Origin of the sequence: Stenotrophomonas maltophilia group sp. msm4 (assembly GCF_032025605.1) — a bacterium.
GTDB lineage: Bacteria > Pseudomonadota > Gammaproteobacteria > Xanthomonadales > Xanthomonadaceae > Stenotrophomonas > Stenotrophomonas sepilia.
In genome coordinates this window covers 1-54,515 of the sequence record NZ_JAVSKK010000006.1, presented here as the reverse complement: position 1 = coordinate 54,515, position 54,515 = coordinate 1, and the positions used below count along the sequence as shown (strand labels likewise).

54 protein-coding genes, 1 tRNA gene and 1 pseudogene are annotated in these 54,515 nt (G+C 64.2%); 34 read left to right on the top strand and 22 right to left on the bottom strand.

Annotated features, from left to right (window positions below; all coding sequences use genetic code 11):
• Window positions 1-118: 118 nt before the first annotated feature.
• The 3 genes from serC to aroA all read left to right on the top strand — a co-directional run bounded on the left by serC (window position 119) and on the right by aroA (window position 3,839).
• Window positions 119-1,204: a 3-phosphoserine/phosphohydroxythreonine transaminase gene (serC, locus tag ROV93_RS22035; RefSeq protein ID WP_072168116.1), complete on the top strand. Its 1,086-nt coding sequence runs from the start codon at window positions 119-121 to the stop codon at window positions 1,202-1,204.
• A gap of 51 nt (window positions 1,205-1,255) precedes the next feature.
• Complete coding sequence (pheA, locus tag ROV93_RS22030) at window positions 1,256-2,455, top strand: prephenate dehydratase (protein ID WP_005417297.1); 1,200 nt, start codon at window positions 1,256-1,258, stop codon at window positions 2,453-2,455.
• A 76-nt stretch (window positions 2,456-2,531) separates the two neighbouring features.
• Window positions 2,532-3,839, top strand: a complete 1,308-nt coding sequence (gene aroA, locus ROV93_RS22025) for a 3-phosphoshikimate 1-carboxyvinyltransferase (RefSeq protein ID WP_072168115.1) — start codon at window positions 2,532-2,534, stop codon at window positions 3,837-3,839.
• A 190-nt stretch (window positions 3,840-4,029) separates the two neighbouring features.
• Here the strand turns inward: aroA and ROV93_RS22020 are convergent, their stop codons facing one another.
• Window positions 4,030-4,602, bottom strand: a complete 573-nt coding sequence (locus tag ROV93_RS22020; RefSeq protein WP_072168114.1) for an energy transducer TonB — start codon at window positions 4,600-4,602, stop codon at window positions 4,030-4,032.
• Window positions 4,603-4,721: 119 nt separating this feature from the next.
• Complete coding sequence (locus ROV93_RS22015; protein WP_072168113.1) at window positions 4,722-5,360, bottom strand: energy transducer TonB; 639 nt, start codon at window positions 5,358-5,360, stop codon at window positions 4,722-4,724.
• 113 nt (window positions 5,361-5,473) lie between these two features.
• Here ROV93_RS22015 and serS point away from each other — a divergent pair, with 113 nt between their 5' ends.
• Window positions 5,474-6,754 (top strand): serine--tRNA ligase, encoded by a 1,281-nt coding sequence (gene serS / locus ROV93_RS22010; RefSeq protein WP_180890778.1) that lies wholly within the window; start codon window positions 5,474-5,476, stop codon window positions 6,752-6,754.
• A gap of 66 nt (window positions 6,755-6,820) precedes the next feature.
• On the opposite strand, the gene ROV93_RS22005 is transcribed toward serS, so the two are convergent.
• Together ROV93_RS22005 and ROV93_RS22000 are read right to left on the bottom strand one after the other, a co-directional pair.
• Window positions 6,821-7,183 carry a ligand-binding protein SH3 gene (locus tag ROV93_RS22005; protein ID WP_072168111.1) on the bottom strand — a complete coding sequence of 121 codons (363 nt, stop codon included), beginning with the start codon at window positions 7,181-7,183 and terminating at the stop codon, window positions 6,821-6,823.
• 137 nt (window positions 7,184-7,320) lie between these two features.
• Window positions 7,321-7,908, bottom strand: coding sequence for an NAD(P)H-dependent oxidoreductase (locus ROV93_RS22000; RefSeq protein ID WP_072168109.1), 588 nt, complete (start codon window positions 7,906-7,908; stop codon window positions 7,321-7,323).
• A gap of 127 nt (window positions 7,909-8,035) precedes the next feature.
• On the opposite strand from ROV93_RS22000, the gene ROV93_RS21995 reads away from it, so the two are divergent.
• Window positions 8,036-9,028 carry a LysR family transcriptional regulator gene (locus ROV93_RS21995; RefSeq protein ID WP_005410175.1) on the top strand — a complete coding sequence of 331 codons (993 nt, stop codon included), beginning with the start codon at window positions 8,036-8,038 and terminating at the stop codon, window positions 9,026-9,028.
• Between the two features lie 52 nt (window positions 9,029-9,080).
• On the opposite strand, the gene ROV93_RS21990 is transcribed toward ROV93_RS21995, so the two are convergent.
• Window positions 9,081-10,154: a DUF4241 domain-containing protein gene (locus tag ROV93_RS21990; protein WP_072168108.1), complete on the bottom strand. Its 1,074-nt coding sequence runs from the start codon at window positions 10,152-10,154 to the stop codon at window positions 9,081-9,083.
• 124 nt (window positions 10,155-10,278) lie between these two features.
• Here ROV93_RS21990 and ROV93_RS21985 point away from each other — a divergent pair.
• Window positions 10,279-10,368, top strand: a tRNA-Ser gene (locus tag ROV93_RS21985).
• Window positions 10,369-11,035: 667 nt separating this feature from the next.
• Here the strand turns inward: ROV93_RS21985 and ROV93_RS21980 are convergent.
• The 3 genes from ROV93_RS21980 to ROV93_RS21970 all read right to left on the bottom strand — a co-directional run bounded on the left by ROV93_RS21980 (window position 11,036) and on the right by ROV93_RS21970 (window position 15,818).
• Window positions 11,036-11,587 (bottom strand): hypothetical protein, encoded by a 552-nt coding sequence (locus tag ROV93_RS21980; protein ID WP_143592557.1) that lies wholly within the window; start codon window positions 11,585-11,587, stop codon window positions 11,036-11,038.
• A 335-nt stretch (window positions 11,588-11,922) separates the two neighbouring features.
• Window positions 11,923-14,676, bottom strand: a complete 2,754-nt coding sequence (locus ROV93_RS21975; protein WP_072168107.1) for a UvrD-helicase domain-containing protein — start codon at window positions 14,674-14,676, stop codon at window positions 11,923-11,925.
• Between the two features lie 152 nt (window positions 14,677-14,828).
• Window positions 14,829-15,818 carry an MDR family oxidoreductase gene (locus ROV93_RS21970; RefSeq protein WP_072168106.1) on the bottom strand — a complete coding sequence of 330 codons (990 nt, stop codon included), beginning with the start codon at window positions 15,816-15,818 and terminating at the stop codon, window positions 14,829-14,831.
• Window positions 15,819-15,919: 101 nt separating this feature from the next.
• Between ROV93_RS21970 and ROV93_RS21965 the strand changes: the two genes are divergently transcribed.
• From ROV93_RS21965 to ROV93_RS21950, 4 genes and pseudogenes are all read left to right on the top strand, one after another.
• Window positions 15,920-16,267, top strand: coding sequence for a helix-turn-helix domain-containing protein (locus tag ROV93_RS21965; RefSeq protein WP_072168105.1), 348 nt, complete (start codon window positions 15,920-15,922; stop codon window positions 16,265-16,267).
• A 487-nt stretch (window positions 16,268-16,754) separates the two neighbouring features.
• The gene (locus ROV93_RS21960; protein ID WP_072168104.1) at window positions 16,755-17,162 is read left to right on the top strand and encodes a hypothetical protein; all 408 of its coding nucleotides are present in this window, start codon (window positions 16,755-16,757) and stop codon (window positions 17,160-17,162) included.
• A gap of 76 nt (window positions 17,163-17,238) precedes the next feature.
• The gene (locus ROV93_RS21955; protein WP_072168103.1) at window positions 17,239-18,102 is read left to right on the top strand and encodes a hypothetical protein; all 864 of its coding nucleotides are present in this window, start codon (window positions 17,239-17,241) and stop codon (window positions 18,100-18,102) included.
• 31 nt (window positions 18,103-18,133) lie between these two features.
• Window positions 18,134-19,456, top strand: a pseudogene (locus ROV93_RS21950) (XVIPCD domain-containing protein).
• Window positions 19,457-19,506: 50 nt separating this feature from the next.
• Here the strand turns inward: ROV93_RS21950 and ROV93_RS21945 are convergent.
• Entirely contained in the window at window positions 19,507-21,648 is a 2,142-nt protein-coding gene (locus ROV93_RS21945; protein ID WP_072168102.1) for a TonB-dependent receptor, read from the bottom strand.
• A 72-nt stretch (window positions 21,649-21,720) separates the two neighbouring features.
• Window positions 21,721-22,365: a TetR/AcrR family transcriptional regulator gene (locus tag ROV93_RS21940; RefSeq protein ID WP_072168101.1), complete on the bottom strand. Its 645-nt coding sequence runs from the start codon at window positions 22,363-22,365 to the stop codon at window positions 21,721-21,723.
• A 79-nt stretch (window positions 22,366-22,444) separates the two neighbouring features.
• Between ROV93_RS21940 and ROV93_RS21935 the strand changes: the two genes are divergently transcribed.
• Window positions 22,445-23,980, top strand: coding sequence for an FAD-dependent monooxygenase (locus tag ROV93_RS21935; RefSeq protein ID WP_180890776.1), 1,536 nt, complete (start codon window positions 22,445-22,447; stop codon window positions 23,978-23,980).
• Here ROV93_RS21935 and ROV93_RS21930 read toward each other — a convergent pair.
• The 7 genes from ROV93_RS21930 to ROV93_RS21900 all read right to left on the bottom strand — a co-directional run bounded on the left by ROV93_RS21930 (window position 23,977) and on the right by ROV93_RS21900 (window position 28,961).
• Window positions 23,977-25,680 carry a PAS domain-containing sensor histidine kinase gene (locus tag ROV93_RS21930; RefSeq protein WP_072168178.1) on the bottom strand — a complete coding sequence of 568 codons (1,704 nt, stop codon included), beginning with the start codon at window positions 25,678-25,680 and terminating at the stop codon, window positions 23,977-23,979. The genes ROV93_RS21935 and ROV93_RS21930 overlap by 4 nt on opposite strands.
• Window positions 25,681-25,865: 185 nt before the next feature.
• Window positions 25,866-26,042, bottom strand: a complete 177-nt coding sequence (locus ROV93_RS21925; protein ID WP_005417260.1) for a hypothetical protein — start codon at window positions 26,040-26,042, stop codon at window positions 25,866-25,868.
• Between the two features lie 16 nt (window positions 26,043-26,058).
• Window positions 26,059-26,307, bottom strand: a complete 249-nt coding sequence (locus ROV93_RS21920; RefSeq protein WP_005417258.1) for a hypothetical protein — start codon at window positions 26,305-26,307, stop codon at window positions 26,059-26,061.
• 113 nt (window positions 26,308-26,420) lie between these two features.
• A complete protein-coding gene (locus ROV93_RS21915; RefSeq protein WP_072168099.1) occupies window positions 26,421-26,666 on the bottom strand; it encodes a hypothetical protein in 246 nt (81 codons plus the stop codon).
• Window positions 26,667-26,790: 124 nt separating this feature from the next.
• Entirely contained in the window at window positions 26,791-27,060 is a 270-nt protein-coding gene (locus tag ROV93_RS21910; protein ID WP_072168098.1) for a hypothetical protein, read from the bottom strand.
• 143 nt (window positions 27,061-27,203) lie between these two features.
• Window positions 27,204-28,415: an MFS transporter gene (locus tag ROV93_RS21905; protein ID WP_072168097.1), complete on the bottom strand. Its 1,212-nt coding sequence runs from the start codon at window positions 28,413-28,415 to the stop codon at window positions 27,204-27,206.
• Between the two features lie 126 nt (window positions 28,416-28,541).
• Window positions 28,542-28,961 (bottom strand): HD domain-containing protein, encoded by a 420-nt coding sequence (locus ROV93_RS21900; RefSeq protein ID WP_049415052.1) that lies wholly within the window; start codon window positions 28,959-28,961, stop codon window positions 28,542-28,544.
• 130 nt (window positions 28,962-29,091) lie between these two features.
• Between ROV93_RS21900 and ROV93_RS21895 the strand changes: the two genes are divergently transcribed.
• The 18 genes from ROV93_RS21895 (at window position 29,092) to ROV93_RS21810 (ending at window position 46,831) form a co-directional block, all read left to right on the top strand.
• The gene (locus ROV93_RS21895) at window positions 29,092-29,349 is read left to right on the top strand and encodes a hypothetical protein (RefSeq protein ID WP_005417248.1); all 258 of its coding nucleotides are present in this window, start codon (window positions 29,092-29,094) and stop codon (window positions 29,347-29,349) included.
• A gap of 35 nt (window positions 29,350-29,384) precedes the next feature.
• Window positions 29,385-31,064: a type IV secretory system conjugative DNA transfer family protein gene (locus tag ROV93_RS21890; protein WP_061480696.1), complete on the top strand. Its 1,680-nt coding sequence runs from the start codon at window positions 29,385-29,387 to the stop codon at window positions 31,062-31,064.
• Window positions 31,065-31,489: 425 nt separating this feature from the next.
• Complete coding sequence (locus ROV93_RS21885; protein ID WP_032954281.1) at window positions 31,490-31,936, top strand: hypothetical protein; 447 nt, start codon at window positions 31,490-31,492, stop codon at window positions 31,934-31,936.
• A gap of 89 nt (window positions 31,937-32,025) precedes the next feature.
• On the top strand, window positions 32,026-33,042 hold the full coding sequence (locus ROV93_RS21880; RefSeq protein ID WP_072168094.1) for a type IV secretion system protein: 1,017 nt from the start codon (window positions 32,026-32,028) through the stop codon (window positions 33,040-33,042).
• Window positions 33,039-33,818 (top strand): TrbG/VirB9 family P-type conjugative transfer protein, encoded by a 780-nt coding sequence (locus ROV93_RS21875; RefSeq protein ID WP_072168093.1) that lies wholly within the window; start codon window positions 33,039-33,041, stop codon window positions 33,816-33,818. Before ROV93_RS21880 ends, ROV93_RS21875 begins: the two co-directional genes overlap by 4 nt.
• A complete protein-coding gene (locus tag ROV93_RS21870; protein WP_072168092.1) occupies window positions 33,815-35,089 on the top strand; it encodes a TrbI/VirB10 family protein in 1,275 nt (424 codons plus the stop codon). Before ROV93_RS21875 ends, ROV93_RS21870 begins: the two co-directional genes overlap by 4 nt.
• A 14-nt stretch (window positions 35,090-35,103) precedes the next feature.
• On the top strand, window positions 35,104-36,147 hold the full coding sequence (gene virB11, locus ROV93_RS21865; protein WP_021202793.1) for a P-type DNA transfer ATPase VirB11: 1,044 nt from the start codon (window positions 35,104-35,106) through the stop codon (window positions 36,145-36,147).
• Window positions 36,148-36,150: 3 nt separating this feature from the next.
• On the top strand, window positions 36,151-37,110 hold the full coding sequence (locus ROV93_RS21860; RefSeq protein ID WP_072168091.1) for a lytic transglycosylase domain-containing protein: 960 nt from the start codon (window positions 36,151-36,153) through the stop codon (window positions 37,108-37,110).
• Window positions 37,111-37,183: 73 nt separating this feature from the next.
• Window positions 37,184-37,588: a TrbC/VirB2 family protein gene (locus ROV93_RS21855; RefSeq protein WP_072168090.1), complete on the top strand. Its 405-nt coding sequence runs from the start codon at window positions 37,184-37,186 to the stop codon at window positions 37,586-37,588.
• Window positions 37,581-37,889 carry a VirB3 family type IV secretion system protein gene (locus ROV93_RS21850; RefSeq protein WP_019660289.1) on the top strand — a complete coding sequence of 103 codons (309 nt, stop codon included), beginning with the start codon at window positions 37,581-37,583 and terminating at the stop codon, window positions 37,887-37,889. The genes ROV93_RS21855 and ROV93_RS21850 overlap by 8 nt, the downstream gene beginning before the upstream one ends.
• An 81-nt stretch (window positions 37,890-37,970) precedes the next feature.
• The gene (locus tag ROV93_RS21845; RefSeq protein ID WP_072168089.1) at window positions 37,971-40,418 is read left to right on the top strand and encodes a VirB4 family type IV secretion/conjugal transfer ATPase; all 2,448 of its coding nucleotides are present in this window, start codon (window positions 37,971-37,973) and stop codon (window positions 40,416-40,418) included.
• 25 nt (window positions 40,419-40,443) lie between these two features.
• The gene (locus tag ROV93_RS21840; RefSeq protein WP_080376941.1) at window positions 40,444-41,271 is read left to right on the top strand and encodes a hypothetical protein; all 828 of its coding nucleotides are present in this window, start codon (window positions 40,444-40,446) and stop codon (window positions 41,269-41,271) included.
• A gap of 79 nt (window positions 41,272-41,350) precedes the next feature.
• Entirely contained in the window at window positions 41,351-42,487 is a 1,137-nt protein-coding gene (locus ROV93_RS21835) for a type IV secretion system protein (RefSeq protein ID WP_072168088.1), read from the top strand.
• A gap of 25 nt (window positions 42,488-42,512) precedes the next feature.
• Window positions 42,513-43,061: a DUF4189 domain-containing protein gene (locus ROV93_RS21830; protein ID WP_306341172.1), complete on the top strand. Its 549-nt coding sequence runs from the start codon at window positions 42,513-42,515 to the stop codon at window positions 43,059-43,061.
• 85 nt (window positions 43,062-43,146) lie between these two features.
• A complete protein-coding gene (locus tag ROV93_RS21825) occupies window positions 43,147-43,335 on the top strand; it encodes a hypothetical protein (RefSeq protein WP_134970674.1) in 189 nt (62 codons plus the stop codon).
• Between the two features lie 528 nt (window positions 43,336-43,863).
• Entirely contained in the window at window positions 43,864-44,400 is a 537-nt protein-coding gene (locus ROV93_RS21820) for a hypothetical protein (protein WP_072168087.1), read from the top strand.
• A 57-nt stretch (window positions 44,401-44,457) separates the two neighbouring features.
• Window positions 44,458-45,465 (top strand): XVIPCD domain-containing protein, encoded by a 1,008-nt coding sequence (locus ROV93_RS21815; protein ID WP_072168086.1) that lies wholly within the window; start codon window positions 44,458-44,460, stop codon window positions 45,463-45,465.
• Between the two features lie 520 nt (window positions 45,466-45,985).
• Window positions 45,986-46,831: a hypothetical protein gene (locus ROV93_RS21810; protein WP_240458934.1), complete on the top strand. Its 846-nt coding sequence runs from the start codon at window positions 45,986-45,988 to the stop codon at window positions 46,829-46,831.
• Window positions 46,832-46,883: 52 nt separating this feature from the next.
• On the opposite strand, the gene ROV93_RS21805 is transcribed toward ROV93_RS21810, so the two are convergent.
• From ROV93_RS21805 to ROV93_RS21790, 4 genes are read right to left on the bottom strand one after another with little or no spacing between them, the layout of a single operon-like run.
• Window positions 46,884-48,209: an XVIPCD domain-containing protein gene (locus tag ROV93_RS21805; RefSeq protein ID WP_072168084.1), complete on the bottom strand. Its 1,326-nt coding sequence runs from the start codon at window positions 48,207-48,209 to the stop codon at window positions 46,884-46,886.
• A complete protein-coding gene (locus ROV93_RS21800; protein ID WP_072168083.1) occupies window positions 48,206-48,859 on the bottom strand; it encodes a hypothetical protein in 654 nt (217 codons plus the stop codon). The genes ROV93_RS21805 and ROV93_RS21800 overlap by 4 nt, the downstream gene beginning before the upstream one ends.
• A 43-nt stretch (window positions 48,860-48,902) precedes the next feature.
• Window positions 48,903-49,574: a hypothetical protein gene (locus ROV93_RS21795; protein WP_312541352.1), complete on the bottom strand. Its 672-nt coding sequence runs from the start codon at window positions 49,572-49,574 to the stop codon at window positions 48,903-48,905.
• 17 nt (window positions 49,575-49,591) lie between these two features.
• The gene (locus ROV93_RS21790; protein ID WP_134955477.1) at window positions 49,592-49,786 is read right to left on the bottom strand and encodes a hypothetical protein; all 195 of its coding nucleotides are present in this window, start codon (window positions 49,784-49,786) and stop codon (window positions 49,592-49,594) included.
• A 34-nt stretch (window positions 49,787-49,820) separates the two neighbouring features.
• On the opposite strand from ROV93_RS21790, the gene ROV93_RS21785 reads away from it, so the two are divergent.
• Entirely contained in the window at window positions 49,821-50,327 is a 507-nt protein-coding gene (locus tag ROV93_RS21785) for an N-acetyltransferase (protein ID WP_005417179.1), read from the top strand.
• 34 nt (window positions 50,328-50,361) lie between these two features.
• On the opposite strand, the gene ROV93_RS21780 is transcribed toward ROV93_RS21785, so the two are convergent.
• Window positions 50,362-50,799, bottom strand: coding sequence for an acetyltransferase (locus ROV93_RS21780; protein WP_312541347.1), 438 nt, complete (start codon window positions 50,797-50,799; stop codon window positions 50,362-50,364).
• 184 nt (window positions 50,800-50,983) lie between these two features.
• Between ROV93_RS21780 and tadA the strand changes: the two genes are divergently transcribed.
• From tadA to ROV93_RS21760, 4 genes are all read left to right on the top strand, one after another.
• Window positions 50,984-51,508 (top strand): tRNA adenosine(34) deaminase TadA, encoded by a 525-nt coding sequence (gene tadA / locus ROV93_RS21775; RefSeq protein ID WP_005417177.1) that lies wholly within the window; start codon window positions 50,984-50,986, stop codon window positions 51,506-51,508.
• 75 nt (window positions 51,509-51,583) lie between these two features.
• Window positions 51,584-52,156 (top strand): oligoribonuclease, encoded by a 573-nt coding sequence (orn, locus tag ROV93_RS21770; RefSeq protein ID WP_053499815.1) that lies wholly within the window; start codon window positions 51,584-51,586, stop codon window positions 52,154-52,156.
• Between the two features lie 143 nt (window positions 52,157-52,299).
• The gene (locus ROV93_RS21765; protein WP_072168082.1) at window positions 52,300-53,175 is read left to right on the top strand and encodes an EcsC family protein; all 876 of its coding nucleotides are present in this window, start codon (window positions 52,300-52,302) and stop codon (window positions 53,173-53,175) included.
• A gap of 139 nt (window positions 53,176-53,314) precedes the next feature.
• Window positions 53,315-54,430, top strand: a complete 1,116-nt coding sequence (locus ROV93_RS21760) for an alkene reductase (RefSeq protein WP_072168081.1) — start codon at window positions 53,315-53,317, stop codon at window positions 54,428-54,430.
• Window positions 54,431-54,515: the final 85 nt, after the last annotated feature.

Below are 54,515 nucleotides of genomic sequence, written 5' to 3'. Positions count from 1 at the left end.
CCGGCACTACCCGGTCGCGTCGCCGATGGATTCCAATGAAACCAAATTTCCCTTGCCGCACAAGGCCGCAAGGCTGGTGCACTGCGGCATACTAGGGGTCTTGCCCCACAGGTGTGACATGACGCGCGCGTTCAACTTCAGTGCCGGCCCTGCGACTTTGCCGGAATCGGTCCTGCGTCAGGCGCAGGCGGAAATGCTGGACTGGCACGGGTCCGGCGCTTCGATCGTGGAAATGAGCCATCGCGGCACGGAATTCATGTCCGTGGCCGCCGAGGCCGAGGCCGACCTGCGTCGCCTGCTCGATATCCCCGAAGACTATGCGGTGCTGTTCCTGTCCGGTGGTGCCACCACCCAGCAGGCGTTGATCCCGCTGAACTTCGCCGCCCCCGGCCAGCGTGCCGACTACGTGGTCAGTGGCCACTGGGGCAAGACCGCGGTCAGGCAGGCCGGTGTCTACGTGGACGTCAACATCGCCGCCAGCAGCGAGGCCGATGGCTATCGCACGCTGCCGCCGCACGCCGATTGGCAGCTCTCGCCGGATGCCGCCTACGTGCACATCACCGCCAACGAGACCATCCACGGCGTCGAGTTCCGTGATGTGCCCGATACCGGCAATGTGCCGCTGGTGGCCGACTTCAGTTCGTCCATTGCCAGCGAGCCGCTGGACGTGCGCCGCTACGGCGTGATCTATGCCGGTGCGCAGAAGAACCTGGGTCCGGTCGGCATCGCGGTGATGATCATCCGCCGCGACCTGCTCGAGCGCAGTGGCCAGCCACGCGCGGACATCTTCGATTACCGCTCGCATGTCGCCCGCGATTCGATGCTGAACACCCCGCCGACCTGGAACTGGTATCTGGCCGGTCTGGTGTTCAAGTGGATGCTGGCCGAGGGCGGCGTGACCGAGTTCGCCAGGCGCAATGCCGCCAAGGCCGCGCTGGTGTACGGCGCCATCGACGGCTCCGGCGGCTTCTACCGCAATGAGGTTGCACACGCGGCCCGTTCGCGGATGAACATCCCGTTCTTCCTGCCCGATGCCGATCTCGATGCCCGCTTCGTGGCCGAGGCCAAGGCCGCTGGCCTGCTGGCGCTGAAGGGGCACAAGGTCGTCGGTGGCATCCGTGCCTCGCTGTACAACGCCATGCCGCTGGCCGGGGCCGAGGCGCTGGTCGCCTTCATGGCCGATTTCCAGCAGCGTCACGGCTGAGCAATGAACGGCGCGCACCGTCGGGTGCGTTCCCCGCAACAAGGAATTCCGATGGCAAGCAGCAAATCCAGCAAGAAGGCGCCGAAGAAGGCCGAACCGGCCAAGGACAGCGTGCCCACCAAGGCGAAGGGCAAGGCCAAGGCCACCTCGAACCCGGCACCCACCCTGGCGCCGCTGGCGCTGGCCGATGTGCGCTCGAAGATCGACCAGATCGACCGCGACATCCAGAGCCTGATCGCCGAGCGCGCGCGCTTCGCCCACCAGGTCGGCAAGGCCAAGGGCAAGCTCGCCGCCGCCGTCGACTACTACCGCCCCGAGCGCGAAGCGCAGGTGCTGCGCATGGTGGTGGACCGCAACGAAGGCCCGCTCAGCGATGAACTGCTGGTGCACGTCTACCGCGAGATCATGTCGGCCTGCCTGGCCCAGCAGGAGCCGCTGAAGATCGGCTACCTCGGCCCGGAAGGTACTTTCAGCCAGCAGGCCGTGCTCAAGCACTTCGGCCGCTCCGCGCTGGGCCTGCCGATGGCCAGCATCGAAGAGGTGTTCCAGGAAGTGGAAGCGGGCAACGCCGATTTCGGCGTGGTGCCGGTGGAGAATTCGGGGCAGGGCACCATCCAGATCACCCTGGACATGTTCCTGACCTCCAACCTGAAGATCTGCGGCGAAGTGGAACTGCGCGTGCAGCAGTACCTGATGTCGCGCAGCGGCCGCATCGAGGACATCGAGCGCATCTACGCGCACCCGCAGTCGTTCATGCAGACCTCGGCGTGGCTGCGCGCCAATCTGCCGAAGGCCGAGAAGATTCCGGTGTCGAGCAACGCCGAAGGCGCGCGCCGTGCGCGCAACGCCGACGACGCGGCGGCCATCGGCGGCGAGAGTGCCGGCCACGTGTACGGCCTGAAGAAGGTGGTCACCAAGCCGATCCAGAACGATGCCGACAACACCACCCGCTTCCTGGTGGTGGGCCGCAACATTTTTCCGACCTCCGGCCACGACCGCACCTCGGTGCTGGTGTTCATCCATGACAAGCCCGGTGCGCTGTTCGACGTGCTCAGCCCGTTCGCCCGCCACGGCATCAGCATGAACCGCATCGAGTCGCGGCCGTCACACCACGGCAAGTGGGAGTACGGTTTCTTCATCGACCTGGCCGGCCACATCGACGACGCGCCGATGCAGGCCGCGCTGGCCGAACTGGAAGCGCACTCGGCGCAGATCAAGGTGCTGGGCTCCTATCCGGTGGCCGTGCCCTGAGTGCTGCTGCGGCGGCAACAGCCGCCGCTCCCTGATGCATCGCCGGCGCTGCCGGTGTTTACGGAATGATCGAACGATGAGCAACGCGCAACACTGGATAGCCCGCAAGGGCCAGCCGCTGCAGGGCAGCCTGACCATTCCCGGCGACAAGTCGGTCTCGCACCGCTCGGTGATGTTTGCCGCGCTGGCCGATGGCACCTCGCACATCGAAGGCTTCCTGGAAGGCGAGGACACCCGCGCGACCGCGCGCATCTTCAGCCAGCTGGGGGTGCGCATCGAAACGCCCAGCCCGTCGCAGCGCGTCGTGCACGGTGTCGGCATCGATGGCCTGAAGGCGCCGGATGCACCGCTGGATTGCGGCAATGCCGGTACCGGCATGCGCCTGCTGGCCGGCCTGTTGGCGGGCCAGTCGTTCGACTGCACGCTGATCGGCGATGAATCGCTGTCCGGCCGCCCGATGCGCCGCGTCACTGGCCCGCTGTCGCAGATGGGCGCAAGGATCGACACCCAGGACGACGGCACACCGCCGCTGCACGTGCATGGTGGCCAAGCGCTGCACGGCATCGATTTCGCCTCGCCGGTGGCCAGTGCGCAGGTCAAGTCGGCGGTGCTGCTGGCCGGGCTGTATGCGCAGGGCGAAACCTGCGTGACCGAACCGCACCCGACCCGCGACTACACCGAGCGCATGTTGTCCGCGTTCGGCGTGGACATCGCGTTTTCGCCGGGCAAGGCCCGCCTGCGCGGTGGCCAGCGCCTGCGCGCCACGGATATCGTGGTGCCCGCCGATTTCTCTTCGGCCGCGTTCTACCTGGTCGCCGCCAGCATCATTCCCGGTTCCGAGCTGCGCCTGAAGCAGGTCGGCCTGAATCCGCGCCGCACCGGCCTGTTGCATGCGCTGCGCCTGATGGGTGCGGACATCACCGAAGAGAACCCGGCAGAACAGGGCGGTGAACCGGTGGCCGACCTGGTGGTGCGCTACGCCCCGCTGAAGGGCGCACGCATTCCGGAAGAACTGGTGCCGGACATGATCGACGAGTTCCCGGCGCTGTTCGTGGCGGCAGCTGCTGCAGAAGGCCAGACCGTGGTGACCGGCGCCGCCGAGCTGCGGGTGAAGGAATCCGATCGTCTCGCAGCGATGGCCACCGGCCTGCGCGCGCTGGGCATGCAGGTGGACGAAACTGAAGACGGTGCCACCTTGCATGGTGGCGTGCGCCTGGGCAGCGGCACCATCGAAAGCCACGGCGACCACCGCATCGCCATGGCGTTCGCCATTGCCGGCCAGATCAGTAACGGCGAAGTGCGCATCAACGACATCGCCAATGTCGCCACGTCCTTCCCGGACTTCGACGGCCTGGCGCGCAGCGCCGGCTTCAACCTGGCCTGACCGGCGGATCAGGTTTTCCGGTAGGTGCCAACCATGGTTGGCACGCGCCCCCTGTCCGGTAGGTGCCAACCTCGGTCGGCACGCTCACATCGCCCGGTAGGTGCCGACCTTCCTTGGTCGGCACGCTTCTCCGCATAAAAGGACGGAGGCCGAAGCCTCCGTCTAAACATCACGAACCCCTCGTCCGCGATCAACGCTGTCCGGTACGGAAATCCACCGGGACCCGCACCACACTGGCCACTGCACGGCCTTCATGCATCGCCGGCTGGAACTTCCAGTTCTGCACGGTGCTCAGCACCGCACGATCCAGGTCACGGCTGCGCTCGCCGCTGCGCGAAACAATCGCAGCATTGGTCACTTGGCCGCGGGCATCGACATTCAGGCTGGCGATCACGCTGCCCTGCACGCCATTGCGCAGCGCGGCAGCGGGGTAGGTCGGCTTGCTGTTGCCCGCCAGCGGGCGCGCCTCGCGATTGCGTACGGCAGGGGTCGCCTTGCGCTGGTAGCCGGCCGCTGCGGCCTGGCGTGCCGCAGGCTGCTGTACGTCGGCGACCGGCGCCTGCTCGGGCGCGGGCAGCATGCGCTCGCCGACCGGTGCCGGCGCCACGTCTTCCTGGTTCGAGTGACGCAGCCAGAGCAGTGCGGCGGCAAACATCGCCACGATCAGCGCGATCCACATCCAGGGCGACGTGGGCTTGTGCTGTTCGCTGGCGTCCTGCTGTTGCTGCGGCGAATGAAGGTCTTCGTGGGTGGTGGCGGTCATCGCAAACTCCTTCCGTCAATGGACGACGGGGAGAGTGTTGCGCGGGCCAGTGGCGTAAAGTGTCAGCGTTGCGTCAACGCAACCGGCAGGGTTCAGTTTGCCTGCCGGGAAACGTTCAGTTACTGGGTCTTGAAGTCGAACGGCACTTCAATGCTGCCCGGTACGGCCTGGCCGTTACTCTGTGCCGGGGTGAAGCGCCAGCGGCGCACCGCATCGGTCGCGGCACGGTCGAGCTCGCGTGAGCCGCTGCGCTGGATCACCGTGGCATTGTTCGGATAGCCGGTGGCATCCACGTCCACGCGTACGACCACCGTACCGGTTTCACCGGCGCGCAGGGCGGCGGCGGGATAGGACGGCGGTGGCGACTGGCCGGCAATCGGCATCGGCTGGCTGTTGCCCGTGGCAGCCGGCGCGGGAGCCGGTGCGGCCGGGGCCGCTTCGGCGACGGGCGCCGGCGGTGGCGGCGGGGTTTCGACCAGCTTCGGGGCTTCCTCTTCGACCGGGGCCGGCTTGGCATCGGGCATGTCGCTGGAACCGGCGGCCGCCGCCAGCGGTTCGGGCAGCGGTTCCACCTGCGCCGTCTCCTGCGGGGTCTGTGCGGCCGGGTCGGCGCGGAAGAATTCCTTGTCGCGACCGGTGAACCAGACCAGCACGAACAGCAGCACGCCCACGCCGAAGGCGATGCCCGCGATCTTCAGGGCGTTGCGCGGGATATGCACGGTAAACGACTTGGCGGACGACGAGCGGGGTGCAGACATGGACCGGACCAGTACGGAATGCCCCGATTCTGCCACGGCGGGAATGAACCGGGCGGCAGAAATCCGTATAACAAGCGATAATCCCATCCCTGATACCCACCACGACACCTGCCATGCTTGATCCAGCCCTGCTCCGCCACCAGCCCGCCGACCTCGCCGAACGCCTGCGCGCCAGCCGCGGCTTCGAGCTCGACGTGTCTGCCTTGGAGTCCCTGGAGGCTGATCGCAAGCGCATCCAGGTGCGGACCCAGGAGCTGCAGAGCCTGCGCAACAGCCGTTCCAAGGCCATCGGCCAGGCCAAGGCCAAGGGCGAGGACGTGTCGGCCATCATGGCTGAAGTTGCCGCCTTCGCCGACGAGCTGAAGGCCTCGGAAGTGGCGCTGGACGAGCTGCGCGAGAAGATCGAAGCGATCTCGATGGGGATCCCGAACCTGCCGGCCGATGACGTGCCAGCCGGTGCTGACGAGAACGACAACGTCGAGCAGGCGCGCTGGGGTACTCCGCGCCAGTTCGACTTCAAGGTGCTTGACCACGTCGAACTGGGCGCCCGCAATGGCTGGCTGGACGGCGAGACCGCGGCCAAACTGTCCGGTTCGCGCTTCACCGTCCTGCGCGGCCCGATCGCGCGCCTGCACCGCGCCCTGGCCCAGTTCATGGTCGACCTGCACACCGGCGAGCACGGTTACGAGGAAACCAACGTACCGCTGCTGGTCAATGCTGACTCGCTGCGCGGCACCAGCCAGCTGCCGAAGTTCGAGGACGACCTGTTCAAGACCGCCGTGGGCGACTCCACGCGTTATCTGATCCCGACCTCGGAAGTGCCGCTGACCAACATCGTGCGCGGCGAGATCGTCGACGCCGAGCGTCTGCCGCTGCGCATGACCGCTCACTCGATGTGCTTCCGTGCCGAAGCCGGCAGCGGCGGCCGCGACGTGCGCGGCATGATCCGCCAGCACCAGTTCGAGAAGGTCGAGCTGGTCTCGATCAGCCGCCCGGAAGACAGCGACGCCGAGCACCAGCGCATGACCCGCTGTGCCGAAGTGGTGCTGGAAAAGCTGGGCCTGCCGTACCGCAAGGTGCTGCTGTGCACCGGCGACATGGGCTTCTCGGCGGTGAAGACCTACGATCTGGAAGTCTGGCTGCCGTCGCAGGAGACCTACCGCGAGATCTCCTCGTGCTCGAACTGTGGTGATTTCCAGGCCCGCCGCATGCAGGCGCGCTGGCGCAACCCGGCCACCGGCAAGCCGGAGCTGGTGCATACCCTGAACGGCTCGGGCGTGGCGGTTGGCCGTGCGATGATCGCGGTGATGGAGAACTACCAGAACGCCGACGGCAGCATCACCGTGCCGGAGGCCCTGCGCCCGTACATGGGCGGCCTGGAAACGATCGCCTGACAGCCGGCGCTTTGCGCCGCCGCCCGAGCGTAGGCTCGGGCGCTACAGATCCATGTAGAGCCGAGCCTATGCTCGGCTCTCCTTTATGACCCGCAGCTTCTCCAGCGGCACCCATCCCGGTTCGCCGTTCTCCGGCACGCACCACGCCCAGCCATTGAGGATGCGCAGCCCGCGCAAGATCTGCCTGGGATCCACATCCAGCTCCCGCGCGCAGTAATCCTCCGTGGCATAGGCGTCATCCTGCGCATCGCGACCGATCACCGGCGCCGGCACGAAACCGGGCTGCTGCCCTTCGGCTTGGCACAGGAACCAGTCTTCCCAGCCCTCCGGGCCTTCATAACGTTCGCCCACCACCAGCGCCTGGCCACGGCGCAGGGTGATCGGGTGCGGAAATTCGCTGCGGTGCGCAGCCGTCACGATGTAGTTCATGGCCCCAGCCTAGCGCGTCGCAAAAGAAAACGGCCCCGCATAGCGGGGCCGCCAGGGTGGGCCGGGATGGGGGAGGGGATCCCGGCCCGCGTTCAGCGCCCAGACGAGGAGAGAGGGGCGCCGAACGTTGGAACGCGTTACGCAGCGACGGCTTCGGCCGCTTCGTGCGACGGCAGTGCCGCCAGTGCACCGGCAATGGCGTCTTCACGGTGCTGCGGCGAATAGGCGATGCCCTCGGCGCGCACGAATTCGACCTCGTTGATGCCCATGAAGGCGAACACCTGGCGCAGGAACGGCTCCTGGAAGTCGGCCGGCGAGTCGGTGTAGATGCCGCCACGGCTGCTGGCGATGATCACCCGCTTGCCACCGGCCAGGCCCACCGGGCCGTTCTCGGTGTACTTGAAGGTGCGGCCGGCCACGGCCACGCGGTCGATCCAGGCCTTCAGCGTGGACGGAATGCTGAAGTTGTACATCGGCGCGCCGATCACCACGATGTCGGCGTCCAGGAACTGCTGCATCACCTGTTCAGCATCGGTCGCCTCGGCCGCGTCGGTCCTGGCCAGCGAGCTGCTGCGCAGATGCGGTACCGGATTGGCGTCAAGATCGCGATAATCGACCTGCAGGTCATCGATCTGGCTGGCGAAGCGGGCGACCACGGCGGCCGACAGCTGGCGCGAGACGGAGTTGTCGCCAAGCACGCTGGCGTCGAGATGCAGAAGCTTCATGGCAGTCACCTGTGTTCTGGGAGGAAGGGGCGGGGTGGCCCCGCCGACGGAGAGAACGATAGGTTGTTGCAAAGGCGGAATAAAGGTGATTGAATGCCACGTATTGTTCTAGATATGGAACTCGGGTATGCATGACCTGAATGACCTGTACTACTTCGCGATGGTGGTCGACCACGGCGGATTCGCCGCCGCCGAGCGCGCACTGGGTATTCCCAAGTCGCGCCTGAGCCGCCGCATCAGCCAGCTGGAAACCGACCTGGGCGTACGCCTGCTGCAGCGCTCCACGCGCCGTTTCGCGGTCACCGATGTCGGCACCAGCGTGCATCGCCATGCGCAGACGATGCTGGCCGAGGCCCAGGCCGCCCGCGAAGTGGTGGACCGCCTCAGCGCGGAGCCGCGCGGCGTGGTGCGCGCCAGCGTGCCGGTGTCACTGGCGCAGATGCAGCTTCCCAAGCTGCTGCCCAAGTTCCTTGAGCAGTACCCGAAGGTGCGGCTGCAGCTGAACATCAGCAACCGCCGCGTGGATATCATCAATGAAGGCTACGACGTCGCCCTGCGCGTGCGTTCGCGCCTGGACGACGACGGCAGCCTGGTGATGCGCAGCTTCGGCCAGGTGCAGGAACTGCTGGTGGCCAGCCCGAAGTACCTGGACCGCGCCGGACGCCCCAAGGACCCGGAAGAGCTCACCCAGCACGTCACCCTCAGCATCAGCGAAGACGAAGCACGCCAGCGCTGGGAACTGCATGGCCCGGAAGGCGAAGTGCGCCGGGTCGACTTGCAGCCGCGCGTGGCCGGTTTCGACTTCCCGCTGCTGCAGAGCATGGTGAAGGACGGTTTCGGCATCACCATGCTGCCGGAGACCGTGTGCGCCGACGCCGTGCGCAACGGCGAGCTGGAAGTGGTGCTGCCGGACTGGTCGCTGCCGCAGGGCGTGTGCCACGCCGTGTTCGCTTCGCGCCGCGGCCTGCTGCCGGCGGTGCGCGTGTTCATCGACTTCCTGGCCGAGCACCTGCCGCCGCAGCTGGAGGCCTCGCGCCTGGATTGCGGTGGCGCCTGTGAGAAGGCCAAGGAGCGAATCAAGGCCAGTGCACTGGGTGCGCTGGCGGTGGATGCCGGCTGAGAGCGCTGAACGGTAGCGCCGGGCCATGCCCGGCGTTGCTGTTTTCCGACGATCAGTTCCGGCCGAACAGCCGGTCCCAGAAGCTGCGGCGTCGCGCTGCGGCCGGTGGCGGTTCGGCCGCAACGACGGGCGCTTCCAGCACCGCCATCAGTTCCGCGCTGCGCGGCTTCTTCAGGAAGCGCGCATAGTCCAGATAGCCGGTCACCTTGCTCATGTGAAGGCGTTCGGGCATTGCCGGCAATGCGCCGCCCTGCAACAGCACCCGCAATGCCTGCGGGCGGTCCAGGCGGATCGCCTCGTACAGGGCGGTGCCGCCGCAGCCCGGTTCGATCTGGTTGGCGCGCTGCGGCGCATCCTTCAGCAGGTCCTGCAATGCCTCCGCGTCGTCTCCTTCTACCGCAGCCACCAGCCGCGCCAGCGCCTCGGCTTCCGCAGGGGGCAGGTTGTCGCGATAGGCCTGGTCGGCAATCTCGCGCTCGTCGCGCCCATCGCCGCCCTGGATGCACAGGAAATCGGTGACCAGGGCGACCGGAATGCCGGACGTATCCAGCCCCCAGTAGCTGGGATAGACACCGTCGCCCCAGCCGCTGGTGAAGACCACCAGGCCGTGCGGCGAGTTCTCCCCCCAGGGGCGGTATTCGACGCCTTCGTCCAGGCCATCGTGGTCGATCAGTGCATCCGACCATTCACTCTCTTCCTCGCCATCGGCCTGTTCGATCAGGGCCAGCAGCGCCTGCTGGGTGTCGGTGTCCATGAAACAACCGATGCCAGCGTCGACCGGATAGCCGATGAAGCTGTCCTCATCCAGGCCGGTCAGGTCCTGGGTGGCCCAGCGCGCCATCTGCCAGTGCAGGGCGGTCGCGGTAAGAGCTTCGCGGGGCTTGAACCAGACCACGGCCAGGGCCGGGTGGCCGCTGTGCACGATGATTTCGACCGGGTGCCGCCCCAGCGGGGCGGTGTAGTCGGCCAGCGCAGGCGCCTCGGCCTGGACCAGCGGATCGCAGACCACCAGCTGCCCGCTGCTGACCGGCAGGTGCCCCGCGAAGGTGCGGTGCAGGGCCACAGCGGCCAGCTGTGTATCGTCCAGCAGGCAGGTGCGCAGGTTGGCCAGATCGAGATGGGCCATGGCGGCTCCGAGTGCGGTGAAGGCTCCCACCGTGCCGGATGCGAAGGGCAGGGGCAAGGTGGTCTTGGGCAAATGCCCTTCACGTGCGAGAATACGTCGCTGCCCGGGCGACCGGGACCCGATTGGAGAGATGGCCGAGCGGTTTAAGGCACCGGTCTTGAAAACCGGCGAAGGGTTAAACCTTCCGTGGGTTCGAATCCCACTCTCTCCGCCAGTCTTTGCAAAAAGCTCCTGGAAATAGGGGCTTTTTCGCTTCTACAGCCTTAGCTGCCCGCCCGCTTACCCTTCCACCTGCAAAGGTCGATTCTGCGCGATCTGCTGCCGAACCCAGCCTTGCACCCCGGATTCTATCCAGAGGAAGTTGTCGCCTCGGCCAACAACAGGCGCAGCGCAATCTTCTCCCTGCAGCGACGGAGGCTGCGCCGAACCTTCTGCTCTACGAATTGACCGTCTGACGAAACAGGGCACCGCCCGGGCGTCGGCAAGCATCCGGGCAGTGCCCCAAAACAGGTGATCTCAGCACCTGACATGGCCGTCGCCCCTCGCCAGAGCGTCGGGATTGTCGTCAGGGTCTACGGTAATGGGGAACAGCAAGTGTCTACTCTGCGTTGGGTTGCTCAGCTGCTGCGCCTGTACGTACCAACGAATACTGATCTGAATGTGGATTCAGGGAGACTGCACAGCGCTGAGGGAACCTCTACCAGTAGCACACCGCTGCGGTATGCATCCTTCCATCGACGTGTTCACAGTTCGGGCATCACTTATCAGACACGCCACTTGCGCTGTGTGTGTGCCTTCGAATGGTGAGCTATATGGCTCGGTCACCGACGTTGTACATCTTCCATCATCGATGGAGAGCGTTGCCTTCATGTCTCCCGCGACTACACTCTTAAAAGCAACAGCGCCAGTGGATGTAAAATTTTTGCTACAGGATAGTACCCTTCGGGGGCGACAGCGTACAGATAGTCCGAGCTCCTGGCGGAGATTGGAGCATTGCTCGAAGAGGGGACATCAGCTTTGCTGTTTGTGCAGGACCAACTCCACACTGCCTCTCCGGAGATTGTGGTTGCCCCTCTTGAGGGGACAGAGTCTTTTGCTTCACACAGGGCCTGGTGATAGATCTTGGTTGCTTGACTTTGGTCGTCAAACCGATAGACAAGCCCGCCCTTTCCATCTCTGAACAGACGTTGCTCAACCATCACCGTACCGCCTTGGAAATCGGACGTCGGGATGGTTCGAACGATCCACTTCTTTCCATCGGAAGATTCAAGCTGGCGTTCATGAATCGCCGAGCTTTCACTGGCAATCGGATTGGCGGCCGCTAGTCCTGGCGCGACCGCAACGAGAATGGCGAGGGCGATCAAGGCCTTTCCAATCGGCTTCGATGATTTCTTTACAGTGTCCATACTTTTCCCTTGTTCGATTTGGCGCATCAGTCGAGCTGTTTTCGCAGCTGGCCAGTGACCTCCTGGACTCAAATGCCGAGAGACTTGGAGACACTGCCTACACCGATGCAGGGCTCGCTTGTGCGAGGTTGCTCGCATTTTGTGAAATTGGTTGGCATTTTAACTTTCCCGCGCTGATCGTAATCTTCGCTGGGTCGTGCCTATATTCTTGGCCCTAGTTTCATGGTGATACTGGGAGACAGCCGGCTGGGTGCGGTCACTCTCATCGCCATGCGCGAATGCCCAGGGAGAGGCATTTGTGTTTCTGACAGACTACGACCCCTGGATACTTGAACTGCTGGCTCGCTGGTGAGGTCACGTGTTCATCCCCGACGCCCACCCTTCGGCTTGTTATGGCACAACGGGTAACTCGAGCACGACCGGAACGCCCCGTGCGGCCCATTGCGGTCCACGAACACGCCCACCTTGCACACCGGGCAGCGCTCTTCGTGGATGGCTGTGCCTGAAATCGCGGTCACTTCCACTGCGCCTTCCTTCACCAGCTCATCCAGGAACGGCGAGTGCCTGCCCTGCAGGGTGAACATCGCAACCGATCGTCGCGCCCGCGTCAGCGCGACATAGAACAGGCGCCGTTCTTCGCTCAGCGGATAGGTATCGCCGTCCGGCATTGCCAGCGAAAGCACCGGGTCATCCGCGCGCAGGCTCGGGAAGCTGCGGTTGATCACGCCCGGCAGGATCACGTAGTCCGCCTCGCGCCCCTTCGATCGATGGGCGGTCAGGAACTCGACCTCCATCGTGCTGCCAAAGGCCGTCTTCCAATCCAAAGGCATCGCGCTGCGGTCCGCGCGATACCGCCCCAGAATGAATACAGTCACGCGCCCGTTGCGGCCCTGCGGCACTGCACCTGACAGCAGTTGCTGGTGCAGCGTCGCAAGGTATTGGCGAACACCATCCTGTACCTCTTCACGCCGGTTCATCTGGAACGCCTGCAGCACCGGACCCATTGCCGGCGCAGCAGAGCGGACCTTCTTGGCGATCTGCGCGGGGTTGCGGCTGATGAAGCGGCTGGAAACATCACACAGCGCCTGCGGGCAGCGGAACGTCTGCTCCAGTTTCAGCACCTGGCCATGCCCCATCCATTCGCGGAATCCGGTCATCACCGAAACGTCGGCGCCAGCGAAGCGATTGATCGATTGCCAGTCATCGCCCACCGCAAACAGATGGCGGCCCGGTTGGCTGACCAAGGCACGGCAGAGGCGCGCACGGGCGCGCGACGCGTCCTGGAATTCGTCGGCCATCACCAGTTCGTAGGGCGACTCATAGTGGCCCTGTTCCAGCAGCCCGGCGGCCATGTTGAGCATGTCTTCGAAGTCGATGCTGCGCTCGTCAGCCAGTGCGTTGTCCCAGGCCTGGAAAACCGGCCCGGCGATCTCCAGGAAGCGCCGGTAGCGTTCCTTGAACTGATCCTCAGGCATCTGCCGCAGGCGTGCCGCCATGTCATCCAGCGTCAGGCAGTTGCTCTTGGCATGCGCAATGAAGGTGCGCATCAGGCCGATCAGGTCTGCGTCCGGCATCGGCTTGGCGCCCGGGTCAGGCAGCTCGCGGTCCGGGTTCGGGTCGAGTTCGACACCAGACGCACCCAGCCGCCCGGCAAGATGCTGCAGGGCCTGTCCGCTGCGCAGGCCAAACGACGTCGTCTCGACCAGGGCGGTGCCGCGCGCCACATGCTGCTGGCGCTTCCAGTGCATCCCTTCGCTGTAGTTGGCAAAGTGCTTCGGCGGCTGGCCATCGGCATCCAGCGCAAAGTGCTCGTGATACAGCCGGGCGTCCGGGTAGTAGAAGTCCGGGCGATACTGGCGATGGGTGTCCGTCGCGGTATCGAATTCGTAGCGCCGCTCGTAGTCGTACGCCACGCCGTTGTAGAACAGCCAGTCGGCGATGACGCACTCTTCCAGGCTCTTCACCCGCTCACCCTGCAGGGTACGCATGTAGGGCGTGCCATCGCGGTCGTAACCATCGGCCATCATGTCGGCGCCGAACGGCGGAAGATCGCGCCCGAACACCAGGCGGAACATGTCCCACTGGGTGCGGAAGTGGGTCGAGCGGTCCTTCAGGTCGTCCACCAGTTCGGCCAGCTTGTTGAAGCCCAGCGTCGCGTCGACCGCCCATTCCGGGATATCCGGCTTGCGCCCTGTGGCTTTGGCGATGATGGACAGGCCCAGGGCGTGGAAGGTCCGGGCTTCCACCACGGTATCGCCCATGCCGAGCCGGTCGAAGCATCGCTGCGCGCGCTCTTCGAGCTCCTTGGCGGCGTCCTTGTTGAAGGCGAGCATCACGATCCGTTCGGGCTCCATGAAGCCGCGATCGATGGCATAGGCGGCCTTGGCAACCATCGTGGAGGTCTTGCCAGAGCCGGCCGCGGCCACGACCTGCACGCGGTTGTCGAAGCAGATGACGGCGCGGGCCTGCTCCTCGGTCAGCGGCCTGCTCTCGACCCGGTCCAGGAAGGGCTTGGCCAGACCCAGTTCGCGGGTCGCCATTGCCTCATTGGCGTCCGCCCACAGGGCGGGCCAATCCAGCTGCCAGTCATGCAGTGCGTCCAGTGCCATGCGGTGGCGGTCCGAGTGCAGGTCGTCATGCACCTCCTCGTCGAGGAACAGCTGCTCCAGCTCGGCGGGCGGCAGGGGCAGGGACGGGCGGTCGGCCAGCAACGCCTGCTGCTGTTCGTACGTGATCCAGCGGCGGCCGGTGGTGCCTCGGTCGGTAAGCGCATCTGCCTCGGCCAGCCACGCCTGGATCTGCGCCAGAACGTGCTCAAACAGTGCCTTGCGCCCTCGTCTGGAGCGCGCGAAAAGCACGTGCTGAACGGCAGCGGCAAGCCGGGAGCCCTGGCTGTTCGGCAGCCCATCCACAGACAGTGCTTCGCCGCGCTCGGTCGTCAGTTCGACCCTGGACCAGAGTACGCCGCGAACGACCCGCACGCTGTGTTCGTTCGCTACATGCTGGCGGTACTGCCTGCCGTCGATCAAAAGCGCGACCTGTTCGCCATCCAGCCGCAACTGCCAGTCCGGCGAGCGGGTCACACGCTGGCCCCAGCCCGAGGGGCGCCATTCCATAGACATCCAGATACTGCCTTGCGTACGTCACCGGGCGTAAAGCGCCCTTGCCGCCCCATGATAAGGCGGCTTGGCGTGGCACGTTGCGTTTTTCCGGTCAGTCGCGCGCGTGAGCCAGCGATGGCATTGCACCCTCGCCGGTACGACAGGCGTCAGGCGTTCACATCCACGACGATGCGGCCGCGCACCTTGCCGGGGATGATCTGCTCATAGACATGCAGCACCTCGGCGAGGCCGATCTGCTGCACGGTACTTTCCAGCTTCTGCGGGTCCAGGTCAGTTGCAAGCCGATCCCAGGCGCGCTGGCGAACCTCTTGTGGGGCATTCACCGAATCCACGCCGGCCAGGGTCACGTTGCGCAGGATGAAGGGCAATACCGAGCCGTGCAGAGCGTCGCTCTGGGCCAGGCCGCACGCGGCCACGGCGCCGCGGTACTTGGTCTCGGCGATGGCGTTGACAAGGGTGGGGCCGCCGGCCACATCGACCACGCCTGCCCAGCGCTCGGCACTCACCGGCCGCTCGCGCGGCTCCGAAAGCTGCGCACGATCGATGATCTCGGCCGCACCCAGGTTGTGCAGATACTCAGCATGCTCCGGACGTCCGGTGGCGGCTACCACGCGGTAACCCAGCTTCGAGAGGATTGCCACCGCGATCGAGCCGACGCCACCGTTGGCGCCGGTTACCAGCACATCGCCCTTGTCGGGCGTCACGCCGGCATGTTCCAGGGCGAGCACGCACAGCATCGCGGTATAGCCAGCGGTGCCGATGGCCATGGCATCGCGGGTGCTCAGGTTGCCGGGAATCCGGTTGAGCCATTCACCGCGTACGCGGGCGCGCTGGGCCAGGCCGCCGTGGTGGCCCATGCTCAGGTCCCAGCCATTGAGTACGACGCGGTCGCCTGGCTTGAAGTCGGTCCTGCTGGATTCCAGTACCACGCCTGCCAGATCGATGCCGGGAATGAGCGGGAATGTCCGGATGATCGGACTCTTGCCGGTGAGCGCAAGCGCATCCTTGTAGTTGAGCGTGGAGTACTCGACCTGCACCAGGACGTCGCCGTCCATCAGATTCGCCTCATCGAAATCGACCAACTCGGTCGAGAGCTGGTTGTTCGTCTTGCGTGTCAGCAGGGCTTTGAACGTCATGGATGGCCTCACATTCATGGAATGGGGCCATGCTAGGCTCGTGCCACTATTGCAACAAGAACGATGATTTTCCGTAGGTACTATGGTTTTCCGGAGTATGCATGCGTAGCAGGCGTTGGGATGGCAAGAGCGGGTGTGCGGTGGAAGTCACGCTGTCCGTGATCGGTGGCGTGTGGAAGCCGATCATTCTGTTTCACCTGATGACCCGCAAGCGACGTTTCATGGAATTGACCCGGCGGGTGCCCAACGCCACCCAGTCCATGCTCACCAGCCAGCTCCGTGAACTGGAAGCCGATGGCGTGGTGATCCGCCACGTGTATCCGGAAGTGCCGCCAAAGGTGGAATACGAGCTGTCCGAGTTCGGTCGCACGCTGGTGCCGGTGCTGCTGGCCATGCGCGAGTGGGGCGAGACCTACCGCGGCTATCAGAGCACCCAAGGCGATAGCTGAAGGCTGAGGGGCGTTGCGCCTGCCGCATGTGGGTTTCGCGAATGCCTACAGCCATCGGCGGGTCTTTGGCACCGCGACCGCGCATGTCGTATACGGCTGGATAGGGCGTCCGGAAAGTACGCGTCGATGGTAGTCGCCTGCTGGCGAAGAACGCCAGTCAATGGACAACTCGACATCCACTGACGCAACCAACGTAGCGACGTGATCGATCAGGATTTCCCTGCTTTCCACCGCCGGTTCAGGGCGGTAACCATGTCCGCGCCAAGGCATTCGCCGTGGCCGGGATTGGCGTCCCGAACTTACGTAGTACAAGGCGTCGTAGTTGCAACGTATGTTGCGATCACGACAATGCACCTTCTGTCAGTTCATGGCGGATGGTGCGTGGGGGTCTTAGGGCCCGTCGGCTTTCGTACTACGTATCCGGCACGCCAACCCGCACCGTCCGCCACCTTGCATCTGCAGGTGGCCACAACGTGAGGTTGCCGTCATGCCCGAACGTCTTCCCGACCATCCCCGCCTGCACGCGCTGCTGGGTGCCGCTGTACTTGATCTTCCCGCTGCCTTGGCCGAAACGCTGGAGGACGCGCTCCGCGAATCCGCCGAGTTCGTCACCCCATCGGCATTCTTTGCACACCTGAAAGGCCACGGCAGGAACCTGCGCGCCGATGGCGAGGCCTGGAGTGAAATGTGCCTGAGCCCCGGCCGCGCCTTCGACATGGCCCTGGCCACCCGCAGCGTTTCGGGCATCACGGCTTTGACTGCGGTGCTGCACGCCGCGCATGTGGCGCGGGAGAGCGACGATCCCGCCTGCTGCCCCTCCGCAGCCGTGGTCGAAGGTCTGTTCAACGCCTGCCAGGCGTTGTCGCTGCAGGTGGAACGCTGCCTGGTGCCGTGAAGGGCTGCGACGCGGTTCCTGTTCCGTTGACGCCCGGTTCCCTATAGTGGCGCTGGAACCCCGCAATGGAATGCCCATGCACGTGATGTCCCCCGGCCGTTGCCTGACGCTTGCACTTGCCGTCGCGGTGAGCGCCAGCGCATGTGCACGGTCACCGTCCACCGAACACGAAAGGAATCCCGCCATGTCCGGCGCAACGCAGACCGGCCGCACGATCAACGGCCACACCTATACCGATGCGCCCGTGGACGTGAAGCTCGGGCCGAATACCTTCCGCATTCCGGCCAACTACCTGGACAGCCAGATCGCACCATGGCCAGGCGAGGGCGTGACGCTGGTCATCGAGTGGCCGGACATGAAGCCGACGGCGCCGGGTGCGCGGGCCAATCCGCGTACGAATGATTTCCGGAAGGAGATTCCCATCCGGATCAACTATGTTGATCGCGTTCCCGTTGAAACACTGCTTTCAAGGCTGTCGTCAAATGAAGCCATCACGGAGGAGGGCTCTGTGGAAAGGGAGGATCCCAGGGACCGTCTCGATCAACGCGTTGCGCAGCCGGAAACCTTGGGCCTGACGCCCCATGCAATCGATGAAGCGAAGATGGTGGTGTACGCGAAGAAGTATGAGGCGCGGTACGGGAAGCCGCCTGTGCGCAATCCCGCCTACGAAAGAGACTGGTACATCGCACGTCAGAGCGACGGCCGGATCAGCTCATTCATCAAATGTGACGGCGAGGAATTCCGAGGCGACGGCGTGCGGCTGGAGGGGCGCGAGGTGATCAGTGAGCCAGGGGAAGTGGCCGCGGGCTGCGTTCATTACTTCGTGGACATCGACAACAAGCTGTCCGTCAGCCTGGACTACAAGAGAGCGTTTCTGAAAGACTGGAAGCGCATGGAAGAGGCCGTCAGGGACGTCATCGCGCGCACCCGGTCCAAGTGATCGGTGATTCAAGGAAGAGAAGGGGCAGGGTATGAGTGGATTGACAGAACGCGATCTGAGCGTCCTTGGCAGCTATGCCAGAGACGGCAACCGCGAGCTTTACTGGAACTACCTGTCGCAACTGCCGGGAGCCGATGGATACGGGACACTGGCACTGGGTGTTGTACGCAATGACAGCCTGCCGGGACGCGTCGCGAACGCGTATGTACAAAGCTACGCAAAGACCCAGCAGGACGAGGGATCCCGGTTTTCAAATGCACAGTTGACGGAGCGGCAATGGGAGTCCTTTGGGCAGACCCTGCTCGAAAGAGATCTTGAGTTGCGGCAGCAGTGGAAGAACGAGCGCCGTCCAGACCTGGCACTGAATCTCCCCGGCAAGGATGTAATGCTGGCTCACGACCGGGCATTTGAACGGCATGAACTTGATCCTAACTGCTGGACGCCGCGCGTGTTGCTGCAAGCGGCTGAGCAGAAGAGCGGCCCCGAGAAGCTGGAACAGATCTGGACCAACATGCTCAACAATGACTACGCCGGAGGCCCGCGCGTAGGCAACACCAGTGTCGATGCCGTCAGCCAGATGGGATGAGTGAAGGGCGGCCAGTACCTCACCCGGTTGAGCGTGCTGGAAGCCACCCAGGCGCTGGAGGGCCGCTCAGCAGTCGATCCGAACGTCATCGGTGGCAACAGCTACTACGCGATGTACTTCGAAGCGGACAGGAAGTGGGCCAGTGTCAGCGCGGGCGGCGGCCACATCTCGATGCGGGAGATCACCGACCCCGCACGCATCGCCGAACTCAACGACACGCGCGAGGTCCGTCTGGAGCGCCAGGAAAAACGCACCCAGTTCCACCCGGATGACCCGTACCGGACCATCACCCGCAGCCCGCTGACCGCAGCCGTGGACGACGTGCCGGATCCCTCGCAGGCACCGACCCGCCTGGCCGACATTGGTCCGGGCCACCGCGACTACGCACTGATGCAGCAGGTGCGCGAAGGCGTGGCCGCGATCGATGCCAGCGCGGGACGTACCCACGATGAGAACAGCGAGCGCTTGGTGGCGAGCGTGATGGCATTGGCCCGTCGCAACCAGCTTGAACGGGCGGACCATGTCCTGCTGAGCGCGCAGACCGCCGAGCATCCGGCCGGCCGCAACGTGTTCGTGGTGCAGGGCGAGATGAGCGATCCCGCGCATCTGCGAGCCGTCATGCCTACCGATGTTGCGGTGCAGATGCCGGTTGAACAATCACTGCAGCAGATCGAAGCTGCCAGCCTTGAGCGCCAGCAGGCGGCCATGCAGCGCCAGCAGGATATCGATGTGCAGGCGCGCGAAAGTCACGCGATACGCATGGGGTGACCAGGCGAGCGCCGAGCCGGGCGTGGGCACGGCGCCACAGGAGCGGCTCGTCAGAAGCTGTAAGCCGCCTGCACATACACCCGCCGCGGCTCGCCCGGGAAATGCCCGTTGCGCTCGATGAAGCCGCTGGCCGCGTACACCTTGTCGAACAGGTTCTTGACGTTGGCCTGGAACTGCCACTGCTTCCACGTGGTCTTCCAGCTCATGTCGAATACCGTGTATGCCTTGACCGTCTGCCCATCCAGGCTGACACGCTCGCCCACATGGTCGGCGCCGAAGCCGATTGCCGAGTTGATCGAAGGCAGGTCGTAGCGCGTCCACAGGCCGAGCTTGTTGCGTGGCGCATTCGCGAAGCGGTCGCCGGAGGCATTGGTGATGCCGTTCGGTCCGGCGTCCTTCACCCGTGCGTCGTTGTAGGCGTAGGTCAGGTTCACCACCCAGCGCTCGGTCACGTCGGCCAGCAGGTCCAGTTCCATGCCCGTACTGCATACCAGGCCCAGCGCGGCCAGCTGGTTCACGCCGTCCCGTACTTCACCGGTGGCCTGCACGATGTTGCTGCGGTCGATGCGGTAGGCCGCCATGTTCAGGGTCACACGGTCGGCCAGCAGGGACTTCAGGCCGACTTCCCATTGCCTGCTGCGCTCCGCGTCGAACGGTCCGCCGGCCGCCGGGTTCTGGTTGGTGGCACTCTGCGGCACGAAGCCGCTGGCGATGTTGGCATACAGGTTCACGCCGTCCCGGACGGTAAAGGTACTGCCCAGGCGCCAGCTGAGATCGTTGCCATCCACGCTGCCGCCACCCATGCGGTCCTCATCCTTGAAGCCATCCCAGCGCAGTCCGGCCAGCACGTGCCAGCGCGTGCCCAGCGCCAGCTCATCCTGCAGATAGCCGCCGTAGCGCTTGCTGCGGGTTGCGGTGCTGCGCCAGGGCAGGGCGGCCAGGTTGTAGTCATGCCAGGTGCTCGCGCCATAGACCGGGTTGAACAGGTCGATGCCGCGCACCGGGCCGGCGCCGCGTGCCAGGTCGGCACTGTTGGCGGTCTGCGCCGTGAAGTCGGCGTCGAGCTGATACACGTCGGCGCCGAACAGCACCTTGTGTTCGATACGGCCGGTGTTGATCCGCCAGACGGCATTGCCGCTGGCGGTGAAGGCCTCGTTGTCGCGGATCTGGTTGCGCAGCTGGCGCGTCATCCATTCGGCTACGCCATCGCGGTCACGATCGATCAAGCCCATCGGTTCGTGGTACATCTGGTGCTCGTTGTTGCTGAACCAGCGTGCAGCAATGTCCACGTCCAGCGTATCGAGCGGTGCGAAGCGGTACTGCGCCAGTGCAACCCTGGCGCGCATGTCGAGGAAATCACTGGCCTCGTTGTGGTTCCATCGCCGGTCGGTCAGGAAGCTGCCGGCATCGTTCACCGGCACACCGCGCAGCCGGTTGCCGCCCAGGTTCTGGGTGATGTCGGTGAACTGCAGCACCAGTTCGCCGGTCTGGCCAACGTCGAAGGCCAGCGATGCATCGCCGATCACGCTTTCGCTGTCGGCGTTCCAGCGCACCCCCTGCTCGCTGTCGGCATACAGGCCGGCGCGATAGCGGATGCTGCCGCTGGCATTCAGCGGGCCGGTGCCTTCGATCGATCCGGCGCGGAAGTCCTTGTCGCCTGCCTGCAGCTCGATGCGGCGTTCGGCGCGCGCCTTGGGCTTGCGCGTCACGTAGTTGATGATGCCGCCCGCATCACCACCGCCGTACAGCGCACCGGCCGGGCCCTTCAGCACTTCCACGCGTTCGATGTTGAACAGCTGCGGCACCGAGAAGCCTGCATACGGATCGCCGCGCAGACCGTCGTAGAGCACGTTCTCCTGGCGGAAACCGCGCAGCGTGACGCCGGCATAGCTGAAGAAGCTGATGCCGCTGATGCTGCGGTACAGATCGGTGACCTGGCGCGCCGCCTGGTCGTCGATCAGCTCGCGTGGCACGACCTGGATCGACTGCGGTACCCGCTCCAGCGGAGTATCGGTGCGGCTGCCGACGGCTGCATCGTTGGCGCGATACAGGGTCTGCGCGCGGCCGCGGACTTCCACTTTGTCCAGGTCCTTCGGGGCGTCAGTGGAGGTCTCGGAAGCCAGTGCAGGTGTAGCCAGGGAGAGGGGCAGCGCCAGGCAGAGGGCGTGCTTGAGCGGGGTTGGAAGGGGCATGAGGGACGAGGCCGGGCTGCAAATGAGAAAGATTAGCATTTGCAGTGCTTCGAGGCCTATCCCCCGGGTGCACTATGGACGCGGGCCCGGGTCGGTATACGGAGTGCCGGCCAGGGCCACCAGCACGCCGGTCCCGCCGCGCACGATCAGCTGCAGCATCGCCTGGCGCGGATCCTCACCCTCCTGCTGGCTGGCCAGTCCTCCCTGATAGGCCGCCACCATCGACGCCAGCAGCATCGCCGCACCCAGGCGTGCCTCGGCATCATCCGCTGGCCGCCCGACCGCGCTTGCCATCAACAGCGTGAGGTCGTCGGCCAGCAGTGCCTGCAGCCGTCGCGCGTGCGCCACCAGCACCGGACTGTCGGCCACGGTGGCCCAGAAGGCCGCTGCACCGGCATTGATCCGCAACAGGGGATGGCCGCTGTCGAGCAGCTCCCTCACCAGCGACTGGAAGGCGGCCAGCGGCGTCATGCCGCGGCGCGCCGCCATGCCCTCGCGCAGCAACGCCCGCGCCTCCTCGTCGCGGTCGAATACCAGGTCCTCCTTGCTGGCGAAATAGTTGAAGACCGTCTTGCGCGAGACTCCGGCGGCCTCGGCGATCTCGGACATCGACACCGCCTCGAAGCCACGCCGGATGATCAGCGCGGTGGCGACATCGGAAATTGCCTGTCGGGTCTGTGCCTTGCGTTGCTCGCGACGGCCTTGGGGCGGGGTCATGGCGGTTGGCTTGTGTAAACGTACACCGAGTGTAACATTGTGCGCACCAGCGCCGGGCCGGCGCAGAGCGGGGATCCTGATGCTGTACGACGTTGTCATTGCCGGGGCCGGCCCGGTCGGCCTGTTCCTGTCCTGCGAGCTGGCCCAGGCCGGCTGTTCGGTCCTGCTGCTGGAGCAGGCTGAGTCGCCCGATTCAGCCCTGAAGCGCCTGCCCTTTGGCCTGCGCGGCTTGAACGCGCCCACGCTGGAAGCGCTGGATCGGCGCGGCCTGCTGGACGCGGTCGCGGCCCGCCAGGTGCTGAAGCCGGACAAGGGCGCACCGCCGCCCGGCACCGCCCATTGGCTGGCGCAACCGCGGCCGCTGGGAGGCCACTTCGCCGGCATTCCTTTCGCCCTGGATGACGTGGACGGCGGGCGCTGGCGTGATCGCCTGCCGACCCCGGTACCCACCCAGATGGCGGTGGAGCTGCAGTCGCTGGAGGCGGTGCTGGCCGAGCGCGCAGTGTCACTGGGTGTGCAGATCGAGCGGGGCTGTACGGTGCAGGCAGTGCAGGCACACGACGCACAGATGCAGGTGCAGACCGTTCGCGGGCTGATGCGGGGCCGCTGGCTGGTCGGTTGCGACGGCGCCCGCAGCACGGTACGCAAGCAATCGGGCTTCGTGTTCGCAGGGACCACGCCGGAGTTCACCGCGTACACGCTGCAGGTTGAACTGGCCGATCCGTCGGTGCTCACCCCGGGGCGTCAGTTCACCGAATACGGCATGTGCAATTTCAACCCGCCGGGCGTGCTGGCGCTGGCCGATTTCGACGGTGGCGCAGGCCACCGCGGGCCACTGGACCTGCACGCCGCCCAGGCGTTGCTGCGGCGGGTGTCCGGGCGGCAGGCAACGATCGCCGCGTTGCATCTGGCCACCACATGGACCGATGCCGGGCGCCAGGCCACGGCCTATCGCAGCGGCCGCGTGCTGTTGGCTGGTGATGCGGCGCACATGCATTCGCCGCTGGGAGGTCAGGGCCTGAATCTCGGCATCGGCGATGCGATGAACCTGGGGTGGAAGCTGGCCGCCGTGGCGCGAGGCGACGCCGCCGAGACGCTGCTGGACAGCTATCAGGCTGAGCGTCATCCGATCGGCGCCCGGGTGCTCGACTGGTCGCGTGCGCAGGTGGCGTTGATGCGACCAGGCCCAGGGCAGCGCGCGCTGGCGGCGGTCTTCGCCGACCTGGCCGCGACCCGCGACGGTGCCACCTATCTCGCTGAGCGGCTGTGGGGCGTGGCACAACCAGCGGTGTTCAACGGCGAGCATCCGTGGGTTGGCCAAAGCGTGCCTGACGTCCAGCTGGCCAATGGCGATCGCATGGGGGAGCTGCTGCGCGCAGGGAAGGGCGTGCTGCTGGGGCTCGATACCGGCGTTTCACTCGGCCCGGTCTTTGCGCGCTGGCAACGCTCGGTTACCTGCGTGATATCCACGGCGCGCGATGCGATGGGACTGGGTGCGTTGCTGGTCCGCCCTGACGGTATCGTGGCCTGGGCCTGCGATGCCGGCGGCGATGCGTCGGGGCTGGCGCCCTCGCTGGAACGCTGGTTCGGTCCGCCGCGGGGAGCGACCGGCTAGGGCGATGCCACCACAGCCAGCGCGCGGCGCGCGGTCTCGGTCATCACCGAGGCCAGCTGCTTCAATGAGTACGGCTTGCGCAGCAGGGTGAAGCCATGGCCAGGATCCCGCGCCAGCAATTCGCTGTAGCCGCTGGTGAGGATCACCGGAAGCTCCGGGAAGCGGGCGCGGATGGCACGGGCCAGATCCAGGCCGTTCATGCCCGGCATTACCACGTCGCTGAACACCACATGGAAGCGCGAGGCATCCCGTTCCAGCTCGGCCAGGGCCTCGTCCGCATTGCGTGCAAGGACCACGCTGTAGTCGAGTTCGCGCAGGGCGCCCACCGCAAATTCGGCCACGTCGACGTTGTCTTCCACCACCAGCACGCAGACGCCATGCCCATGCTGCAGCCCCGATTGCGCCGCCGGCCGTTCCGTCGTTTCTCCTGCCTGCGCCAGCGGCAGGTACAGCGTAAAGCGGGTGCCGGCGCCGGCCTGGCTCTGCACGTCCACCTCGCCTTCTGACTGCTTGACGAAGCCGAATACCTGGCTGAGACCGAGTCCGGTCCCGGCGCCCACGCTCTTGGTGGTGAAGAAGGGCTCGAAAATGCGGTCAACCACCGCAGGGTCGATGCCCGCTCCGGTGTCGGTCACACTGATTGCGGCAAAGTCGCCCTTCATCGGCGCGGCGAAGCGCACCGAAGGCACGGCGGTTACCTGCTCCACCTGGATGGTCACCCTGCCGTGTCCCTCGATCGCATCGCGGGCATTGACCGCGATGTTGATCAATGCAGTGTCCAGCTGGGTCCGGTCCAGCAGTACCGGCATCGGTGTATCGGGCAATGTCAACGACACCTGGATGCGCGCGCCAAGTACCGTGGTGATGATATCCGAGAGCGCGTGCACGCTTTCGCAGAGGTCGAAGACCTCCGGCGACAGGCTCTGGCGACGCGAGAATGCAAGCAGTTGCGCGGTCAGCTTGGTGGCGCGGTCCGACGCTGTTGCAATGGCCTGGATGTAGCGGCGCCGGGTGTCGTCTGCCGGCCACGTGTGCAGGAGCATGTCTACCGAACCGGTGATGACCTGCAGCAGGTTGTTGAAGTCGTGGGCCACCCCGCCGGTGAGCTGGCCGATCGCCTCCAGCTTCTGCGACTGGCGCAGCTGCTCGCGGGCGCGCACCAGTTCCAGATGGGCCTCCCGCGCCTGCTCGGTGATCGCCGCGACCTGGCGGCTGTGCAGGTCGCGCTCGATCACCCGTTCGGTCTGTTCGCTGACCACGCACAGGATGCCGGCCACGCTGCCGCAGCCGACGCGCAGCGGCGAATAGGAGAACGTCCAGAATGTTTCACGCAGCGTGCCGTCGCGATCCATCATCAACGGGAGGTTCTTGAAGCTGCGGCTGGTGCCGGCGAAGGCATCGTTGACGGCCTGCACCACGTCCGGCCATACGTCCTCCCAGACATCCTCCAGGCGATTGCCCATCGCGCCGTGCAGTTTTTCCCCCAGCATGGGCAGGTACGCATCATTGAAGAAGAACGCCTTGTCTTCCTTGCCCCAGGCAAGCCACAGGGGTTCTGGCGAATCCAGGATCATCGCCAGCAACGTGCGAAGTTCGGCGGGTGCGCTTGCGGCAGTGGCCGAGCGGGCCCAGTCACTGTCCTGCAGCAGTCGGTAAGCGAGCTGATCAGGTGCAGAGACTGGCAGGGGAAAAGGATGCATGGCCGCCATTGGCGCAGGAAGGTGGCGCAGCATAGCCCAGCGCATGTCATGACGCTCTGCACACCGCCGACATGAAAGACCTCGCCACTTCGCCGCCGACGTGGCAGCGATGTACCCTTTGTTCCGCAGGTTGCCGCTATCGCGACGCAGCGCGAAGGGAGGCGACGCTGGCCTGAGCGGCGGGTCTAGCCCTCACGACCTGCCTGCGCGGTGAGCGCATCCCGGCCAGCCTCGGTGAGATCGATATCCCCGTCCTCTGCCTGTACAGCCCATCCGGCGGTCACCGCCCACGTTGCGGCATCACCGCGCACCGGTTCTGCAGCGGCGATGGCTTGGAGTATTTTCCGCTGTTCCACAGTCATTGCCACGTTGCGGTCCTCAGATACCCAGCAACGACGCCGGTTGCCAGTCCGACAGCCGGGCATGGCTGACCGGTTGATGGCAGCCGCACCCGTCGCAGCGGAACAATGCTCCACCTGGCAAGTGCACCAGATTGTCCTCACTGGCCGAACTGGTCGATGTGCAATGCCGGCAGGTGACCGTGAGCGCGGTGATGCGCTGCACGCCCCCTGACAGATCGAACACGGCCTCGAACGCGCGAATGACAGGGTGGGCAGTGTCCGGCATCTGAATCTCGACAGGGTGGGGAGACCCCATCGTCGCGCGCCGGTTGTGATGGGCCAGTCAGCCAGGTGCATGGACATGATCAAGACAGCCGCGGCAACCGGCAGCGCTCCATTTCAGAGATCCTTTTTCTTTCCGCTCAGGTCCAGCGGCTTGTCACTGCCGCCGCGCTCGCTCGACCACACTTCCACACCCTTGTTGCAACGGCTCTCGCGGGCAGCGACCTCGCGTGGCAGATCCTTCAGATGGGGTGACTCCTGGCAGGCCGGATGCATGGCACTGTCGTCGTAGGTGGCGCAGGCGCTGAGCGACGCCAGAGCGATGGCAGTGAGGGTGGCGCGGAATGAAGGCTGCAGGTTCATGGGATGGCCTCGGGTAATGCCAGGATGGCCATGGAATTCAAATCCGTGACGCCGGGCATGCACAATCGGACCCGTTGCACTTGTTATTCTGTAACAAATGCGCGATAGTCCGGCCCCTGCTGGGTCAGGCGATGCAGATCATCAGCACCATGCACAGCGCCACCATCAGCACGAACACACGACGGCTCAGCGCCAGGCAGGCCAGATAGGCTGCGAGCGCCCACGCAGCCAGCAGTGCACAGGCCACCACCCACAGCCCGATCCCCATCATCGAACCGGCTGCCAACGCGGACAAGGCAATGGCCTTGGACAACGCCACCCCCAGCACGCTGCCCAGCATGCCGGCCTGCAAGGCGATGGCATCGTGGCGGGCAGGGGCGCGAGGGTGGTGCATTGCGGGTCCGGTGCAGGCCGAGAAAACGGCGTCGGCTGCACTGTGCCCAAATGCACATCCACGAAATGTGTTCATCGCGCGTCAGGAGCGCGACAAAAACCGCGCAGTCGACCGATGGACCTGTGGATGCGGTCGTCCGTTCTTCAGTGGTTGCCGGCGGCGACGGTCTTGCGCTTCCTGTCCAGCATCACCGCCACGCACCACAGCAGCAGGCCGCCGATCGCGGTGGCTGCACCGACATAGCCGGTGCTGGCCGGGCTGAAGCCGGCGCTGATCGCCATGCCGCCCAGCCACGGGCCGAGTGCGTTGGCGGTATTGAAGGCGGCGTGATTGGAGGCGGCCGCCAGCGTCTGCGCTTCGCCGGCCACATCCATCAGTCGCGTCTGCAGCACCGCCGCCAGCGCACCCATGGTGCCAACCGTGATGATCATCGGGCCGATGGTCCAGACCGACTGTGCGGCCAGCGGATACAGCAGCAGCATCATGATCGACCACAGCAGCACCACGGCGGCGGCCTTGAAATGGAACTTGTCCACCAGCCAGCCACCGGCGATGTTGCCGATGATCGCGCCGATGCCGAACACGCCCACTGCCAGCGGCATCCACGATTCGGCCACGCCGGTGACCTGCACCAGGGTGGGTGCGAGGTAGGTGAACACGCAGAACATGCCGGCGAAGCCGACTGCACCGATTGCCAGCGCCAGCCACACCTGGGGAGTGTTGAAGGCGCGCAGTTCGCGCATCGGCGAGGTACGCACTTCGTCCGGGTCCGGCAGCAGGAAGCGCGCGATCATCGCCACCGTGGCAATGGCCAGCACGCTGACCAGGGCAAAGGCGGTGCGCCAGCTCAACTGCTGGCCCAGCCAGGTGGTCAACGGATTGCCGACCAGGATCGCGATCGACAGGCCCAGCAGCACCCGCGACATCGCCTGGCCGCGCTGGCCGGCAGGACTGATCGCAGCCGCCACCAGCATCGCAACGCCGAAGTAGGCGCCATGCGGCAGGCCGGCGACGAAGCGTGCCACCAGCATCGTGCCGTAATTCGGTGCCAGCGCGCTGGCCAGGTTGCCGATCGCGTAGAAGCCCATCAGCGCCAGCAGCAGCTTGCGGCGCGGGAAGCTGGCACCCACGAAGGCGAGGATCGGGGCGCCGACCACCACGCCGATGGCGTAGGCGCTGATCAGGTGCCCGACCTGGGTTTCGGAAATCGACAGGCCGCGGCTGATCTCCAGCATCAGGCCCATGCTGGCGAACTCGCTGGTGCCGATGGCGAAGCCACCCAGTGACAGGGCGAGGATGATCAGGGTGCGCTGACGTGGCGTCAGCCGCGCAGCCAGGGAAGAGTTGGGGCTCATGCGGGGGCGCGATGGGGCGGGGAGCCGTCCATTGTACTGCTGCACTGCAGCAGGAGCAGCAGTACTCAGGGTAAATCAGCGTTTGATCGGTGACACGCCGGCCCTCCGCGCCGCCTCGCGGCCGGCTCAGATGCCCAGCGCCGCCCGGGCATGAGCGTATTTGTCGCGAAGGCGCCCTGCCGTGGTCCCGTCCAGCATCGCCAGCCGCTGTGGATCGGCGTTGTCATCCAGATCGGCGCGCTTCACTTTCAGTGCCAGCGGGTGGGCGGCAATGCGCGCGTAGTAGCTGTCCGCGTCAGGAGCTGCATCGCGGTTGAGCAGTTGCACCGCCTCGCGCAGCGGCGCAGGAAATACCTCGATCCGTGCGGCAAACGCCGGGCAGTCCTCGGCCACGTCATGCAGCCAGGCCACCACTTCGGCGTCATCGTCGCCGCGCACCGCAGCCGCCACCCGCGCCACATGGCCGATGTAAGGCTGGCCGGCCTTGTCGATCTGCCCCGCGTGGGCCTCGGTGGCCAGCGTGCGGGCAAGTGCTACCCAGTCCATTGCAGTCTCCTTGGATATCCGCGCACAGTTTCGCGCAAACGCCGCAGCGGTTGTGGATGCGCCCATGACGCTGCCACCGGCATGATGGCGGGGCAGGGGGCGCAGTGTTGCCCCGACAAGGAGGAGTGAGATGCAGGAATTCAGGCATGTGCTGGAAACCCGTGGGCGCTACCAGCTGGTAGCGGTGTCCTACGAGCCGGTGTACGCTCCCGGCGATGTGGTCGGCCATGCGGTCGTCGCCGACGATGGGGATCGTCTGACCGACCTGATATCACTGGCCGAAGCGCGCCAACGCTTGCTGCAACTGGTGCGTGAAGAGGGCGAGGAGCCCGGGCTGGAAAACGAGAACCACCTGCGGAAGAAGGCGTCGCGCTGGCGCCACCGCTAGGCCGTCGCGCCGCGTGCGCATCATGGAGGATTCGGGTGTTGCCCAGTAAGAAGTATCTGCTCATCGCCATCATCACGCTGGCGACCCTGCTGCTCGGTTTCGTGTTTTCCGGCTATCTGACCCTGCTGTTCCTGGGGCTGGACACCCAGCTGTTCACCTGGAACACCTACTACCAGTACGTCCACGCCATCGGCCAACCGCAGGTCGCGCCCTTCGTGGGCAAGATCAAATGGGCTGGCTACGTGGGCTTCGGCCTGCCCCTGCTGGTGCTGCTGGTGGCCGGCCTGGTGCTGCTGCTGAAGAAGGACAAGCGCTCGCTGCACGGCGACGCGCGCTTCGCTACCGGCGCCGACCTGGCCAAGCACGGCATGTTCAAGAAGACCGGCCAGAGCATCGTGGTCGGCAGCCATGGCGGCAAGCTGGTGCGCCTGGATGGCCAGCAGTTCGTGATCCTGGCCGCGCCGACCCGCTCGGGCAAGGGCGTGGGCGTGGTCATCCCGAACCTGCTGGAGTACGGCGAATCGCTGGTGGTGCTGGACATCAAGCAGGAGAACTTCGACCTGACCAGTGGCTGGCGCGCCAGCCAGGGCCAGGAAATCTACCTGTTCAATCCCTTCGCCGAGGACCGGCGCACGCACCGCTGGAACCCGCTCAGCTACGTCTCCGATGATCCGGCCTTCCGCGTGTCGGACCTGATGAGCATCGCCGCGATGCTGTATCCGGACGGGGCCGAGGACCAGAAATTCTGGGTCAGCCAGGCGCGCAACGCGTTCATGGCCTTCACCCTGTACCTGTTCGAGAACTGGGACGACGAGCGCAGCAGCGGTTTCCCGGGCGGCGCCGGCACCCCCACGCTCGGTGCGGTGTACCGTCTGTCCTCCGGCGACGGCACCGACCTGAAGAAGTACCTCAAGACCCTGTCGGAGCGGCCGTTCCTCAGCGCCAACGCCCGTTCGGCGTTCGCCAACATGCTGTCGCAGGCCGATGAGACCTTCGCCTCGATCCTGGGCACCTTCAAGGAACCGCTCAATCCCTGGATCAATCCGGTGCTGGACAAGGCCACCAGCTGCAACGACTTCCTGCTGACCGATGTCCGCAAGAAGAAGATGACCATCTATATCGGCATCCAGCCGAACAAGCTGGCCGAGAGCCGGCTGATCATCAACCTGTTCTTCAGCCAGCTGATCAACCTCAACACCAAGGAACTGCCCAAGTCCAACCCGGACCTGAAGTACCAGTGCCTGCTGCTGATGGACGAATTCACCTCGATCGGCAAAGTGGAGATCATCGCCTCGGCGGTGTCCTACATGGCTGGCTACAACATCCGCCTGCTGCCGATCATCCAGAGCATGTCCCAGCTCGACGCCACCTACGGCCGGGAAGTGTCACGCACCATCATCACCAACCATGCCCTGCAGATCCTGTACGCGCCGCGTGAGCAACAGGATGCCAACGACTATTCGGACATGCTGGGCTACACCACGGTGCGCAAGAAGAACGTCACCCATGCCCGCGAGAAGACCCACAACTTCACCGAGGAACGGCGCGCGCTGATGCTGCCGCAGGAGCTGAAGGCAATGGGGCCGGACATGGAGGTGTTCCTGTATGAGGGCATACCGCATCCGGTGAAGTGCGACAAGATCCGCTACTACAAGGACCGCTACTTCACTTCGAGGCTGCTGCCGAAGGTGGATGTTCCGATGCTGAACGTCTAATTCACGACGCTTAATTTGTGAATTTGGTTCGAAGTTAAGAATGTGAATTCGTGATTTCGGTCAAGAATTTGGCATTTGTTCATGGATTTTCAGACTTGTCTGACATGGAATTGACGCGTGGTTGTGCGACCCTGTGTCTGTCGTCCAGAAGTGTGTGCTGGATGTCAAAGATGTAGCAGCAGGGTGGCCAGGAGTTTGTGCCATGGAAACAAGGATGGTTTCGACGTTGGTGAGGTATGCGGATGTGTTGTCGGCTGCGCCGATGGCCCCGCGACCTGGTTGGCAGCCTTTGGGCTGCAGGGGAGCCGGAGTGGGTGCGCTGCACACAGCGTGTCCCTCCGATTCCGGCGTGCGCGATGCAGCGCCGGACGACCAGGAGGACCAATGCTCGGGACTGCTTTTTCGTACGTCAAAGTGAAGCCCGTATGAATCAGGCGTTTATCGCGAAAATGTCCATCGCCGCAGTGGCGGCGCTGATGGTGGCCGGTTGCGCCACCAAGTCCGCTCCGGATTTCGGAGGCCGCTGGAAGCCGGTCAACCGCTTTGCTGCGACGACGACCGAAATTCCGCTGTACTCCAGCTACGTCTACCAGGCCTCGCCGATGGATGGCACGCTCAAAGCCATGCTCGAGCGTTGGGCCAAGGATTCCGGGCGCACGCTGGACTACCGCCTCAGCTCGGATTTCACTCTGTATGGCGCGGTCTCGAACATCGACACCACCAACGCACAGCAGGCCGTGATCGATCTGACCGCAGCCTATGCGGCGCAGGGCATCTCCGTCTCCATCGTTGGCAACCAGATCGTTGTGCAGAGCGCTGGCTCGACGCCGACCGCGTCGGCGCAGGGCGCTGATTCCAACAGCGGCACCTGAGTCCACCTCGAAATCATCGAACGTGCCGCTCCCCGCGCCTGTCGCAGGGGTGCCACGCCCATTGATGTTTCAGCAGTACGGAAGAATCCATGTTCCGCAAGAAGGATCCCGGCAATAGTCCCAAGGTCGAGCAGTCGGTCGCCAAGGCGGTCAGCTACGAGATCACCGTGGCCGACATGGCGCGCCGCAGCGAGCGGCGCGCGTGGTGGGTCGCCACGGGCTCGTTGTTGATGTCGCTCGCCCTGGCGGGCGGCTACTACTACATGCTGCCGCTGAAGGAGAAGGTGCCGTTCCTGGTGATGGCCGATGCCTACACGGGTACCGCGACCGTCGCGCGCCTGAGTGGCACCTTCCAAGGGCAACAGATCACCATGAACGAGGCTGTCAATCGCAGCAATGTCGCTCAATACGTGCTGGCGCGCGAGTCATATGACTCGGCGGTAATGGGCCTGCGCGACTGGGAACTTGTGTTCGTGATGTCTACCGATGAGGTGGGTCAGGGCATGAAGCAGCGCTATGCAGGAAACAATCCTCAGAATCCCTTTGTCCTGTACGGCCGAGGTAAAGCAATTCGAGTCAAGATTCTCAGCATTACGCCGCTCGGCGTGCAGCCCAATGGCAGCTTCCGCGGTGCTTCCGTTCGCATCCAGCGCAGCCTGCTGGACAAGCGCACTGGCGCGTCCAATTACTTGGACAATCAGCTGGTCACAATGCGTTTTGATTACAACAAGAATCTTGCACTTTCCGAGCAGGATCGTGTTCTAAATCCACTTGCCTTCCAGGTCACCGAGTACCGGGTTGACAATGATTATGCTCGCGGTGTGCCGGTGCCGGATGACAGCGCAATGCAGGTTCAGGCGCAGCAGGCCGCGCAGCAGGCTCAGGGCATCTACGATCCCAGTAATCCGGCAGCGGCCACGATGATCGACCCGGCTACCGGGCAGCCGATCCCGGTTCCTGCCGCCAACCAAGTGCCGGGCCAGCCGCTGCCTGGTCAGCCGGTGCAGGGGCAAGCAATGCCGGGGCAGGCCATGCCCGGACAGCCGGCCATGAGGCCGGCGCAGAACAATTCCACCGGAACTGCTGATGGAGCAAGCAACCGATGAGTAGTCGAAATATCAGGGGAAGCGCGCTGGCGCTGCTGTCGATGTTGTCGTTGCTGTTCTCAGCAGCGGCGATGGCGCAGGCGGTTGACCACTACGAGTACGAGAAGGACCGCATCTATCCGGTTCGAACCGGCCTGGGCCTGACCACCCAGATCGAGTTGAGCCCGAACGAGAAGATCCTCGACTACAGCACCGGCTTCAGCAGCGGCTGGGAACTGACCCGTCGCGAGAACGTGTTCTACCTCAAGCCGAAGAACGTCGACGTCGACACCAACATGATGGTGCGCACCGAGACCCATTCCTACATCTTCGAACTGAAGGTGGTGGCCACCGACTGGCGCCAGTTGGAACAGGCTCGTCGCGCGGGCGTGCAGTACAAGATCGCTTTCAGCTACCCGAGTGATACCGAGTTTGGATTGGCGCAAGCGGCGGTTGACGAGGAGGCGAAACCTCTGCTCAGTGCCGAACTGGCCAAGGACAGGCAATACAACTTCAACTATTCCTATTCGACCAGCAAGGCGAAGAAGATGGGATGGTTGATTCCGGTGAACGCCTACGACGATGGGCGCTTTACGTATCTGAAATTGCCCAATTCACCGGAATATAAGACCGGTATCTTCCCGGCTGTTTTTGGTCGTGAGAAGGAATACGGTGAGGATTTTGTGGTCAATACCACCGTTGAGGGAAACACCTTGATCGTCCACGGGACTTACCCGTACCTGGTCATCCGCCACGGCGACTTCGTCGTTGGCTTGCGAAGGAACGTGAAGAAATGAGCCAGCAGAATACTCCCGGAACCGATCCGAACAATGGGCCCGGAGAAAGCCATAGCCCGTACGGCGGCACGTCAAGCGCTGCTCCCGAAGTGTCGTCCAATCCATACTTCGGCAGCACCTTGAACAATGATGAGGCCCCCAACCTTGATGCTGGTGCGCCACAGTTGCGCTCGGCCGAAGAGCAGCGGCTCAATCGTAAAGCATTAATGTTCTTGGGCGGTATTGTGGTACTGCTTGTTTGCATGGGTCTGCTCCTGTTCCGTAAGGGGCGGGATGAATCCGATGTTCCCAAGCCTAAGGAAGTTGCGCGCGCGAGCACGCCGCAATTGCCCAGCGTTGCTGCTGCGCCGGCAGCTGAGGTTGCGGCACCGACCCAACCCATTGAAATGATGCCGCCGTTGCCGGCGCCACCACCACCGAACTCGTCCAGTTTCATGCCGCCGCGTGAACGAGACGAGCGCCCGATAGATCGAGGCCCGTCGTTGTTGGACCGTCGAATCGGCTCGAGTGCTGGCGTCAGTGCAGGCGATGGACAAGGACAAGGCCAGGCTAGCGGTGGCATGTCCGAGTACCAGAAGGCGATGATCGCGAGTCTACAGGGGCAGAGTGGCACGGGCACTCCGGGTAGGGTTCGACGTGGACCGGACGTTGATGACGTCTCCAGCGCGACTTATATCCACAGTCCGGATGCGCTGCTGGTTCGTGGAACCTATCTGCGTTGCGTACTGGAGACCAGAATCATTACGGATCTGGCCGGCTATACCTCGTGTCTGCTGACGGAGCCGGTCTACTCTATCAATGGCCGCAGTCTGCTGCTTCCCAAGGGCTCGAAGATCTATGGTGCATATGGCGGCGGGCCGACTGGAAAGCGAGTAGAGGTGATCTGGGACCGGATCACGACGCCCAACGGCATTGATGTTGCGATGTCCAGCCCGGGCGTTGACGGCTTGGGCGGCGCTGGCCATCCCGGGCAGTACAGCGCGCACTGGGGCAGCCGTATCGCCTCGGCGCTGATGATTAGTCTGATCTCCGATGCCTTCAAGTACGCCGCCGCCGAGCATGGCCCGGAGACGACCACCATCGCCAACAATGGCATGACGGTACAGTCGCCTTACGAGAGTGCTACCGCACGTACGATGGAACGCTTGGCTAACGACGCGCTCAACAGCGGCCGTCGCCCGCCGACCGTTACCATCAACCAGGGCACGATCGTGAATGTCTACGTCGCCAAGGACGTTGACTTCACCAACGTGCTGAACCCCCGCCGGTAACCCAACGAACGATCATGGACGCCGAAGTGTCACCCCTCGCCCTCGTCTCCAGCGATTTCCTGCGCTATCAGTACGAAGTGCTGGGCATCGCCGAGTACATGACCTCTCCGGAAGTGACGGAAATCTGCATCAACCGTCCCGGCGAGCTGTACCTGGAAACCCGGGCGGGGTGGCAGCGGGTGGACGTGCCGAGCCTGACGTTCGAGCGGGCCCGGCAGTTCTGCACGGCAGTGGTGAACGAGAGCAACACCGGCCAGCGCATCACCGATGCCGATCCGGTGGTGTCGCTCACGTTCCCCACCGGCCAGCGTGCGCAGTTCGTGATTCCGCCGGCCTGTGACGCGGGGAAGGTGTCGATCACCATCCGTCTGCCGTCCAAGCACACCAAGTCGCTCACGCAGTATCACGAAGACGGCTTCTTCAATCAGATCCTGGAAAGCGATGGCAGCATCAGCGAGCAGGATCGCGAGCTGCTGGAGCTGCGTCATTCGCGCGAGTACGCCGAGTTCTTCCGACGTGCGGTGATGTACCGCAAGAACATCGTGGTATCCGGTGCGACCGGCAGTGGCAAGACCACCTTCATGAAGGCGCTGGTCAACCATATCCCGGACAACGAGCGCCTGGTCACCATCGAGGACGCACGCGAGCTGTTCCTGACCCAGCCCAACGTGGTGCACCTGTTGTATTCCAAGGGCGGGCAGAGCACCAGCAATGTGACGGCCAAGAGCTGCATGGAAGCCTGCCTGCGCATGAAGCCCGAGCGCATCATCCTGGCCGAGCTGCGCGGTGACGAAGCGTTCTACTTCATCCGCAACTGCGCGTCCGGCCACCCGGGCTCGATCACCAGCTGCCATGCCGGCAGCCCGGAGCAGACCTGGGACCAGCTGGCGCTTATGGTGAAGGCTTCAGCCGAAGGTTCGGGCCTGGAGTTCAACGTGATCAAGCGGCTGTTGATGATGACCATCGACATCGTTGTGCATATCAAGGCGCATGCCGGCTCGCGCTACATCACCGGCATCGACTTCAATCCTGGGCGTGCCCAGGGGCAGGAGGGCTGAGGGATGCTGCCAGGACTGGAAATGATGGCGTGCCCAGAGATGGCCGTGTCGATGGATGTGATGCAGCACGTCATCAACGTCGAATCGTCGCGCAATCCCTACGCCATCGGCGTGGTCGGCGGTGCACTGGTGCGGCAGCCCAAGGCGTTGGATGAAGCGCTGGCGACGGTGCGCATGCTGGAAGAGAAGGGCTACAACTTCTCGATCGGGCTGGCCCAGGTCAATCGCTACAACCTGGGCAAGTACGGGCTGGATTCCTACGAGAAGGCCTTCCAGCAGTGCCCGAACCTGCAGGCGGGTTCGCGCATCCTCGCCGAGTGCTACAAGCGCTCCGGGGGGGATTGGGGCAAGTCGTTCAGCTGCTACTACTCGGGCAATTTCGAGACCGGCTTCCGTCACGGCTACGTGCAGAAGATCTACGACTCGATGCGCCGCGGCCAACAGGTCGCCAGCAATGGTGTTGCGCCGATCGACGTGGTCAGTCGCGGTGAGCGCCGTACAGTGAAGGTCGAGCATCACCCGCAGCTCGCTTCGCCGGCGCAGGCGCGCATCGTTGCTCAATCCAATGGCCCGGTGTACGTGCCGTCCGAAGATCCCGCACGCGCCTATGTCGTGTACCCGTCCACCGGGGCGATGGCGCGGGGTAGTTTGCTGAATCTCGCCGACCAGGCGCTGTCCAAGGTGGTGCTGGGTTCGGTGGACAGGATGATGCAGCCCCAGGCGCCGCCGGCCCAGGCGGGCGCCTATCCGCAGCAGCTGCCACAGCAGGGCTCCGCACAGGCGATGGCCATGCCGCAGCAATTGCCGGGCGCGGCTGGCGCCGGCAACGAGGGTCCAGTGATGTTGCGCCCCTGGAGCGAGCGTAACCAGCCTGTGGCCGGTACCGATAATTCGTACAACGCGCCGGTGCAGGCCGCACCGGTGCAGCAGATTCCCGCAGGGGATGCGGCCTTCGTGTTCTGACGAAGTCGTGGTGCGGCCAGTCCCCCGGCTGGCCGATTCAGTTGTGTTAGTCCATCAACAAGGAAATCAATCCATGAAGCGATCCAATCTCGACCTCGTCCAGGCCCAGCGCACGCTGAAGACCCTGCTGATGGCCACGATCTTCGTTGGCGCACTGTTCGCCCCGCAGGTATTCGCCACCAATGGCAGCCCCAACTATGGTGGTACGGACGGCAAGGTCTGTGGCTTTTTCTCCAGTGTCAACGGTCTGCTGAACATGGCGTCGATCGCTGTGGTCACCATTGCGGTCATTTTTGCCGGCTACCAGATCGCGTTTGCCCACAAGCGCATTGGTGATGTCGCTCCCATCCTGATTGGCGGCGTGCTGATTGGTGCTGCAGGTCAGATCGCTCGTATGCTGCTCGGGGACGACTTCGGCGACTGTGAGAACAAGACCGGCATGCTTATCCAGCAGGCTGTGCAGTACTACAGTGCATAAGAACGTCGTGTTCCGCGGCTGCACGCGCCCAGCAATGTTCCTGGGCGTGCCCTACCTGCCATTTTTCATGGTGGCAGGCGGGTTGCTGCTGCTCAGCATGTACACGAACTTCTGGTTCCTGCTCACCATTCCGGTGGCGGTCTTCATCATGCGGCAGATGGCCAAGCGTGACGAAATGATCTTCCGGCTGTTGGGTCTGCGCCTGATGTTCAAGCTGAAGGTGCGCAACGTGCAGGAACACGATGGCATGTGGGTGTTCAACCCCAACCATTACCGCGACAAGCCGGCCCGAATGGATTGAGGTCCGGATCCGGCCCGGCGGGCGCAAGCGCCCGTCGGGTCTGTTGAAACTTCTTGGCAGTACCTCTTTGGAAGCAGTCGTATGTTCAGCCCAGACACCTCCATCAGCGAGTTCATTCCATTGTCGTCGCACGTCGCCCCGAACGTGGTCAAGACCACGGGCGGCGACTACCTGCTGACCTGGCATCTGGAAGGGCTGCCGTTCGTCGGCCGTGAGGAGTGGGAGCTGGAGCATCGCCATAACACGTTCAACCGCCTGCTGCAGACGCTGCGTGCTCCCGACTTCGTGAACGTGGCGTTCTGGGTGCATGACATCCGTCGTCGCCGCACGCTGAAGGGAAAGAGCAACTACAAGCAGCGCTTCAACCAGGACGTGTCCGATCAGTACATGGGCATGCTGTCCTCGCAGCGCATCATGCAGAACGAGCTGTACCTGACCATGATCTATCGCCCCGTGGTGGCGGGTAAGCGCTTCGTCGAGAAGTCGGCGAACGTGGACAAGCTGCGCGCGGAGCAGGAGCAGGCAGTCGAAAAGCTAATGGAACTGGCCGGCAACGTCGAGGCCGTCATCCGAGACTATGCGCCGTATCGCCTGGGCATGTACGAGGCCAAGAACGGCGTGGTGTTCTCGGAAACGCTGGAGCTGTTCGGTTACCTGATCAATCGCATCGACGAACCGGTGCCGGTGCTGTCGGCGCCAATCAAGGATTACCTGCCGGTCAGCCGCCATATGTTCTCGGCCAAGACCGGTGACTTCGTCATCAATACCCCTAATGGTGCCAACCACTTCGGCGCCATCCTGAACATCAAGGAGTATGCCGAGGGGACTTACCCGGGCATCCTCAACGGCCTGAAGTACCTGGACTACGAGTACGTCATCACCCATTCGTTCAGCCCGATGGGGCGTCAGGACGCGCTCAAGGTGCTCGACCGCACCAAGGGCATGATGATCTCCTCCGGTGACAAGGCAGTCAGCCAGATCGTCGAGCTGGACCAGGCGATGGACCAACTGTCGTCGGGTAATTTCGTACTGGGCGAGTACCACTTCATCATGGCGGTCTACGGCGACAGCCAGGCCAAGCTGTCGCAGAACGTGGCCACGACGCGAGCCGAGCTGTCCAACGCGGGGTTTGTGTCGACAAAGGAAGATCTGGCGGTCACGTCGTCCTTCTATTCGCAGCTACCGGCCAACTGGCGCTATCGCACCCGCCTGGCCAATGTCAGCTCGCTGAACTTCCTGGGCCTGTCGCCGCTGCACAACTTCGCGACCGGCAAGCAGCACAATAACCCGTGGGGCGACTGCGTCACCACGCTGCAGACCACCAACGGCCAGCCGTACTATTTCAATTTCCACGCGACCCATCCGTCGGAGAACTCGCTGGGTGAGAAGGCGATCGCCAACACCATGGTGATTGGTAAGTCCGGTACCGGTAAGACCGCGCTGATCAACTTCCTGCTCAGCCAGGTGCAGAAGTACGAGCCGTCGCCGACCATCTTCTTCTTCGACAAGGACCGTGGTGCTGAGATCTTCGTCCGTGCCTGCGGTGGCAACTATCTGGCCCTGGAGAACGGCGCGCCGACCGGCTTCAACCCGTTCCAGTGCGAGAACAATGAAGCCAACGTGCAGTTCCTCGCCGACCTGATCAAAGTGCTGGCCGGCAAGCGTGAGTACAGCGCCCGCGAGGAAGAGGATATCTATCGCGCAGTGGAAAGCATGCTCGATACGCCGATGCACCTGCGCAGCATGACCAACTTCCAGAAGAGCCTGCCCAACATGGGCGACGATGGGCTCTACGCGCGCATGCGCCGCTGGACCTCGGGCAATTCGCTGGGCTGGGTGTTCGACAATCCGGTCGACACCGTTGATCTGAGCAAGGCCAACATCATCGGCTTCGACTACACCGACATCATTGACAACCCCGAAGTACGCGTGCCGGTCATCAATTACCTGCTGCACCGCCTGGAGTCGCTGATCGATGGTCGTCCGCTGATCTACGTGATGGACGAATTCTGGAAGATCCTGGATGGCGAAGGTGGGCTGAAGGAGTTCGCGAAGAACAAGCAGAAGACCATCCGTAAGCAGAACGGTCTGGGCATCTTCGCGACGCAGAGCCCGGAGGACGCGCTGAAGAGCGATATCTCCGCCGCGCTGATCGAACAGACCGCCACGCTGATCCTGCTGCCGAACCCGAATGCCAGCAAGAGCGATTACATGGACGGCCTGAAGCTGACCGAGGCCGAGTTCAGGGTGGTTACCGCCCTGGACGAGCGCTCGCGCTGCTTCCTGGTCAAGCAGGGCCATGCCTCCAGCGTCTGCCAGCTCAACCTGCGTGGCATGGACGATATCCTGTCGGTGATCTCGGCCTCGACCGACAACATCGACATCATGCACCGGGTATTGCAGACCGCTGCAGTCCGTAACCGGATTACCGTGGATGAGCTTACGCCGGAGCAGTGGCTGGAAGATTTCTACAAGAACCGGAAGGGATCGGGGAAGTCCAGTGACTCCACCGAATCCAGTGCGGCCTGAGTGCCGAAGAGCAAGGATGATAGTGATGAATCTCATTTCCGTGGAGAACGATATGAGCAAGGTGATCGAAAACCGCAAGTCTTGCCGCGGCGCGCGCCGCTCGCGTTTTGCCACGCTAGCGCTGGGCTGTGCACTGGCACTTTCCATCAATCCGGTATCAGCCAGCGGGTACCCAGTCTTCGATCTTTCCAACCTGCTGCAATCCATCGAGGAATTCGGGCTGATCGACAAACAATCAGGGCAGGATCTGATTGAGTTCCAGAAGCAGGCGGAACGCTGGAGTGCAACCGCTAAGCAGTATCAGCAAGCACTGGTTACGATTCAGGCGCAGATGCGTGCCATCGGGCTTCCCGAAGGGCAGGCGCTGGTCAAAGTGGATCCGAAGTATATGGTCGCCGAAACCTGTGGCGGCTCTGGAATGAATTTTTCTCTCTCTGGCCTGATGGCGACGTTAGGCTTGAGCGGTGACGAGGACCTGAAGAAGCGTCAGCAGCAGATCTGCGTGAATATCCGCATGATGGAAAACCGGAAGTACAACGAATCGATTGACTTCCTGAATGATACCGTCCCAAGCATGCAGAATGCATTGGTGGACATCTTCAATGCGCGCACGAGGAATAATGATCAGGGCACGGTGCAAGGCGCTGACAGCGAGTCATTGCGAACAGCAAATGACTTGGCAGTGGCGGCGCAGAAGTGGCAAGGGCGTATGGAATCCTACGATGCCTACATAGAAGTGATGAAGACCAATCAGAAGCTGATTGCCAAGACCGCGCTTAAGGGCGACCCGACCACACGTTTCGTGCGTGATATCTCCAAAACTGCAATTCTCGCAGGCGCGCTGGATCAATAAGAGCGGCGCTGCTTTGGCCTAGATTGCGGCTAAAGCGGTCATCGGTAGGAGCGGGCCATGGGCCCAAGGAACGTAGACAATGATGAAATCGGTCGCCAACTTTGAATTTTCTGGTGGTCTTCACGAACTGCTTGGATTTGCTACACGTGTCCAATCAATCGGCGACTTCGTGTTCTTCCGTCTGATCCTTAATTTCCTGAGGGAGAGGATCAGTGCATTCGGCCTGCAGCTCATGGAAAACATGATGGCGTGGGTTCTCGGAATTTCCCTTACCCTGATGACACTTTGGGTGCTGATTCAGGGTTACCGCATTGTGACTGGGCGCAGCCGAGACTCGATGATGATCCTGGTGACGAACATGGCACGTGCTGCGCTGATTGTGAGCGTGGCATCCAGCATGGGCATGTTCGGGACCAATTTGCATACGTTCTTTACGAAGACGGTTCGCGATGAGATCACTCATGTGGTGACCAATACGAACAAGTCGCCGGAAGAGCAAATCGATGACAATCTGGCCTATCTTCAGGTTGCGTTGGCTAGCATCGATGCCATCGATGTGATGTCTGATCCAGAAATGATCGATGAGAAGGCTCGGGCTATGTGGTACGTCGGGCTTGGTACTGCAGGTCCTGCAATCACGGCGGGTTCGATGCTGCTCTTGTATGAGATTGCTATCGCGTTGTTCATCGGATTGGGGCCCTTGTTCATTCTGTGCCTGTTGTTCGAACAGACTAAGTCCTTGTTCCAGCGTTGGCTCTTTTATGGCATCGGTACGCTGTTCTCGATGGCAGTACTGGCCGCGATGACGAGCATCGCCCTCGATATGGTTTATCGCGTCGCAAAAGCATTCTGGCTGGAGTCTGCGGGCGCGAAGCTCATTCTGGGTCCAGCGTTCGAGAACGGCCTGTCCAGCCAGGCGATGCAGCAAGGCGGGATGGGGCTGATCCTAACGACCCTGATTCTGACTGCGCCCCCAATGGCCGCCATGTTCTTCCAGGGTACTCTGGGTAGCTTCATGGCATATTCGCAGATAGGCGGTGGCGCCGCAGCCACTCCGAGTGCGGATGGTCGGCCGCCGGGCAGCCATGGTCAGGAACGCCCCGCGAGCTCAAATGTTGCTTCAACTGGCAGTGATCCGGGGAGGATGAGTGGATTCGGCGGTGGCAGTGCGGTGGCTCATCAGAGTGATACTGGCAAGTATGGTGCCGCTCGATGAATGTGAGATCTATCCATTTAAATAAATGCTGATTGGTGGCGCGATGTCTTGGAGGTTTACGCTTTTACGTAGCTGGCGGGTGATCCTGGGCCTGTTGTTGGCTGCCGTCTTCCAGTCGGCAGCGTTCGCAGAGGGTGGGTGCCCTGTGGGGCAGTATCCTATTGGCGGGCAAGGCGTCCAAGGATGCGCTCCGATCCCTGGGGCGGGTGACGGATCGCTCAAGACGCCGCAACCGGGAGGGAAGTGGATCAAAACGTGGGGCGCGATCTCTGTTTCTCCTGAGGGCGCGTCTGGAGTGTCTACCGGGAGGCGTAGTAAGTCTGACGCAGAGGCAGAGGCTGTGATGCAATGCCGGCAATCGGGCGGTCGTGCCTGTCGAACTTCTTTCTCCTACGAGAATCAATGCGTTGCTGCGGTGGTCCCCAGTTCGGGTTCCGGCGGCACCAGCTTTGGTGGAAAGGCGACTGTTGATGAAGCAATCCAATTGGCAACTCGTCTTTGTATAAGGGATGGGGGTCAGGGATGCCACGTCGTGTACACCGCGTGCTCAGCTCCTGAGTATGTGCGGAAGTGAAGCGAGGAAAGCGCCGGGCTAGCGCCCCGGTTGTTTCGTTGGACCGGCCGTAGTGTTTTCAGTTTTTTGGAAATTTTCATTGCGAATGACTGATCCCGAGCGCCGCAATGGTGCTTCTATTCGGGCGGGTTCGTTACGGCTGCTGATCTTTGCATTGTCAACACTTGGAACGAGCTTCAGTATTTTTCAGAAGCGCTTTGCCCGCTTGGCCAGTGTTCAACTGGTGGTGAATGCGTCGGCAGACGGTGCTCTCCGGATTCAATCCATGGCTTAATCGATCCCTGCTTCTTGCCCGCCGGAAAATCGAAGATGCGTGCGGTTCTCAGCTACGGCGGGGCTCCGTTCCACATTGAAGCTCGGGTTCGCTTGCGGGGACGATGACTGCATGGCGTGTGTCACCTGATCCGTGTTCGCTGCACCCGTTCCGCTTGCGTCTGCACGAGCGTCAAGTGGTTGGTCAGCGCTGCCGTCATCTCCAAGTGGGCATCCATTCGCGTTAACCGCGTACTTTTTGTGATCAAGTGCGCTTTTCATCCCAAGCCCCCTTCGACGAGCGCTGCCTCCTCGAAGTAAGCTGCGTGCGCGTCAAAATCCCGACGCGCCGGTGCCATCGAACGCAGGAGCTTTTCCGTCCATGAGGACTGTGTCCCCCCGCGGTGCGGGTGACGCTTGCCACCATCGCGGTTGCCGTGGGCTCGGGGCTATCATCCGCCATGGCGGCCGCAGGGCACGTGCGAGGCCTTGCCCCGTTTCCGGCCTCCGCTCGGGAACTGGCAAGACGGGATTGAAGGAGTTGCAGGGGATGGAGAAGGGGAGTGGCGTACACATGGACAATGCCTTGGCGTTCGTTCCGTCCGGCGCGAACCTGCTGGAAGCCGTGCGCGGTGATCTGACGGGCAATGGTTTCCAGGACCAGCTCCTGGTGATCGACCAACCTCCTCCGGAGGGCTTGCTGCCCGGCGAGCACGGTCCCAACCGGGTGCTGTTGCTGCTGCTGGGCGACGCCACGGGCCGCTGGCAGTTGGCGGCGCGCAACGACAAGCTGGTGCCGTGTTCCACCCGGGGAGGCATTGCCGGCGATCCCTTCGCGTACGTGACCATCGAGGATGGTGCGTTCAGTGTGATCACCAACGGCGGCAGTCGCGAACGCTGGAGCAGCGTCTACACGTTCCGGTATGCACCTGCCGAGCAGGCGTGCTGGGTGCATGGCGTGCAGCGCAAGGTGGTCGACACCGAGACCGAGGCCACCCATACGCGTGACTTCTCGGCCGCCGAACTTGGCCGGGTGCGGTTCGAGGATTTCGATCCGTCCGTCGTCGCCGACGTCAGCTTGCCCTGAGTGCCATGCCGGTGAGGAGGCGGGAGTATCCAACGATGATCGAGCAGGAGTTTCACCGTGTCGCAGGATAGGGAGTCGCAGCTGTTGCGGCAGGCCACGGAGGCCGGCATGACCTCGTCCCGGGAACTGGCCAACTTCATGGCGCAGGCCGGGCACGAGTCCCGTGGCCTGAGCCGGCTCAATGAAAGTTTCAACTTCACCCGGGGTATCTCGCAGATCCCGGTGGAAGCGGCGTGGCGCAATGGCAATGGTGCACTTGAGAGCGCGCGCCAGGAGGCGCTGCGTGGTCGGCCGGAGAACCTGGCCGAACTGATGTATGGCGGGCGTATGGGCAATGACGCGCTTGGCGATGCGTTGAAGTATCACGGCCGTGGCTATCTGCCTCTGGTCGGCAAGGAGAATTACGAGCGTGCCGGCAAGGCGCTGGATCTGGACCTGGTGAATCACCCGGAACTGGCCGCGCAGCCCGAGCACGCAGGCCGCATTGCCGTGTGGCAGTGGCAGACGCGGGTGCCGGAAGCGGCGCGCGAGGACGTGCGCGAAGCGACGCGCGCGATCAATGGTGGCATGAACGGCATCGAGGCCCGCCAGCAGCGATTCGAGGTGTGGCAGCAGAAGCTGACGCCTGATGTGATGGCGCGGCTGGAGCGGGGCGAAGTCGGGGCGCCGGCCCAGCAGGCCACCGTGCGCGACATGTCGCAGCCTGGCGCGCCGGGGCATGCCCTGTTCCAGGGCGCCCGCCACCATCTGCAGCAGATGGGACCACAAAGCGGTCTGCGCAGCGTGCAGGAACTGGACAATGCTGCCGGGGCACTGGCGCTGAGCGCGCAGAAGGCGGGGATGTCGCGCATCGATCATCTCCTGGCTGGCAACGACGGCCGCACGTTGTTTGCCGTGCAGGGCGCGCTGGGTGACCCGGCCATGCTGCGCGCTTCGGTCGAGCGCGAACAGGCGGCGCAGCAGCCGCTGGCGCAGAGCAGCCAGCAGTTGGCCGCCAGTGTCGCCCAGCAGGACCCCGCGGCCGCGCTCGCCCGCGAGCAGGAGCAGCGCTCTCGATCCCTGTAGCACCTGATGCCGGCGGGCAGAGTGCCCGCAGGCGCTTTACGTACGACGCGTGGCGCCCAGTGGCGCCGACATGGAAACCCACTCGTAAGGACACCACATGCGAATCGTTCCCTCGAATACCCGGCACGCCGCTGCCCGCTGCACTGCATCCGTGCGCTGCCTGCCGCCGGTCTGGCTGTTGTCACTTGGACTTGTCGCGGGGGCGGCACAGGCTCAGGAGGCAGCGGCACCTGTGGTGGAGACGCCCCCCGCTGCCGAGGCTACCGTTGAGGCGCCTGCAGAGGCGGCGCCCGTTGCCGCGCCCGCGGCGGCCGACGCCGTTGTCGTGGCGCCGACGCCCGAGGTGTCGGCTGCCGTGACACCCCCTGCGACCCCTGTGGTGGACGCGCAGCCGGCGCCGACTGCGGATCCGGCGCCGGCGCCCGTTGCGCCCGCAGCGGCGGCACCTGTGGCTGCACCGCCCGCCTCCGTCGAGCCAACCGTTCCCGCGGTAGCACCCTCACCGCCCGCATTGGCCATCGTGCCGTTGCCGCCCGAGCAGGCGACCGAGCGGGCGCTCGGTGCCCGCTGCCCGGTGGATCTGGCCGGGCGGCTGGCGACCCAGGGCGACCTGCTGATTGGCGCCTGCCAGGGCACCATGCCGGCGCATCTGGCCGCGTTGCTGGTCGCGCTGCCCGTGCAGGACATCCACCTGCCGCGCAGCTGGCGCGAGCGTGAGGTGCGGCAGAAGGCCTGGTTCAAGGCGGTGCCGGGCTACGGCCAGCGCCCGGACTTCATCGTGCGGATGGGCGACATCTGGGTGCGTTCGCTGGAAGGGCGCGACGCCGACAGCACGTTCTACCTGGTGTCGGCGCCGTTCACCTGCAGCGACCAGGTTGCCAACCGGGATGAGTACGGCGCGGAGCCGGTCCGCGTACCCGCAGGTGATTGCCGCGAGGCTTATGTGGCCCAGCGTGTGTACCAGGTCCGCGGGGATGCGGCGCCGCGGGATGTGACCGCCGATGCCATGCCGACGATGCCCCCGGTCACGGAGGCCGATCGTGCGCGCCAGCTGTCGCGTGAGGGACGGATCAGCCTGGACTACAGCAAACTGCAGTATGGCCCGGCAATGCGCTGGTTCGTGCAGTACCCGGAGACAGTGCAGAAGGGCGGTCCGCGCGCCTACAGCGACTGGAACCGTGAGCACATCGCATTCGTGGTCTGGACCGGTGATCGCTTCGAGCTGCGCGAGAAGGTCGCGCGCGCGCAGTGGCCCTGTGACCCGGTGGCACCCGGCGATCGCGCCTGTGGCGGATTCCCGGATTCCGGGCCCGATCTGTTCGTGACGGCCGGAGCATCCGTGCCAATGGCAGCGTCCAGCCCCTGAGCCTGAGTTTCGAAGTGATGCGGGAGCCGGGCTGACCGGCTCCCGCGCTGCATCAGGCCTGCAGGCTGCGGGTCTGGTTCCGCTGCTGTTCCAGCTGCTGGTCGCGCTCCAGCGCAACGCGCTGGTCGGCGGCCTGCTGGTCGATGCGCTGGCTGCTCTGTTCCAGCGGGGTGTTCATCGCCACTGCCGTATCTACCGATACGCGAAGGTGGGCCGGGTCGCCGCCCTGGCCCTGCACGGCGAAGCTGCGCGAGGCATCGGCATTCATGACCACTTCGTCGATGCGCTTGCCGCCTGCTGCGTGCATTTCGGCGGCCAGGCTGCCTGCCAATTGCGTGCTCATCACGTCTGGTACCCGGCCGACGCGGACATCCTGCGCGTGCACGCCACGGATCGCGTCGTTGAACAGTGGGTTGCCCACATGGTTGGCATCGTCCATTCGCAGCATGCTGGTGTGATGGCCGTTCTTCTCCGCTTCGCGGCGAGCCGGCTCACCGGGCTGCAGCGGGCCGCGGATGTGGTCGTACAGGTCGACGGCGCCGCCCGGAATGCCCCGCGCCGCGCGGGTGACACCACGGCGCAGTGATTCAACGTCGTCGCGGTATTCCTCGATCATCCTGGCGTTGTCTTTTGCCAGCTTCTGCGTTTCCGGGTGCTGCAGCACCGAGCCGTCACCGAGGAAGTTGCCCAGCTTGTGCGCGCCGAACGAGCTGCCTGCGGCGATGATCGGCCGGTCGGGGATAAGGGCGCGCAACGAGTGATTGCTGAAACCGTTCGCGGCGAGCGTGCTGATTTCATTCGGCCTGGCGTAGATGCGCACCTGGCCGAAGTGCGGCGACGCCGCGCTGACCGGATCGGAGGCCATGACATGGTTGATCATGGTGTTGCCGCCTTCCGGGATGCGGTAGCTGAGGCTGACCGCGCCATAGGCGTTGAAGGTTTCGCCCTTGACGTTGAAATGGTGCGAGGTGATCTGGGCCAGAGCGCCGCCGAGGGAGTGGCCGGTGACGGTGACCTCAGGAGCACGGCCTCCGAAGGCGGCGTCCTGCTTCGCGTAATCCAGTGCACTCTTGGTCAAAGCGATGGCATCGGGGGCCTGCACGTTGGTGCGGGCGACGACCATGCCGCCGTCGGTCAGGATGGCATCACGAGCTATCTGCTCGGTGCCGCGATGAGCCACAACGATCTCGTTGGTGTCGGCTCGCTGATAAACCGTGCCTTGGTAACCATTGAGCCGATTATTGACGTGATCGAGAATCTTGTATTCATGCCCGTTGATCGTGACGAGCTCTTCTTCCCCCGGACGCCTCCGGCCGACAGCGCGATCCTTGTAGGCATCGTCGGAAAGCGCCGCATAATCCTGCGTGCTGATGGTCATGGGGTGACCTCGCTGGCGCTGAGACTCATCGTGAACAACTTGCCCTGAAGTTCAGCAACGTAGTCAGCCGGGTCAGCCTTGCCGGTGGCCGGGTAGTTGGCAGCAAGTGGTGCCCGCGGATAGGCTGCGTCCGGATAATAAAGCGTGTGGGTCTTGCCTTCAGTCAGCGGTTCGGCCTTGACGAAAGTCAGGAAGCGGGTCTCTTCTTCAGCACCCGTTGCCTTCAGCATTGCCCCAGCACCAGTGAACTCCCAGTGGCACACGCCACGACCGTAGTAGTCTTCATCCAGCATGCGGTCCACATACAGCGTGCCCCGGTACTCACCATCGCTGACCTTGCGCAGTTCCACCGGTTCCTGGCTGGTAATCCGTGCAGCCGTGCCGGTGGCCGGCTCGATATAGCCACACTGGTCTTCGTTGGTGACGTCGTACTGCGCGACGGCTTCGACCACCGCGAAATCGCCGGGGGCGTCCTTCAGGCGCAGCACCAGTTCATAGGCCTTGCGCGGGCTGGGGTTGAGCTTGGCGAGGCCGCGCCCACCCTGGGCGACATCGGCTTCAGCAGCGGCACGTTCCTGGTTCATGGCGGTCTCCGGATGGCAGGCGGTCAACAGAAGCAGAGCAAGGCACGGAATGATCTTGTGGCGCAATGTCGGGCTCCTGGTGTGTAAGGGTGAATGTGGCACTGGCGGCTCATGGCACGAGCTTCTGCACAGTGGTGGTGGATGAGAACAGCGCGTTGCGTAGATCCTCCCTGTAGGCTGACGGATCTTCTTTACCGCTGGCAGGGAAGTTGGCAGCAAGCTCGGCGCGGGGATAGGCAGTCTTCGGGTAGTAGAGAGTCAGCGGCGATCCTGCGTCCATGCGCTCTTTATTGACGTAGGTCAGGAATCGCGTATCGGCTTCGCCGTTCGTCGCATGCAACATCGCGCCAACACCGGTCAGCGTCCAGTGGCACGTACCGCGATCGTAATAGTCCTGATCCTGCATGCGGTCGAGGTAGAACGTACCGCGGTATTCGTTCTCGCCAACCCTGCGCAGTTCCACCGGTTCCTGGCTGGTAATGCGGCTTGCCGTACCGGTGGACCATATGATCCGCCCGCAGTCTTCGTAGTTACTGACGTCGTACTGGGCCACGCCCTCCACGATCGCGAACGGGCCCGGCGCGTCCTTCAGTGTCAGCACCAATTCGTAGGCCTGCTTCGGCGCCGGGTTGAGTTTGGCCAGGCCGCGTCCACCCGCGGCGACGTCGCGCTCGGCATCGGCGTAGGGCGAACATGCCGCCAGCGGGACGAGGGCGAGCAATGCCAGCAGCGGCCGCCCCCTGGGTTCGGGGCGAGCTACACGCATGGCGCGAGCCTGCATCGTGCGTCCATGTCCATCTATCCTTCCTGGGTGGCAGGTTTCTCGATTATGGAACGTGCCGGGAGCGCTGTGCCACCCTTGGAGACGGATTTTTGACGCCCCGGCGAGGCATTGCCCGGGCGGATCGCTTGCCGCACAAGGCTCGCGATCATCACGTTGGCATTGCTGCCGGAGGCAGGTCTGCGGCTGAATCCGTGACTGAAATCAATCATTCACATATCCATCACTTCATTGAAGGCGCTCTCCTTGAACTGCACGATCCGCCCTGAAATCCGCGAAGACCGCGCTGTCATCCACGCACTCACCGAGGCAGCCTTCCGCGAAGCCCCACACAGCAGCCACACCGAGCAGTTCATTGTGGATGCACTGCGTTCGCGTGGAGAGCTGAGTCTCTCGCTGGTCGCCGAGAAGGACGGGCAGGTCGTCGGGCATGTTGCCTTGTCGCCGGTGACGATCAGCGATGGCAGTACGGGCTGGTTTGGCCTGGGACCAATCTCGGTGCTGCCCGGATGGCAGGGGCAGGGTGTCGGCGCGGCGCTGATGCATGCGGCGCTTGATGCACTGCGTGAGCAGGGGGCGCAGGGCTGCGTATTGCTGGGAGAACCCGCGTATTACGGTCGATTCGGATTCCGCGCCGAGCCCGGCCTGGTGCTGCCGGGTGTGCCGCCAGAGTACTTCCAGGCGCTGCACCTGAGGCCGTCGATGGCGCAGGGAGAGGTGCAGTACTCACCGGCATTCGAAGCCACGGCCTGATGATCGGGGGCGGGCCTCGAATATCCGTCCAATGTCAGCCGTCGTGCCGGAGATGGATCAGAGGATACGGACGGCCCTGCGAATCCAGCGGTGAACGTCCGGTTTCGACGAAGCCCATGCGCAGGTAGAAGCCAACGGCCTGTGCGTTCTGCTCATTGACGTCGGTACTCAGCTGCGGATGCCGGGCCAGCGCGTGCTGCAGCAGTTGCCGGCCGATACCAGTGCCGCGCACGTCCGGATCGATGAACAGCGCTTCCATGTGCGTGCCGTCGATCAGCATGAAGCCCAGTGGCCGATCCTGCGCATCGACCGCAACGGTCATCGGCGCCTGCGGCAGGAAGCTGGCGACTTCGGCATCGATGGCCTGCCGGTCTTCGGCGCTGATGAAGTCGTGGGTGGCGTCGACGGCACGGCGCCAGAGGTCGACGAGGGCGGCGCCGTCATCGGCGCGCGAGGGACGGAGGGTGGTCATGGGTTCACCAAGGTGCTTGCGGAAGGGCTCAGTATGAGGCCTGCAGCCTGGCTTCAGCGCGCTCGCTGCTTGGACCGCCTGTCGCGCGCAATGGCACCGCCTATACCCGCGCCGCCTGCACGGCCGCGGGCGTACAATGCGGCCCCGGCGGCCATCCTGGCCCTGCAGACATGCGAGAACCGCCATGACCGATGCCCTGGGTGTACCGGTGCACGACGCCGATGAACACTGGATGCGCCATGCGCTGGCGCTGGCCGAGCGTGCGCAGCGCGAGTTCGACGAGATTCCGGTCGGTGCGGTACTGGTGGGCGCCGATGGCCAGCTGCTGGGCGAGGGCTGGAACCTCAACATCGCCTCGCACGATCCCAGTGCGCATGCCGAGATCGTGGCCATGCGCGCCGGCGGCACGCGGCTGGCCAATCATCGGCTGCTCGGCAGCACCCTGTACGTGACCCTCGAACCCTGCGCGATGTGCGCGATGGCCATCGTGCATGCACGCGTCGCCCGCTTGGTCTACGGCGCCAGCGACCCCAAGACCGGCGCCTGCGGCAGCGTGTTCGACCTGCTGGGTGATGCCCGGCACAATCACCGGGTGGAAATCCACGGTGGGGTGCTGGCCAAGGAGGCCAGCATGCGCCTGACCAATTATTTCCGCGCCAAGCGCGGCAAGCCGCCGTTGCTGCTGGAAGACCATGCGGGCGAGGGCTGAGGGGCGAACGGGTATGATGGGCGCCTCTTTCCTTCACCGGTAGGCCGCGCGCCTGCCCAGCAACGAGGCGACACAATGGCGGACACCGGCGCGGCCAACGAGCGACTGATCTGGATCGACCTGGAGATGACCGGGTTGGATACCGACAACGATTCGATCATCGAGATCGCCACCGTGGTCACCGATGCCCAGCTCAATGTGCTGGCTGAAGGCCCCGAGTTTGCCATCCACCATCCGCTGGAAACGCTGGAAGCGATGGATGAGTGGAACCGCAACCAGCACCGTCGTTCCGGCCTGTGGCAGCGCGTGGTGGACAGCACCACCACCCTGGGCCAGGCCGAAGCGCAGACGGTGAACTTCCTGGCGCAGTGGATTCCGGCCGGTCTTTCGCCGATGTGCGGCAACTCGATCTGCCAGGATCGCCGCTTCCTGCACCGCCAGATGCCGAGGCTGGAGAAGTACTTCCACTACCGCAACCTGGACGTGTCCACGGTGAAGGAACTGGCCAAGCGCTGGGCGCCGAGCGTGGCCGCCGGCGTCGGCAAGAACAGCAACCATACCGCGCTGAGCGACGTGCATGATTCAATCGCCGAGCTGCGCCACTACCGCCAGTTCATGGGTGCGCTGTCGGGCCTGCCGGCTGCCTGAACGACGCCGTCGGGCATGGCCTGGCGCTACCGGGTGACACACCAACGGGTAGTGCCGGCCGCTGGCCGGCAAGGCGCCGGATCCGCGCCTTCTGTCGTGACCCACGACGAACCGTTCAACTTCCGGGCGCTAACATCGGCGTCATGAACGAGCCCATCCTGCTTCCCCGCGACATCGCCCATGACGCCCGCGACTGGTCCGACCTGCAGCGCGCGGTGGTGCTGCTGGAAGCGCCGACCCTGACCGCGCGCATGGCGAACCTGGTCGGTACGCCGCTGGAGTTCGCGGTGAAGGCGCTGCCCAGTTCGGTCTCCAACCGCATCCACGGTGCGGTGCAGGCGGCACTGTCCAAGTCGGCGCAGGCAGCCCTGTGGAGCATGGACAACTCGCCCGGCAAGGGAGCGTCGACCCGCTGGCACAAATTGGCGGCAGCCACCTCCGGTGCGGTCGGCGGTGCCTTCGGCTTTGCCGCCCTGCTCATCGAGCTGCCGGTGTCGACCACGATCATGATGCGTGCGGTGGCCGACGTCGCCCGCAGCGAGGGGTTTGACCTGTCCGAGTTCAGCACCCGCCAGGCGTGCCTGGAAGTGTTCGCGCTGGGCGGCAACTCGCCGCGTGATGACGCCAGCGAGACGGGCTATTACCTGGCCCGCGGCTTCACCACCGATGTGATGCGCCACCTGTCGGCCGAGCTGGCCGGGCGGGTGGTGACCGGCCGCGACCTGACGCTGGGCGTGGCGCCGAAGGAAGCCGGCAAGCTGCTGGCGAAGATGGTGGAGAAGGTGGCGGCGCGCTTCGGCGTGGTTGTTACCGAGAAATTCGCTGCGCAGGCGGTGCCGATCGTTGGTGCGGCCGCGGGTGCAACACTGAATACCATGTTCACCGATTACTACCAGGACATGGCGCGTGGTCACTTCATCGTGCGCCGGCTGGAGTTGAAGTATGGGGAAGATGTGGTGCGCGCCTGCTATGACCGCGTGGCACACGGTGCGGTAAAGATCGAGCCAAGGGTGGAGTAGATACACGCTGTGCGTGGATGAGCCCTCGTACAGGGTGATCCTTGCCGTGGGGGAACAACTGTTTTGCCAGTGCGTGCCTGTTGCCTGGCGGGCGCCATCCCCATTCTTGGTGGCACTCCTCCCGCAAGAGATCGCCGCCATGTTGTTCACTCCTCATCATCTGGGCGCACTGACGCTGCCCAACCGCATCGTGATGCCGCCGATGACCCGCTCGCGCTCGTCGGCCGGCAACGTGCCCACTGCCGAAATGGCCACGTATTACGCGCAGCGCGCCAGCGCCGGCCTGATCGTCAGCGAAGGCACCCAGATCAGCCCTCAAGGCCAGGGCTATGCCTGGACCCCGGGCATCCATAGCCCGGACCAGGTGAAGGGCTGGCGCCGGGTGACCGATGCCGTGCACGCTGCCGGCGGTCGCATCTACGCCCAGTTGTGGCATGTCGGCCGGGTCTCGCACGTGGCGCTGCAGCCGGGCGGCGCCGCGCCGGTGTCGTCGTCGGCGTTGTTGGCGGAAGGCGTGAAGGTGTTCGTCGACCCGACCGGGGCAGGTCCCGAAGCCGGGGTGGGCGAAATGATCCAGCATTCGATGCCGCGCGCGCTGCGCGAAGACGAGATTCCGGGCATCGTCGCCGATTACGCGCAGGCCGCGCGCAATGCGCTGGCCGCGGGATTTGATGGTGTGGAGCTGCACGGCGCCAACGGATACCTGATCAACCAGTTCATCGACTCACAGGCCAACCAGCGCACCGATCGTTACGGTGGTTCGCTGCAGAACCGCCTGCGGTTCCTGCGCGAAGTGGTGCAGGCGGTGGTTGCGGTGGTCGGTGGTGACCGCGTCGGTGTCCGTCTGGCGCCGCTGACGACGTTGCAGGGCGCGGTGGACGATACGCCACAGGCGACCTATCTGGCCGCGGCGCACCTGCTGGGTGAGCTGGGCGTGGGCTACCTGCACATCGCCGAAGCCGACTGGGACGATGCACCGCTGATGCCGGTGGCGTTCAAGCAGGCGCTGCGCATGGTCTACCCGGGCACGCTGATCTACGCCGGCAAGTACACCGCCGAGCGCGCCGAGCAGGCACTGGCTGAAGGCTGGGCCGACTTGATCGGCTTCGGTCGCCCGTTCATCGCCAACCCGGATTTGCCGGAGCGTCTGCGTTTGGGGGCGGAATTGAACCCGCCGGATCGGGCGACGTTCTTTGGCGGTGGCGCGGCGGGCTTCACCGATTATCCGACGCTGGAAGAGAGCGTCGCGGCCTGATCCTGAAGGCTGCCGGCCAGCGGCCGGCACTACCGGTGCATGGAGATGGGTGGGTGCCGGCCAGCGGCCGGCACTACCAGGGGGC

Coding starts and splice junctions, on each gene's coding strand:
- serC (WP_072168116.1), top strand. CDS start 119: ATGACGCGCGCGTTCAACTTCAGTGCCGGCCCTGCGACTTTGCCGGAA.
- pheA (WP_005417297.1), top strand. CDS start 1,256: ATGGCAAGCAGCAAATCCAGCAAGAAGGCGCCGAAGAAGGCCGAACCG.
- aroA (WP_072168115.1), top strand. CDS start 2,532: ATGAGCAACGCGCAACACTGGATAGCCCGCAAGGGCCAGCCGCTGCAG.
- ROV93_RS22020 (WP_072168114.1), bottom strand. CDS start 4,602: ATGACCGCCACCACCCACGAAGACCTTCATTCGCCGCAGCAACAGCAG.
- ROV93_RS22015 (WP_072168113.1), bottom strand. CDS start 5,360: ATGTCTGCACCCCGCTCGTCGTCCGCCAAGTCGTTTACCGTGCATATC.
- serS (WP_180890778.1), top strand. CDS start 5,474: ATGCTTGATCCAGCCCTGCTCCGCCACCAGCCCGCCGACCTCGCCGAA.
- ROV93_RS22005 (WP_072168111.1), bottom strand. CDS start 7,183: ATGAACTACATCGTGACGGCTGCGCACCGCAGCGAATTTCCGCACCCG.
- ROV93_RS22000 (WP_072168109.1), bottom strand. CDS start 7,908: ATGAAGCTTCTGCATCTCGACGCCAGCGTGCTTGGCGACAACTCCGTC.
- ROV93_RS21995 (WP_005410175.1), top strand. CDS start 8,036: ATGCATGACCTGAATGACCTGTACTACTTCGCGATGGTGGTCGACCAC.
- ROV93_RS21990 (WP_072168108.1), bottom strand. CDS start 10,154: ATGGCCCATCTCGATCTGGCCAACCTGCGCACCTGCCTGCTGGACGAT.
- ROV93_RS21980 (WP_143592557.1), bottom strand. CDS start 11,587: ATGCGCCAAATCGAACAAGGGAAAAGTATGGACACTGTAAAGAAATCA.
- ROV93_RS21975 (WP_072168107.1), bottom strand. CDS start 14,676: ATGGAATGGCGCCCCTCGGGCTGGGGCCAGCGTGTGACCCGCTCGCCG.
- ROV93_RS21970 (WP_072168106.1), bottom strand. CDS start 15,818: ATGACGTTCAAAGCCCTGCTGACACGCAAGACGAACAACCAGCTCTCG.
- ROV93_RS21965 (WP_072168105.1), top strand. CDS start 15,920: ATGCGTAGCAGGCGTTGGGATGGCAAGAGCGGGTGTGCGGTGGAAGTC.
- ROV93_RS21960 (WP_072168104.1), top strand. CDS start 16,755: ATGCCCGAACGTCTTCCCGACCATCCCCGCCTGCACGCGCTGCTGGGT.
- ROV93_RS21955 (WP_072168103.1), top strand. CDS start 17,239: ATGCACGTGATGTCCCCCGGCCGTTGCCTGACGCTTGCACTTGCCGTC.
- ROV93_RS21945 (WP_072168102.1), bottom strand. CDS start 21,648: ATGCCCCTTCCAACCCCGCTCAAGCACGCCCTCTGCCTGGCGCTGCCC.
- ROV93_RS21940 (WP_072168101.1), bottom strand. CDS start 22,365: ATGACCCCGCCCCAAGGCCGTCGCGAGCAACGCAAGGCACAGACCCGA.
- ROV93_RS21935 (WP_180890776.1), top strand. CDS start 22,445: ATGCTGTACGACGTTGTCATTGCCGGGGCCGGCCCGGTCGGCCTGTTC.
- ROV93_RS21930 (WP_072168178.1), bottom strand. CDS start 25,680: ATGCATCCTTTTCCCCTGCCAGTCTCTGCACCTGATCAGCTCGCTTAC.
- ROV93_RS21925 (WP_005417260.1), bottom strand. CDS start 26,042: ATGACTGTGGAACAGCGGAAAATACTCCAAGCCATCGCCGCTGCAGAA.
- ROV93_RS21920 (WP_005417258.1), bottom strand. CDS start 26,307: ATGCCGGACACTGCCCACCCTGTCATTCGCGCGTTCGAGGCCGTGTTC.
- ROV93_RS21915 (WP_072168099.1), bottom strand. CDS start 26,666: ATGAACCTGCAGCCTTCATTCCGCGCCACCCTCACTGCCATCGCTCTG.
- ROV93_RS21910 (WP_072168098.1), bottom strand. CDS start 27,060: ATGCACCACCCTCGCGCCCCTGCCCGCCACGATGCCATCGCCTTGCAG.
- ROV93_RS21905 (WP_072168097.1), bottom strand. CDS start 28,415: ATGAGCCCCAACTCTTCCCTGGCTGCGCGGCTGACGCCACGTCAGCGC.
- ROV93_RS21900 (WP_049415052.1), bottom strand. CDS start 28,961: ATGGACTGGGTAGCACTTGCCCGCACGCTGGCCACCGAGGCCCACGCG.
- ROV93_RS21895 (WP_005417248.1), top strand. CDS start 29,092: ATGCAGGAATTCAGGCATGTGCTGGAAACCCGTGGGCGCTACCAGCTG.
- ROV93_RS21885 (WP_032954281.1), top strand. CDS start 31,490: ATGAATCAGGCGTTTATCGCGAAAATGTCCATCGCCGCAGTGGCGGCG.
- ROV93_RS21880 (WP_072168094.1), top strand. CDS start 32,026: ATGTTCCGCAAGAAGGATCCCGGCAATAGTCCCAAGGTCGAGCAGTCG.
- ROV93_RS21875 (WP_072168093.1), top strand. CDS start 33,039: ATGAGTAGTCGAAATATCAGGGGAAGCGCGCTGGCGCTGCTGTCGATG.
- ROV93_RS21870 (WP_072168092.1), top strand. CDS start 33,815: ATGAGCCAGCAGAATACTCCCGGAACCGATCCGAACAATGGGCCCGGA.
- virB11 (WP_021202793.1), top strand. CDS start 35,104: ATGGACGCCGAAGTGTCACCCCTCGCCCTCGTCTCCAGCGATTTCCTG.
- ROV93_RS21860 (WP_072168091.1), top strand. CDS start 36,151: ATGCTGCCAGGACTGGAAATGATGGCGTGCCCAGAGATGGCCGTGTCG.
- ROV93_RS21855 (WP_072168090.1), top strand. CDS start 37,184: ATGAAGCGATCCAATCTCGACCTCGTCCAGGCCCAGCGCACGCTGAAG.
- ROV93_RS21845 (WP_072168089.1), top strand. CDS start 37,971: ATGTTCAGCCCAGACACCTCCATCAGCGAGTTCATTCCATTGTCGTCG.
- ROV93_RS21840 (WP_080376941.1), top strand. CDS start 40,444: ATGAATCTCATTTCCGTGGAGAACGATATGAGCAAGGTGATCGAAAAC.
- ROV93_RS21835 (WP_072168088.1), top strand. CDS start 41,351: ATGATGAAATCGGTCGCCAACTTTGAATTTTCTGGTGGTCTTCACGAA.
- ROV93_RS21830 (WP_306341172.1), top strand. CDS start 42,513: ATGCTGATTGGTGGCGCGATGTCTTGGAGGTTTACGCTTTTACGTAGC.
- ROV93_RS21825 (WP_134970674.1), top strand. CDS start 43,147: ATGACTGATCCCGAGCGCCGCAATGGTGCTTCTATTCGGGCGGGTTCG.
- ROV93_RS21820 (WP_072168087.1), top strand. CDS start 43,864: ATGGAGAAGGGGAGTGGCGTACACATGGACAATGCCTTGGCGTTCGTT.
- ROV93_RS21805 (WP_072168084.1), bottom strand. CDS start 48,209: ATGACCATCAGCACGCAGGATTATGCGGCGCTTTCCGACGATGCCTAC.
- ROV93_RS21795 (WP_312541352.1), bottom strand. CDS start 49,574: ATGCAGGCTCGCGCCATGCGTGTAGCTCGCCCCGAACCCAGGGGGCGG.
- ROV93_RS21790 (WP_134955477.1), bottom strand. CDS start 49,786: ATGATTGATTTCAGTCACGGATTCAGCCGCAGACCTGCCTCCGGCAGC.
- ROV93_RS21780 (WP_312541347.1), bottom strand. CDS start 50,799: ATGACCACCCTCCGTCCCTCGCGCGCCGATGACGGCGCCGCCCTCGTC.
- tadA (WP_005417177.1), top strand. CDS start 50,984: ATGACCGATGCCCTGGGTGTACCGGTGCACGACGCCGATGAACACTGG.
- orn (WP_053499815.1), top strand. CDS start 51,584: ATGGCGGACACCGGCGCGGCCAACGAGCGACTGATCTGGATCGACCTG.
- ROV93_RS21765 (WP_072168082.1), top strand. CDS start 52,300: ATGAACGAGCCCATCCTGCTTCCCCGCGACATCGCCCATGACGCCCGC.
- ROV93_RS21760 (WP_072168081.1), top strand. CDS start 53,315: ATGTTGTTCACTCCTCATCATCTGGGCGCACTGACGCTGCCCAACCGC.